The following is a 52,347-nucleotide window of genomic DNA, read 5'->3' on the forward strand; positions in this document are numbered from 1 at the left end:
TGCGGCCTGCATCCCCGGATATCGTTACAATTGCAACCTGAAACCCGGTCAATCGTCCTTGCGCCTTATGCCCTCGTCGCGCAGCGGGGTATCGGGCACGCCCGCCACCGGACCTGCCATGCGCGCGGCCACCAGCAGTTGGCCGCGCGTCCACTTCGGCTCGAACTGCGGCGGGTAGGAGCCGCGCACGGTCTCCTTCAGCGCCCTGGCGACATGGCCCAGCTTTGCCGGGAAACTGACGCGCACGCGGTGGTCCCAGGCAGCATCGCCGCGCGCCACCACCTTCTCGCCGATCGCGCCATATATGTTGGCAGCCGACAGCACGGCCCAGCGCTGGCGGAACTTCAGCCGCCCGGCACCGATGCGCGCCTGTGCATCGTGCACCCGCGCGATGCCCACCAGCCGCCCGGCCAGTTGCACCAGTTCCTCGCGGTAGGCAGGCTTCATCAGCTGCCCCGGCGGGATGTCCATCTCCACCAGCCATTCCTCGGGAATGTAGCAGCGCCCGGCAGCGTCATCGTCCCAGATATCGCGCGCGATGTTGTTGAGCTGGAAAGCAAGACCGAGGTCGCAGGCGCGATCGAGCGTTTCGGTCGCATCGCTGGGAACGCCCATCACCTTTGCCATCATCACGCCGACAGCGCCCGCCACGTGGTAGCAATAGCGCATCAGGTCGCCTTCGGTGCGCGGTCGCCAGCCGTCGGCGTCGAGCGCGAAACCGTCGATCACGTCGTCGCACATTTCGCGGGTGATGCCGGTTTCGGCAGCGACGAGGCCCAGCGCGTCGAACGCGAGGTCCGCCGTGGGCTGACCATCGAGGGCGCGGTGGGTGAGGACGCGGATCGCCTCGACCCGGTCCTTCGCGCTCGCCTGTTCCAGCTTCAGGTCGCGCGCGCCATCTCGGAAGCCGTATTCCTGCCCGTCGGCGATATCGTCACACCGGCGGCACCAGGCGTAGAGCAGGTGGGCGCGTTCGCGCGTTGCCTTGTCGAACAGCCAGCTCGCCACGGTGAAGCTCTTGGAGCCTTCCGCGATGCTTTCGCTGGCCCGCGCCACCAGTGCCGCGCGCGAACGGCCGCCGCCCGCCTGGCGCGGCGTGGCCTTCACCAGCTGGCTGGCGACCAGCGGGCGCGGCCTTATGCGCCTGGTGCTCAAAGGTCCTCCGCGCGCATCTGAACGATGGTCTTGATAGGCTCGTAACTGGCCATCTTCTCGAGCAATTCCTCCAGCGTTTCTCCCACGATCAGGATATCGCGGTGCATTTCCCGGACAAAGCCGACATCGGCCATTTCACGGTTAAACGCTATTAGCCCGTCATAGTATCCGAATGCGTTAAGAAGACCGACCGGGCTCTGGTGATAGCCCAGCTGCGCCCAGCTGACCGCTTCCCACAATTCGTCCAGCGTGCCCACGCCGCCCGGCAGGGTGACGAAGCCGTCGGAAAGGTCGGTGAAGGCCTGCTTGCGCTGGTGCATGGTGTCGACCACGTGCAGCTCGGTGCAGTCGGTATTGGCCACTTCCATGTCGACCAGCGCCTGCGGGATCACGCCGATCACCTCGCCGCCCGCTTCCAGCGCGGCATAGGCGACGGCGCCCATCAGCCCGGCCTTGCCGCCGCCGTAGACGACGCCGACGCCCTGCTCGGCCAGCGTGGTGCCGACATGGCGGGCGAGTTCGATATAGCGGGGATCGGCAGGCGTGGCGGACCCGCAATAGACGGCAAGGCGTTTGAAATTCTGAGACATGGTTTCAGCCCGTAGCCGCAGCGGTCAGGATGACAAGTCCTCTATCATCAACCCCGCCGTTGCCTTGGCACTGCCGACCACGCCGGGAATGCCCGCACCGGGGTGCGTGCCTGCGCCGACGAGGTAGAAATTCTCGATCACGTCATCCCGGTTGTGGCCGCGGAAGAAGGCGCTTTGCCACAGCACCGGCTCCAGGCTGAAGGCGCTGCCCTGATGGGCGTTCAGGTCCACCGCGAAATCGAGGGGGGAGTAGCTGAACTTGGTCACGATCCGGTCGTGGATATCGGGGATCAGGCGACGGCCCACTTCATCCAGGATGCGCTTTTCCAGTTCCGGCCCGACCTTGTCCCAGTCGATCGGCATCTTGCCAAGGTGCGCGACGGGGACCAGCGCGTAGAACGTGCTCATGCCCTCGGGTGCCATGCTGGGATCGGTCACGGTGGGGTGGTGCAGGTAGATCGAGAAATCGGCCGGCAGAACGCCCTTGGAATAGATATCGTCCAGCAGGCCATGATAGCGCGGGCCGAACAGGATCATGTGGTGCGGAATACCCGGCCAGGTGCCCTCGATGCCGAAATGCACGACGAACAGGGAAGGCGAGAAGCTTTTCTTCTTCAGAGCCTTGGCATTGGCCTTGCCGCGCTGGCTGTCGCCCAGCAGGTCCTTGTAGGAATGCATGATGTCGGCGTTGCTGGCGACGGCATCGAATGTCTGGCTCCATCCGCTGGCGGTGTGAACAGCCTTGGCGCGGGTACCCACGGTCTCTACCCGCGTCACGGCATCGCCCACGCGCATCGTGCCGCCCAGACGCTCGAAATGGCGGACCATCCCGGCGATCAGGCGGTTGGTGCCGCCTCTGGTCCACCACACGCCGCCGTCCTTCTCCAGCTTGTGGATCAGGGCGTAGATGCTGCTGGTCTTCATCGGGCTGCCGCCCACCAGCAGGGTGTGGAACGAGAGCGCCTCGCGCAGTTTCTCGTTCTTGATGTATTTCGCCACCATCGCATAGACGCTGCGCCACGCCTGCTTCTTCATCAGCGCGGGCGCGGCCTTGATCATGGACTTGAAATTCAGGAACGGCACGGTGCCGAGCTTGACGTAGCCTTCCTCGTAGACGCCTGCGGCATAGTCCAGGAAGCGGTCGTAACCCTGCACGTCGGCAGGCTCCAGCTTCATGATCTCCTTGCGCAGGCTCTCTTCATCGTTGGAATAGTCGAAGTTGGTGCCGTCGGGCCAGTTGAGCCGGTAGAAGGGCATGACCTTCATCAGCTCCAGGTCCTCGTCCATGTCGTGGCCGGTGATTTCCCACAACTCGCGCAGGCAATCGGGATCGGTCACGACAGTGGGGCCGGCGTCAAACGTGAATCCGTCCTTCTCCCAGTAATAGGCGCGTCCACCGGGCTTGTCGCGGCCTTCCACCACGGTGGTGGCGATACCGGCGCTCTGCAGCCGGATGGCGAGCGCCATGCCGCCGAAACCGGCGCCGATCACGCATGCAGTCTTGCCTTCTGGGGTCGTCATCAGGTGTCCTTCCGGGAGGGGTCAGTCAGGGGCGGGGCCTTCGACATGAGGGCGCCGATGCCACGGGTAATGGGAATGGGCGGCTTTCCCGCCAGTACGCGCAGCTTGTCGAGCAGGGTGGAACGGCCTGCATAGAACCGCTCGATCAAGGGTTCGCGCAGGCGATAGAAGCGTTCGAACACGCGGTAGCGTTCCCGCGGGTGCGCGCCGCAGAACAGCATGGCGCCCAGCATCCGGTAATAGCCGGTGGCAGACCAGTGCCGCCGCGCGCGCGTTTCCAGCTTGGCGGCCATCTGCTCGCCGGGCAAGTCCGCATCCGCCGCCACGGCCAGCGCCACGTCCACGGCGATGGGCAGGGTGTAGCTGGTGAGCGGGTGGACGAAGCCGCCGCGCGCACCTGCCTGTGCCACGCCTTCGACGCGGTGCTGGCGCTGGAATGCGGCAAAGTCTCCGCCGGTGATGACGGGCAGCACGCCTGTTTCGAAGCCGACAGCCTCCCCGGTCCAGCCCATCTGGCGCTGGTATTCGTCGATCCGCGCAGACAGGGCCGAGCGGTCGAGCTGCGGCTTGTCGGCGTAATAGGTGTCCTCGATAAACAGGTCGTGCGAACCCAGCGGCAGGACATAGACGAAGCGGTAGGCCCCGCCGTTGCCGTGCGGGGCGCGCTGGTCGACGTGCGCGTCCATGATCGTCGGGCGGGCCACGCCGTGCGGTTCGGGCGTGCGCAAGTGGCGTCCCATGAACACCTGCCAGCCGCCTTCCAGCGTATCCGTAGGCGCGAAGCCGCGGCAGTCGATAACGCTGCGCGCGGTGATGCGCGTACCGCCCGCCAGGTCCACGCCGCTTTCATCGACGGCGGAAACCTGCGTGCCGGTCATCACCGTGCCCGCGGGCAGCGCGCGCCCCAGCCGGGTTGCGAAATCGGAACTGGCGAGCGAGCGGTAGGACGATTTCAGGTGGCGGAGGTATTTAGGGAAGCGGACATGGTAGCCATCGTCCCACTCGGCCATGTGGAAACCGTCCATCAGCGCCGCGCCTTCGGGCGAAAGGTCGGTCGCAAACCAGCTCCAGCGGTGGTTGCCGCCCAGCGTTTCGCCCGCTTCGACCAGCCGGACAGTCACGTCGGGCCGGTGCACGGCCAGCGCCAGCGCAATCAGCCCGCCGGACAGGCCGCCACCTACAATGGCAATATCGCAATCGCGCCCGCTCATTTCGCCAACTGCCTTAGCGGAATGGCGAAGCCGTGCAATCACAGCCCTTGGTCCCGCGTCGATTTGGGAAAAGACAGGCAAGGAACCGCAAGGGGAACAGCCCGTTCATGTTGCAAACAAGACGGGAATTTTCATGAAGACACGCACTTTTTCGCCTGCCGCCATCGCCTGCGGCGCCATTGTTAACGCCCTCTTTGCCAGCCCGGCGCTGGCGCAGGACGATGTGGAGGTGCAGGGGCCGCCCGACATAGACATGCAGGAAACCGTGTTCGCGGGCGACTACCTCTCCGTCGGCGCGGGCGTGGCGCTGAACCCCTCCTATTCCGGTTCCGACGATTACGTGTTTACCGTGCTGCCCATCGTACAAGGCTCGCTGGGCGGAGTGGATATCAACCCGCGCGCAGGCGGCGTAACGCTGGACTTCGTGCAGGATCCGGATGAAGGCGTGGGACTGGACCTTGGCCTGGCCGCGCGGCTGCGCTCCAATCGCGCCAGCCAGATCGAGGACGAGGTCGTCATCGATTACGGTGAACTCGACCGCGCCATCGAGGTCGGCCCCAGCGTGGGGGTCAACTTCCCCGGCGTGCTCAATCCCTATGACAGCATCCGCGTGGGCGTGGATGCCATGTGGGACGTGAACGGCGCGCACAGCGGCATGACCGTGTCCCCCTCGGTCAGCTATTCGACGCCGCTCAGCCGCTCGATCTTCGCCAACCTCTCGGTCTCGACCGAGTGGGCGGACGCGGATTTCCAGGATTACTATTTCCGCGTGGACGATGCCGCCTTCATCGGTGACGGCGTTGCCCCGCTGCCGGAATTCGAGCCGCGCGGCGGCGGCTTCACCAGTGCGGGCGTGAACCTGCTGCTGGGGATCGACCTCGATGGTGATATCGCCAACGGTGGCCTCGGGCTGGTGGTGATCGGCGGCTATTCCCGCGTGCTGGGCGATGCCGCCGATACCCCGTTCACCGATATTCGCGGCAGCAAGAACCAGTTCCTCGGTGCCCTGGGCATCGGCTACACCTTCTAAGGCCGCTGCCTCGTTCCTATTGGGCTGCCACGGCCTGCTCGGCTGCGGCGGCGAGTTCGTGAAGCGCGCGCATGTGGCGGGCAAAGGCCTTGCGACCCTTCGGCGTCAGCTGCGCCCAGGTGCGCTGCCGCCCGTCGCGCGCTGCCTTGCTGATCTTCACATAGTCCGCATCCGACAGGGCCGAGAGGTGCTTCGACAGCACGGAATCGCTCACCTCCACCAGTTCGCGGATCGTGGCGAATTCGGCTTCTTCCACCTTGCCCAGCATGGCCGCGATTTGCAGCCGTGCCGGAGCATGCAGCGCGGGGTCGATCTCGTCGCCCGCGCTCATGCCACGCCGCCTTCGCGCAGTTCCTGGCGGTAAAGCTTCTGCCACCACAGGCTGCCCAGCGTGCAGGCTGTGAAGGTCACGAGCGCCGCGAGCAGGGCCGTGGGGGAGGGCACCGGTTCTCCGCGTGCAGTAAACGAAAGCACGGCCATTGCGCCTGCCACGGCAACAAGGCCGAAAAGGACGATCTTGGGCCGTGTGCCCTGCCACCCCGATACGAACATGCCATAGCGTTTCTTGTCGTCATGGATGATCCACACCATCGTGGCCGCGGCGATCATCACGCACACGATCATGCCCGCGAAGGGCAGGGAAACGCCGAAAATGAAGGTGGCTTCTAGGAGGCCGAAAAGCGCGTGCCGCCACAATGGCCATTGCGAGCGCTGCGCCAGCTTGCCGCGCGTTTGCCGCACGGCATCCAGCGAGGCGAGAGCTTCATTCCTGTCCATGATCGTAAACTCCTTAACTTTCCAATATGGAAAGCGATAGGCGTGACTTTCCGATTCGGCAAGTGAAAACTTTCCAAGATGGAAAGTCGCTATGCAAAAAGGGGGGAGCGGCCCTGCGGCTGCTCCCCCCTTCTTTATCCGGTTATCGGGAAGGTCAGTCTTCCTCGATCATCAGGTCCGGGCGGCTGGGCGGAAGTTCCGCGTCGCGATCGCCGGTTTCTAGGTAGGTGTCGAACCACTCCATCATGCGCAGGTTGTAGTCGTAGCGCGACGCGGCGCGGGCGTTGCCGTGGCCTTCGCCGGGATAGAACACCAGGCGCAGTGGCGTGTCGGGACGGCGCAGGCTGATGTAGCGATAGAGCTCCAGGCTCTGGCCGGGGTTCACGCGGGTGTCGGAATCGCCGTGCATGATCAGCAGCGGCGTGTCCGCGCGGTCGGTGTAGTAGATCGGGCTGACTTCGAGGTAGTTCTGCCAGTCTTCCCACGGCCACTTGCGCGCGTGGACAAGGTACATCTCGTTCGGGATGTCCCCGGTGCCGACCTTGCTGATCTGGTTGGAAATGCCCACGAACATCACGCCCGCGGCAAACTCTTCGGAGTTGTAGGTGGATGACCATGCCGTGGCATAGCCGCCGTAGGAACCGCCGGTGATGCCGGTGCGGTCCGCATCGGCGATGCCTTCTGCAACCAGCGCGGCCTTGGCATCCACCAGGTCACGGAATTCGGGATCGGTGTAGTTGCCCGAGTGCGCCTTTGAGAAAGCCGTGCCGTACGCGGTGGAGCCGCGGTAGTTCGGCAGGAACACGGCATAGCCTTGCCCTGCGGCGACCTGCCCCGGATTGGAATAGCTCGTCACCCAGCCGTTGCTCTCGTGCGCTTCCGGGCCGCCGTGCACGTCCAGGATCAGCGGAGCGCCGCCAGCGGGAACGCCATCCACCGGCAGCACCAGCACGCCTTCGATCTGCGTGCCATCAGTGGCGGTGTAGGTGTAGGCGCGCTGTTCGCCGAAATCGATTTCCGACAGCCACGGGTTGTGGTTCGTCCAGCGGGTGAACTCGCCGCCATTGAAGGCGAACAGTTCATTGGGATGCGTAGGCGAGCTGGCTTCCACCATCAGGCGGTTGCCGCCCTGCTGCAGGCTGGTGAGGATCAGTTCGCCCGGATCGTATTCGCGCTGTTGCTCGCCATCGGCGGAGTAGAAGCGCAGGACGCTCTGCACGCCCACGTGGACCAGCGCGGCGAGGCGGCCGTCGGCCATCCACTCGGTATCCATCACGGCTTCCGCCGCGCCTTCGTTCACGGCGGTGTAGCTGCCGGTCATCACGTCGACCATGTGCAGCGTGGTGGCGGCGGGATCGTTTTCGTCCACGCCTGCGACCAGCGACAGGTTCATGGAATCGGGCGAGAACTCGACATCGCCGATCTTGCCCGGCGTTTCCACCACCGTCACCGCGCCGCTGGCGAGGTTGACGAGGTTCACGCGCTGCGAGGTGAGCGAATCGTCCACCAGCGGGGTCGGCGCGGTAAGGATCATCGCGGTCTCGCCGTTTGGCGAGATGTCGAAGCCGCTGACGTAGCCGGGCACTTCGATCTGGGTCGGTTCAGCGCCCGTCTCCGTGCCGTTCACATCGGCCACGAACATGCGGTTGAAGCGGAATTCCTCCTCGTAGACGACGGAATTGAAGCCATCGTCGGATTCGCTTTCGCGATCTTCGTCAGGAGCTGCGGAAACCAGCATGTAGACGCGGCTGCCATCCGGCGAAAAGGCGTAGTCGCCCACGCGGGCATCCGCGACACCGGCGATCTTGCGATAGGCGCCGCCGTTGACCGGGACGCCCCAGACGGAACGGTCATCATCGCCGTCGGCCCACAGGAAGGTGATCATGCTGCCATCGGGCGTGAAGTCGATCGAGGATACGCTCATGTCCTCGGGCAAGTAGGCGCGCACATCGTTGGCGCCGTCGGCCATGAACAGCTGCTGTTTCGCCGTTCCGTCGTCCTCGCCCTGGGTCACGTCGGGCCAGTAGACGCGGGTGTAGGCGACGTGATTGCCATCCTGCGAGACGGCCACGGTGCCGGTGTACTCGATGCGCGCCACGTCCTGCGGCGTCATGTCGCGGGCAAGGGCGGGGGCGGCGGGAAGTGTCAGTGCTGTGGCCAGCAAGGCCGAACGAAGCAGGGTCATGGGCAGGATTGTCCTCTGGTGGTCTGTTTCAGCTGAAACCGCTCATAGCGTTTATGGGGCCAAGCGCAAATGGCGGCTCATAGGCAGCCAAAAACCTGCTATGGCAATGCGGACGAAGGGAGAGGGAGGAAACATGGCAGAAGGACAGGATATTCCCGCATGGATCGCGCTGTTCATGGGGCTCTACGCCCTGGGCGCGGCGATCGGCGAATTGCGCAGCCCCGGCAGCTGGGCCGCGATGCTGGACGGGTTCGAGAACAACGAGGCGCTGCGCTTCCTCACCGGCATCGTGGTGCTGGCGCTGGGCGCGGCGATCTACCTCGTCAATCCCTATGACCCGGCGGACTGGCTTTCCATCACGGTCACCGTGATGGGCGCAGGGATGGTGCTGGAAGGCGTGGTAATCCTGGGCTTCGGAAGGCCCTTCCTGCATTTCGCCAGCGCCATGATCGGCACGGTCAACCGGGCCTGGGCGCTGCTGTCTGCCGGGCTGGGCATCGTGCTGATCTGCGTGGCAATGCTGCGCTTCTAACGCTCCACCACCTGCATCAGGGACGAGGAATAGGGCTGGAGCAGGGCGCTCGCCGTGTCCCAACCGGCGCGCAGCCAAGTGTCGTGCGCCTGCGGGTCCCGTGGCAGGATCACCGGCATCGCCTCGCGGCCCGCGTGCCTGAGTTCGGCATTGGGTGCGCAGGTGAGCAGGGCGAAGCCGGGCACCTCGCTGTCCTTCCAAACGCCCGCCATGGCGAACACCTGTTGGTCCGCGCAGGCAAACCAGTGCTGGCGGCGCTTGCCGTCCGTGCCGATGCGGCCCCATTCCATGAAGGCGGTGGCAGGGACGATGCAGCGGAACTCCGGATTGCGCAGGTTGCCGATCCAGAACGGGCTGTCTGCGTTGCGCACGCTCAGAACCGGGCGCGCGGCATCGTGGGCATTGGGCGGCGGAGGGACACCCCACAGGCGCGGCACCATGCGGCGCGGCTGGTTCGGCTCTCCCGGCCCGGCGATGAACTCTCGCCCGGTGGTGATGACCGGCGCGAACCCGCCCGGCGCAACATGGCCTCCCGGCCAGGGATCGTCGCCCGTGCGCAAGCCGAAGGCGTTCCCCACGGCCGCGGCATCCGCATCGAGGCGGTAGAGCATGGTCACGCAGGCACCACCCCTACGGTGCGTAGTAGGTCGGTGAACCCGGCCCCACCGGCAGGCCGAACACGAAGGTCCACAGGTAGAAGAACACACTCCACGCGGTGATGAAGAAGATGGTGTAGGGCAGCATCATCGCGATCAGCGTGCCCACGCCCAGGTCCTTCTGGTAGCGCGTGGCCCAGGCGAGGATCAGCCCGAAATAGCTCATCATCGGCGTGATGATGTTGGTGGTGGAATCGCCGATGCGATAGGCCGCCTGGATCGCTTCGGGCGCATAGCCGATCAGCATCAGCATGGGCACGAAGATGGGCGCGGTAACGGCCCACTGTGCCGATGCCGAACCCAGCGACAGGTTGATGATGGCGCAGATCAGGATGAAGGCGAAGAACACCACAGGCCCCGTCATCCCGCTTTCGACAAGGAAGTTCGCACCCGTCACCGCGGTGATCGCGCCGAGGTTGGTCCAGCCGAAGAATGCCACGAATTGCGCGGCGAAGAACACCAGCACGATGTAGAGGCCGAGCGCGGAAAGCGCTTCGGACATGGCATCGATCACGTCGCGGTCGGTCTTCATCGAACCCGTCACGCGGCCGTAGGTGTAACCGATGGTGATGAAGAAGATGAGGATCCACACCACGAACCCGTCGAAGAAGGGCGAATCCATCCGGTCGCCCGTCTCCGCGTTGCGCAGCACGCCCCATTCGGGAACCAGTGTCAGCGCCATGAACGCGAGCACACCCAGCAGCGCCACGCCCGACCAGCGCAGGCCCTTGCGCTCCGTGTCGCTCAGCGGCTGCATCATGCCTTCGTCCAGCACGTCCGGATCGGCCTTGGCAGCGTCGTACGGCCCCAGCTTGGGCTCCACGATATAGATCGACACCAGCGAGCCGATGATGGTGACAAGGAAGGTGCTGGCGAACATGAAGTACCAGTTGGCCGTGGCAAGCACGGTGTAATCGGGATCGATCAGCTGGGCTGCTTCCTGCGTGATGCCTGCCAGCAGCGGATCGATCGTGCCGATCAGCAGGTTGGCGCTGTAGCCGCCCGAGACCCCGGCAAAGGCCGCCGCCATGCCCGCCAGCGGATGCCGACCCAGCGCGTAGTAGATCGCGCCGCCCAGCGGGATCAGCACGACGTAGCCCACTTCGCTGGCGGTGTTGGAAATGATGCCCGCGAACACGATGGCCACCGTCACCAGCTTGGGCGGCGCGCCCAGCACCATGCTGCGCACGGCGGCAGAGAGCAGCCCGGATTTCTCCGCCACGCCCACGCCCAGCATGGCGACAAGCACCACGCCCAGCGGGGCGAAGCTGGTGAAATTGTCGACAAGGCCGGTGAAGATGCGCCGCACGCCGTCGCCGTTCATCAGGCTGACCGCGCGGATCATGCCGTCTTCCGCCACGTTGGGCGCGCCGGCGGGCCGGGGGTCTTCCACCGCCACGCCCATCCACCCGAACAGGCCGGAGACGAGCACGATGCCCACCGCCAGCAGGGCGAACAGCGTAACCGGGTGGGGCAGCAGGTTGCCCAGCCACTCCACCCCGTCGAGGAAGCGGGTGAAGGCGTTGCGCTTGCCTTGCTTGTAATCTGCGGGCGGCGTGGGGAATTCTGTCATCGGGTGGCCTCTGGCGGGGTCAAGGGATGGCGGGAGCGCTAATGCCTAGCGGCATCGGCGCCATACTCAATACGGACAGATTGACCTCACCTGACCGGGTTGTGGATTTGCATGAGTTGCCTGGTAACCAATCGCAGCTATGGCAACCGGTGCCTTTCGGGTGCAGACCCAGCGGCGCACGTGGGGGAATCGACTTGGAAATGGGAAAGCTGGTCCCGAACCGCCGGACGGTGATCGTCTCGCTCGCTATCGCGATAGTCGCCGTCGCCGTGCTGCTCGCAATGGGGCGCCCGCCAATCTGCGAGTGCGGATACGTGAAACTGTGGCACGGCCAGATCAACGATGCGGGCAACAGCCAGCACATCGCCGACTGGTACACGCCCAGCCACATCATTCACGGAATGATCTTCTACGCGCTGGGCTGGTGGCTGTTCGTGCGCAGAGGCTGGGCAGGGGCCAACGGGGCCCGCTGGGGATTGCCGCTTGCCGTCTTCCTCGAGGCAGCGTGGGAAGTGCTGGAAAATACCGAGATCGTCATCAACCGCTTCCCCTCTGTCACCGCCAATTTCGGCTATTCGGGCGACAGCGTGTTGAATTCCGCCGCCGATATCGGCTGGATGGCCTTCGGCTTCTGGCTCGTCCTGCGCCTGCCGGTGAGGGTGACAGTCGCGCTGGCGATCCTGGGGGAGATCGTGGCGGGTCTGGTCGTGCGAGATGGCCTTGTCCTCAGCGTCATCATGCTGCTGTTCCCGATAGAGGCGATTGCCGAATGGCAGGCGGCGGGCGGGGTGGCCTAGACGCGGCCTAGACATGGCCTAGACTCAGGCGTCTGCGACGCGTAACACGGCGTCATCCCCGGGGAGCCAGTGCTGGCTGAGAGGGGCGTGTCACGCCGCCCGACCCGTTGAACCTGAACCCGTTAGCACGGGCGGAGGGAAGGGCCGGCACTTTCGCCCGAAGTCCCTTTCCCCGCTCATGAGGAGAGACTTCGCATGGCCGACATCAATTCCCCCGTAGAAATCGGCGTCACCACTGGCCCCATCCGCGGCAGCCGCAAGGTCTATATCGGAGACCGCCGCGTCGCCATGCGCGAGATCGACCTCGAACCCTCCAGCGGCGAGCCGCCGGTGCGCGTCTATGACACCTCCGGCCCCTACACCGACCCGCAGGCGAAGATCGACATCGCCACCGGCCTGCCCCTGCTGCGCCGCCAGTGGCAGCTCGATCGCGGCGATATCGAGGAATATGCCGCCCGCGAAGTGAAGCCGGAAGACAACGGCCAGCTCGGCCCGGACCGCAGCGGCGGCGTGCCTGCTTTCCCCAACGTGGCGAAGACGGTCTACCGCGCAAAACCCGGCAAGAACCTTTCCCAGATGCACTACGCGAAGCAGGGCATCATCACGCCCGAAATGGAATACGTGGCGGAGCGCGAGAACCTTGGCCGTGCCGCGCTGAAAGAGGTGGACCGCGACGGCGGCCAGTCGTGGGGCGCGGAAATTCCCGACTACGTGACGCCCGAATTCGTGCGGGATGAGGTTGCGCGGGGGCGGGCCATCATCCCCTCCAACGTCAACCACCCCGAGGCAGAGCCGATGGCCATCGGGCGCAACTTCCTCGTCAAGATCAACGCCAACATCGGCAACTCCGCCGTGGCATCGGACGTGGCGAGCGAGGTGGACAAGATGGTCTGGTCCATCCGCTGGGGCGCGGACACCGTGATGGACCTCTCCACCGGGCGCAACATCCACGACACCCGCGAATGGATCATCCGCAACAGCCCCGTGCCCATCGGCACCGTGCCCATCTACCAGGCGCTGGAGAAAGTCGGTGGCATTGCCGAGGACCTGACCTGGGAAGTGTTCCGTGACACGCTGATCGAGCAGGCCGAGCAGGGCGTCGACTACTTCACCATCCACGCAGGGGTGCGCCTGCCCTACGTGCCGCTGGCGGCCAAGCGCGTGACCGGCATCGTGTCGCGCGGCGGATCGATCATGGCGAAATGGTGCCTCGCGCACCACAAGGAGAGCTTCCTCTACGAGAAGTTCGACGAGATCACCGAGATCATGAAGGCCTACGACGTCGCCTACTCGCTGGGCGACGGCCTGCGCCCCGGCTCCATCGCCGACGCCAACGACGAGGCGCAGTTCGCCGAGCTTTACACGCTGGGCGAGCTGACCAAGCGCGCCTGGGAGCAGGACGTGCAGGTGATGATCGAGGGGCCGGGCCACGTGCCCATGCACAAGATCAAGGAGAACATGGACAAGCAGCTGGAAGCCTGCGGCGAAGCCCCGTTCTACACCCTCGGCCCGCTCGTCACCGACATTGCGCCGGGGTACGACCACATCACCAGCGGCATCGGGGCTGCACAGATCGGCTGGTACGGTACGGCGATGCTCTGCTACGTCACGCCCAAGGAACACCTCGGCCTGCCCGACCGTGACGACGTGAAAGTCGGCGTTGTGACATACAAGCTGGCCGCCCACGCGGCGGACCTCGCCAAGGGCCACCCGGCCGCCAAGGTGCGCGACGACGCGTTGAGCAAGGCGCGCTTCGAATTCCGCTGGCGCGACCAGTTCAACCTCTCGCTGGACCCGGACACGGCAGAAGCCTTCCACGACCAGACCCTGCCCGCAGAAGGCGCGAAAACCGCCCACTTCTGCTCCATGTGCGGGCCGAAGTTCTGCTCAATGAAGATCAGCCAGGAAGTGCGCGAATTCGCCGCGAAGCAGAACTCCGACAGCTACCTCGCGACCGAGAACGTGGCCGCCGAAACCCCGCCCGAGGCAAAGGCCAACGCCGAGGAAGGCATGGAGGAAATGAGCCGCCGGTATAAGGAAGGCGGGGACTTGTATGTGCCGAACGGGTGAGGGGTAACTGATTTCTTCCGCCTCGATTTGATAAAATTATCGCTATTGCTTAAGCCTTTAGCGAATATTTTATGAAGGATTGGCGGGTATGCGGCTTATTGCTCCTGATTTCACCGACTACGGTGGAATGCTCAACTTTCGAGATGATCTCGCATTGTATCGAGAGGTTGAGGTTGATTTCTCCAAAGTCGGGTTTGCATATCCCGATGGGATGTTGCTCTTGGCGCGAATTATTTGTGACCAGATTGAAGCCGGATCGCAGATCACGCCAGTTAACTTCGAGGATGCTACTTACCCAATAAACATGGGTTTCTTTGAAGCCGCTGGCCTTGGTATCTCTCCACAGGGATATGCTCCCGGTAATGAAAACTATAACCCGTTTATCCCTTTGACGCAGGTATGACTCGCCAGCCGCAATAAGTCGCGGTAAGCGTTGGAAATGTCATTTCCATTCAAAGCCGTCATGGCAGGTGAGAAAGAGGTTATCGGCTCTCCTAGATGGAGTGAGCCTGAAGGCGCGGATGCGAGGCAGCGTCTAATAGCCCCCCTTCGGTTCGATGGGCGCATACTGCAAGGTCTCGAACTGGTTGGCCGCGCTCACGCAAACTTGCGCAACCGGGACGTGTCTTTCCGGATTATTTACATTCCTGCCGATAATCGGCGGGACGCAATTCAGATGGCCGGAATTGATTGGAGACCAAAAACTCCACATGGGAATGAACACCCGAATAGCCCTGCCGATCTGTTGGGCGTCGTGATGGATGGAGACCATCACCATTCATTCGATTTGAATTGGCTTCCAAAGAGCGGTCGCCCCCTAAAATCACTGCCGATAGCCGAGCCAATTAATCCGGAATTTCAGTCATTTACAGAACTAATTGACGGAGTCGGCAGATTGTTTAGAATCAGCAATGCGGGCTCTGCGATCACTTCGCCCTGGCCGCAGGATTTGTTCGACGTATGATGGCTTTTGAACACCTCGACATGGACGCTATCCGCGATCCACACGTCCGCAAGGCTGTAGATAGTCTTGTGCGCGTATCGGCGTGGGGCAACTCCTACCTTGTAACGACCCCACTTGTTTATCCTTCGGGTTCCGTAGTCGGCGTGCGCGTGACACCGGAGCAAGGCGGTTACTGGGTTTCTGACTTTGCGATGGGCTATCGTGAGGCAGAAGCAATCGAAGCCCAGCGTTCTTTCGGTTCTCATGCGGGGCGCATGAAGGAGCGTCTTGGTGTCGAATACACCAGCGGCCACGAACTTAGGATTTTTGCAACCGAGCGCCAGATTGCGTGGGCGATCAGGCGAGTGGCTTATGCTTCACACCGCATCATGCAGAAAGCTTATAACTCTGCTCCGGATTGGGATGAGCAAGAGATTGGAGCGGCTTTATACAACCGGCTTCGCGAAATGTATGGGGACTCGGCGACTGAAAATGTCACCGTTCTGGGTTGTTCAAACATCGACTGGAAATTTGCTGCTCAAGTCAAAGTAGGACAGCGGCGCGTTCTTTTCGACGTGGTCACCCCATATTATTCGTCTGTGACGTCCGCAGTCAGCAAATTTTCGGACGTCCGCCGGCTAGGTAAACACGACCGCCCGATTGCGGTTGTGGATGATGCGGCAAAAATGGGGAAGTGGCTCCCGCTTCTATCTCAAGAAGCTGAGGTTATCGAAGATGACGTTGCCGAAGAAACGCTACGCAGCGTTGTTAGCGAGGCGGCATGATCACACTTGCGGAAGCACTTGCCGAAGGCCGATTGGATGAGTTTGTCGAGCAGGCCGAAGCTGAAGGGGTCGGCCCCGCCGACCGCGCTCAATTCGAAGCACTAATCGGGACGCTCACAGCGCCCCAACCAGAAGATCAAACATCCCGTTCACGCGGTGACGGTTCGAAGCGCGAAAAGTGAACTCGTCCAGATAGCGCTGCATATGCTTGGCGCTGATCTGCACGTGCGTTGACCGCACCGACGCCTTAAACAGCTTCCAGAAGCCTTCTACGGTGTTCACGTGGAAGTTCTCGCCACGCTGATAGTCATACCACGTGTATTCCTTGCGACCGTGCTTCACAGCGCCGTGAGAGTAACCGTCACCAGTCAGTAAGTTGTAGCTGTAGAGTTCGTCCGTCGAGACGGTGGAACCCGGCTCTACATTGTTCAGCACCACGCTGCGAAGCGTGTCCTTTTTCACGTCCGGAATAACAACGGCTTTCATCCGGCCACCGCGCTGCGCAAGACCCATCACAATCGTCTTGCCGGGAGCGCCTCGGCCACGCTTGCCACCAGAGCGGCGACCGCCAACGTAAGCTTCATCCAGCTCGATATGACCGGCAAGCAGCGCGTCAAAGCCCTGTGCCTTGCTCATAAGATCGCGGATTTGCTGACCGATGCGATAGGCGGTCTTGTAGGTCACTCCAAGCTGGCGTTGCAGTTCCTTGCCGCTCACGCCGTGGCGCGTCGTGCAGAACAGGTAGATCGCATAGAACCACGAAACGAGCGGGGTGCGCGTGTTCTCAAGAATGGTGCCAGCGGTGGGGTTCACGTGGTGGCCGCAGCAAGCTGCAACGTAGGTCCGGCGCTTCGTCAGCTTGTGGTGCGTAGCGCCAACCGTGCCGCACGACTGGCAGTCAAAGCGGGTGCCGCCAAAACGGACCTGCATGATGTGTTCAAGGCAGGCGTCTTCGGTGGGGAAGCGCTGGAAAAACTCGCGAACCGAGAAGTCAGGCGATGCAGATGGACTCTTGTTCATGCATGTTTGTTAGCAGTCTGTTCTACATGCGTCAAGGGGATAATCGGGAACTATTATCCTGTCACTAAGGTGCAGTCTCAAGAGGTACGGGACAAGGCGGATGCCTACCGTCAGAATCCTGGGGAAGTCGTAAATTCTATGGCTTCAGATCTCGCGCAGATATTAATTCGTGGAGGGAAGAAAGAAGTTCGAGAAACTGTTACATATGCGATAAGAGAGATTGTCCGAAACATTATCGAACATAGCGAGAGTGAAGACTTCACAGTATCAGCCCAATACTATCCCTATAAAGGTCTCGTAGAGATTGCGATCATGGATAGGGGTAAGGGCATAAGGCGCGGTCTCTCTTCCAATCCGCATTTGTCGATTTCGAGCGATTACGAAGCAATTTTAAAGGCATTGGTGCTAGGAATATCTGGGTCGTTCTATCGCGGAATGCCCGAAGAGAAAAAAACGGAATGGTCAAATTCAGGGTTTGGTCTGTTTATGACTATTCAAATCTGTCGGATGGGCGGGCGTTTCACCATCGGATCGGCCGGTTCATTGATCACTATGACAAAGTCTCAAAAGCAGCATGTGCCATTCGGGATTTCTGGGACATTCATTGTCATGCAAATGCGCGTTTCTGAACTGCCTCGCCTCATAGGATTGCTTCGTATGCTTGCGGCACGAGGGGAGCGGTTAGCAAAGCTAGTGAAGGTCGAGGCTGACGTCGAAGCCTCATATGCATCAAAGTTCATTATGGAGGCGGGTTGAGGCGGCGCCACGCCTAGAACGAGTGAGAATCAGAAAGTAGGGGCAGTTTCTGCGCTGCAGCTTCGTTAAGCTACGTCCACCAAACCATTCGCCAACCCCGCCCAACCCTGCTACAGCGCCCCCGCTTACGTCGATAACCCGCGACGGACTTCTAGATTTGCCTACCGCCGCTTGCCCACAGGCTCCCATGCCAGGGCCCCGGCGTTAAACAGACTACGACTTCCTTTTCGATGGCGATTTGCATTTGCCGTGTCCGCGATCCTGCGGGCGCGGTCACACACATACGTTCTCGAAAGGAACACATCATGGCCAAGACCGGCACCGTAAAATTCTTCAACGCAGACAAGGGCTATGGCTTCATCCAGCCCGACGATGGCTCGGCAGACAGCTTCGTGCACATCACCGCCGTGCAGGCGGCTGGCATGCAGACGCTCGATAAGGAACAGCGCCTCAACTACGAAGTCGAGCAGGGCCGCAACGGAAAGGAAAGCGCCGTGAAGCTGTCGGCTGCCGACTGATCTGAACTCCTGTTTCCGCCTACGGGGGGTGGGCGGACAGGAGGGCGAAACGCGAGGGGGCCAGGTGCCCCCTCGTCTTCGCTCTCCTGATTAACCCCCAGTCAGCGAGGCCGAACGATGTCGCAGAACTACCATTTCTACAAACAGCGCGCCGACGAAGCCGCTGCCGATGCCGATGCCGCCGAGCTTGAGAACGTGCGCCAGCGCTACCTCGACGCCGAGAAGACCTGGCGCGGGCTGGCAGAACAGGCCCGCAAGGTGGAGGACGACCGCGCCACCGCCAAGCAGGAGCGTATGCAACGCATCGCCGCCGAGGAAGCTGCCTCGGAAGCTGCCTCTCGCGAGGGCGAGTAACCCTCCGACAGGCTCGGAGCCGCCGAGGCTCGCGGCTTTCCTACACGGCCGCGCCCATGCTCCGCACCCGCGCATGAGCATTGCCGCGACACCTCAATCACCCGAAACGGACAACACCCGCTGGACCGGCCCCAAGGCCGCGCAGTTCCTCAAGGCGCTGTCGCGCACCGGCAAGGTCGCACGCGCCGCGCGCGAAGTCGGCATGAGCCGCCAGGCCGCTTATCGCCTGCGTGCCCGCGCTCCGAAATTCGCCGAAATGTGGGACTGGGCCATGCGCGAGGCTGCCCGGCGTCGGGCCGAGGCGCGGGAGGCGAAGCGGCGCGCTTCTGCCCACCCCCTGTTGGCCCGCGGAGGCCCTGCACGGTGACACTTTTCGCGGCGCACGGTCACACATTCGCTCGGTCGCGTGACACTTTGCCGGGCAAGGTGACACTTTCCGGGCGGGAGAGTGACAGAGCGGCGCTTTTTGCCCCTGGACACTGTTCCAGGTGTTCCAGGTTGCCTCCCGCGCCGGCCCTGCCATAATCGCGGCCCGGTTTGTCGGACGCGAAAGGGGGGGCGACGATGGATGTGCTGGTCGAGGGTCTGCTGTGGTTCGCCGCCGCATCGGCAGGCGTGATGGCCGGGGTCTACTTCACCTTCTCCGCCTTCGCCATGCGCTCCTTCGCGGCGCTGGGGGAAGAGGCCGGGGCGCGGGCCATGCAGTCGATCAACCGGGTGATCCTGCAAAGCAGCTTCCTGCCGCTCTTCATGCTCTCCAGCCTGGTCTGCGCCGCGCTGGTCGTGCTGGCGCTGCTGGGGCTGGCAGGTGCGGCGACGGTGGAGGTGCTGGTGGGCGCGGCGGTCTATGTCGTGGGCATGTTCGTGGTGACGGCGGCAGGCAACGTGCCGCTCAACAACCGGCTGGACGCGGCGGACCCCGCCAGCGCGGAAGGGCGCGCGGTGTGGGCGGACTACCTGCGCCGCTGGACCCGGCTGAACCACCTGCGCACGGTGGCCTGCACGCTCTCGTGCGTGCTGCTGGTGCGCGCGCTGGTGTTGATCTGAGGGAGACGGGCAATGAGCGATACCGAGACGAACCGCGCGCTGCTGACCGAGGCTTTCGCGAAGCTGGAGCACGGCGACCCGAGCGCCTTCCTGCCGCTGTTCGATGACAGCATCACCTGGCGGGTGATGGGATCGAGCAACTGGTCGAAGCAAGTCAGCGGCCTCGCCAATGTGGAAGCCGAGCTGATGGGCCCGCTGTTCGCGCGCTTCGCCGGGCCATACCGCAACATCCCCGAACTGGTGCTGGCCGACGGGGACCACGTCGTCGTGCTGGCGAAGGGCCATGCGGATACCGTCGACGGCAAGGTCTACGCCAACGACTACTGCTTCGTCTTCCGGCTGGCGGGCGGCAGGATCGTGGACGTGCGCGAGTATCTCGACACCAAGCTGGCCGATGCGGTTCTGGGTTAGGCGGGCTTGGTCAGCTCTTGCCTACACCGGCGCGGTCAAGCTCCGGCTGCAATCGCCGGGTGAGCCAGAGCCACCACATGCGGAAATCCGCCGCCAGGCTCCACAGCGGGTAGGTGAAGGTCGCCGGACGGTTCTTCTCCACCGTGAAGTGGGCGAGCCATGCGAAGAAATACCCCGCTACCGGGAATGCGAGCAGCCACAGCCAGTGGCCCGTCACCACGGCGAAGAGGAATACGGCCAGGGCCAGCGTGGTGCCGATGTAGTGCAGGGCGCGTGTGCGCGGCTGCGAATGCTCTTGCAGGTAGAAAGGCCAGAACTCGGCAAAGGTGGTGTACTGGCGGCTCATGGCAGGGATTGTGCGGGATGTGCGCGGACAAGGCAAGCGCGGCCCGAACGAGGATCGCACCAACTCCGGGTGGAAGCTGGTGCGATCGGCCGCCATGCCTGGCGTTACCCGCTGTCCGGCGGGCTCGAGGACCGTGCGCTGGGCAGCGGTCCGTTGCATTCGCTATGCCATTGGTGGTGCGCTTGCCCTCGCGCATTGGCCAGCGTCTTGGTGCAGGCCGTGCCCCGCTTGCGCCGAGCCGCATCCGTCTCGGAACAGGCCCGTGCCGCCATGAGTTCCACGCACTGAGGAGAAAGACAATGGATCGTCTGAAAACCGCCGCCATCGCTGCCTGCGCCTGCCTTGCCGCCTGCGCGCCGGTGGAAGAGCCTGCCGCCGACGGATACGATGCCGCGCTGGCAAACCTCGACACCAGCAGGGCCTGCTTCTTCACGCGCGAGATCAACGGCTACTCCGACGCGCCCTCGTCATCGGCCCGCAACGACAGGCTGTACATCTCGACCGGGGTCAACGAGCGCTGGTTGCTGGAAACCTACGGGTCGTGCCCGGACCTCGATTTTGCCAATGCCGTCGGCCTCGACGTGCGCGGCTCCATCAGTGTGTGTACGGGGCAGACGGAAACGCTGCTGGTGCCTTCCACCATTCCGGGCGAGGTCGATCGCTGCCCGGTCCGCGTGCTCGGAAGGGTCATCGAGGACGACTGATCCGCGCCAACAGGGCCGCTCACTACGTGCTTTGGACCAGTCTAGGAACCGGCGTGTCTCGCAGCCATTCTAGGCGGTGACCGGATGGCCCGGATGGGTCTGAACGCCGCCAGCCAATCGACTTACTGCAATGCAAGGAAGCCGAAAATGAAGACGTTTCACATTCTAACCGCATCCGCCGCCGCCCTGGCGCTCGCCGCCTGTGGTGGCGCAGCCGACGAGGCAGCTATGGAAGACGACACGATGATGGCCGATGAAATGGCCAATGCCGAGGCCGACATGCCGGGCACCATCGTCGAAGTTGCGCAGGGTAATCCCGATTTCTCGACGCTCGTTACCGCAGTAACGGCCGCCGAACTGGGCGAAACGCTGTCCGGCACCGGTCCGTTCACGGTCTTCGCCCCGACCAATGCAGCCTTCGACGCACTGCCCGATGGCACGGTGGAAACGCTGACGACCGAAGATACCGAGCAGCTCGGCAGCATCCTCACCTATCACGTGGTGCCCAGCGAAGTGATGGCCGCTGACCTGACCGCCGCTATCGAAAGTGCAGGCGAGAGTGGTTACACCGTCGAGACCGTTAATGGCGGCACGCTGACCGCGATGCTGCAAGGCGGTAACGTCGTGTTGCAGGATGCGCAGGGCAACACTGCCACTGTCACCGCAACCGATGTCGACGCATCGAACGGCGTGATCCACGTGATCGACACGGTGCTGATGCCGTAATCGAAACATCGAAGCGAACGAGAGAAGGCGGGCCCTTGCGCGGGCCCGCCTTTTCTGTTTCCGGCCCAGACATAAATTCCCTAGAAGGACAGGCCATGCGAACAATGCCCCCTGCCGCACGTTTTCTGGGCTTTGCCGGACTCTTGCCGCAACTTGCATGTCTTGCCGCAGCCTGGTTCGGCGGACCGGAGTGGCGATGGAGCGCACTGGCGATCGGCTGGGGCTACGCTGCGCTGATCCTCAGTTTCCTGGGCGGTTTGTGGTGGGGTCTCGCTGCGGGATCTCCCGACGAGGGTCGAAGGGCGCCTGCGTGGCTCTGGCTGGCTGCGGTCGTGCCGAGCCTGCTTGCTCTGGCGACCTACCTGCCATGGGTCTTAGGCGCGCGCTGGCCGGGCCCGTCGCTGTATGTGCTGGGCGCCGCGATCATTCTGAGCGTGCTCGTGGATATGCGGTTGGTCACGATCCGGCCGGGCTGGTGGCTGTCCTTGCGCGTGCCCCTGTCTCTTGGGCTTGGCGTCGCCACCATCCTGTTGGGTGCCGCCGCCTGAGGAAGCAGCGGATCAAGGCTGGTTGGACAGCGCGTCGGCCACATTGATGACGCGCATTTTCGCGATGCGCGGCTCGGCTGCTGCCACGACCCGTGCCGAACCTTCTTCAGCCTCGGGAAACTCGCCAGTGCGAGCTTCTTCAAGGCGAGAATAGTTCGCTACCGTGCGGGGACGATAGGCAGGCTCGGATGTGGCTTGCGCGTATCGCTGGTCCTGATCGACCGATCCGCCTTCCAGCGCCGCAGCAGCACGGGCGTCTAACTCGGCGTCAACCCACTCGCCTTCCAGCATCGCGAGATTCTCGTCCACGTCGGGGCGCCAGGTTTCGTACGGTTCGTAACGATCGGCGTAACGGCCCCGCATGGCGAGTTCGTGGACTTCGACGAGGCCTTCGGGCGTCTCCATGGCATAGTGATCGGGCAGTCTTTCTCTCGTGCGCGGGGCTGCGCCGTTGCTGGCGATGAGGGGGCGATCAGGCAATGTCGCCGATAAATCGCTTATCGGCTTGATCGGCTCGGCACTCATGTTCTGCCCGGCAACCGCCCCGATCACGGGGGCGAGCAGAAACGCGCCCACAATCAGGGGCTTGATCTTCATCGAGATAACTCCGGCTTGAAACTTTCCTTTGTCCGAACAACGCGCGATTCGCGCGTGATGTTCCCCGCTGCTGGTTGTAAGGGTCAGGCGACATTCAAGGGGTGCCGCCAGAGGGAGAAGAACGATGGGGCTTTTCAGGACTATCACCTGCACGGGAACGGCGCTGTTGCTCGGCGCATGCGGCAGCGGCCCGGATGCCAATATGCCGGGGAACACCGCTGACGAAAGCGCCTATTCGGGTATTTCGGAAGACGAGGCGATCCAGCTCGTCGGGACGGAGCCGTTCTGGGGCGGCACTGTCGAGCGGGGCGCCTTTACCTACACGACGCCGGAGAACATCGACGGCATTCCCATCGCTGTCACCCGCTTTGCCGGACGCGGCGGGCTGTCGTTCAGCGGGGAAGTTGATGGCCAGTCGGTCGACCTGGCAATCACGCCGGGCGATTGCTCCGACGGCATGAGCGACCGCATCTACCCCTACAACGCGACGCTGCAAATTGGCGCGGAGCAGCGCTATGGCTGCGCATTCGTCGAAGGGGACGATCTGGGCGAGCCCTAGCGCCCGCCCGAAATACCGGATGCCTCAGTAAACGCCGGGCGCCTCGTGCTCGAGGACGGTCGTTGCGCGTTCCGGCTGCAACAGGTCGCGCCCCGTGGACTGCGTTGTGGCAGGCCCGCCGGCGATCGGCGTACAGGTGCGTCCGGCGAGGAAATCGAGCGCAGTCGCCAGCATGTCCTCGCGAGGATCGCCGAAATTATACCGCAGATCGTCCTGCGCGCGGCAGGTGTTGGGCACCGTGGTGGCAAGGCCGTTGAAGTATTCGCCGTTGCCGTTGGCGTTTTCCAGCTTGATGGTGACAACGCGCAAGCGATCGTCACAGGCGGGGAGGTCGAAAGCAGACTGGCCCACGGGCTTGCCGAACGTGTTTTCGCCGACGATCGCCAGGTCGTTCCCGATATAGGGCTGCATGCCATTGATCAGCGCCTCGCTGGCCGAGGCCGAGCCTGAAGTGGTGATGAAGGCGATCCGCGTGGGCGCGATCGACTCGGGCTGGGCGTTGAAGCGATAGGTTTCGTTGAACTCGCTCTTGCTGTCGCGGAAGGCGATGGTCTCGAACACCTGCCCGTCGAGGTCACGGCCCATCATGTCGCCGAAGAACTCGTTCACGTTGATGCCGCCGCCGCCGTTGTAGCGCAGGTCGATCACCAGTTCGGTGACGCCCGCCGCGCGGAAATCGGCGAAGGCATCGCGCAGGTCGTCGATGGCGGGGTTGATGAAATTGGTGAGACGGATGTAGCCCACCTGCTTGCCGCCATCATCGATGATCTGCGCGCCGTAGCGGGGCACCGGATCGAGCGCGTAATCGGCCTTCGACACGCTTACCTCGCGCGTCACGCCGCTGGCATCGTTGATGCGCAGCACGCGGGTGACGCCGGGATCGGAAGGGCCGAGCGCGTTGATCACGGCCTGCGCGCCGCCGTTGGCAATGAGGCTGTTCACCGTCTGGATGTTGGAGCTGGTCGTGCCGATGCCGAGCAGTTCGGTGCCGCGTTCGATGTTTGCGCCAAGCGCCGGGGTGTTGTCGAACGTCTCTGCCACGAACACGCGGCGGGCATCGAGATCGTAGGCGAGGCGGAAGCCGAACCCGGCGCTGGAGCCCTGATTGAAGAACGCGTTCTCTTCTTCGATCGAGGTGATGTAGCTGAAGAACCTGTCCTTGCTCTCCGCCCGGGCGGGTGCGACGAGGGCATCGATGTAGCCTTGCACGGTGTTGTAATTGTCGGGATTCACGCCAGCGGCCAGAAGGTTCGGGAACAGATACCACTCGTCCAGCACGTCAAATGCGAACTGCTGGCGGTTTTCCAGGGAGCAGGTCGCCGTCGTGGACGTGGGGGATGGCGTTGGCGTGGGCGCGGGCGTCGTCGCCACGGGCGAGGGGGTGGGTGATCCGCCCCCTCCGCAAGAAACTGTCATGCCGAGGCAAGCAAGGGAAAGGGCGATCTTGGACGTGCGCATGAAAATGTCCCGATATTTGAAACCATTGGCGCGGACGCGCCCCTGTTCCAAGGGCTAACCCGCGCCGGGACGGGGGGCAAGCGCCGAACAACGACGATCAACCGAAATGGTCCTTTCGCGGCCGTCCGCGCAAACCTTCAACAGCCGGAAGGGAGAGCCAGCTTGAAAAGCCCCCCTTGAAATGCTGGGGCGCATTCTGCACATCGCGGCCCTGCTCCGTCGAAAAACACCAAGGATTACAAGAATGCTCGAAAACGTCCCCGCATGGCTGGGCAAGGCCTTCCGCAACGTGCGCGCCGGCCATGGCAAGCTGATGGTCGCCAAGCTCGGTGACGAGGCGCTGGTGGGCAAGTCGGGCTTCGAACTGAAATCGGCCGCTTTCCGTAATGGCGAGGAACTGGACCCCAGCTTCACTGCCGACGAGGAAGACGCCGTCGCGCCGCCGCTGGAATGGTCCGCGCCGCCGTCGGGCACGCAGGAACTGGTGCTGGTGGTGGAAGACCCGGACGCGCCGGCGCCAGAGCCGTTCTGCCACTGGCTGGTCTGGGGTCTTCCCGGCCAGAAGGGGCAACTGCTGGAGGGCGAGGTGCCGCCGCGCGTGGGCAAGAACTCGTTCGGCAATTCCGAGTGGCTGCTGCCCGATCCGCCGACCGGGCACGAACCGCACGATTACGTATTCCAGCTGTTCGCGCTGGACCTGCCGCTGGTGCAGATGCCCGGCGCCAGTCGCGAGGAGCTTGAAAGTGCCATGCGCGATCACGTGCTTGGCGTGGCAATTCTGACCGGAACGTACGCCCGCGAAGAAGGCGGGGATTACGACTGGAATGATGAAGACGAAGCCGAATGAAGGGTGCTAACCCCGTTCGGCTATTTTTGAGTGAAAGGATACCAAGGAAATGGCTGCCAAGAACAACGCGCTGAACAAGCCGGTGAACCTCTCGTCGGACCTGGAAGCGGTGGTCGGCAAGGGTCCGATGACCCGTGCCGAGGTGACCAAGAAGGTGTGGGATCACATCAAGGCTAACAACCTGCAGGATTCCAAGGACAAGCGGATGATCAACCCCGACGCCAAGCTGGGCGCGGTGATCGGCAACGATCAGATCTCCATGTTCAAGATGACCGGTGCCGTCTCCAAGCACATGAGCTGAGCGACACCTGTCAATCGAGACAGAATGGACGGGCGTGCGGCGAGAGTCGCGCGCCCGTTTTATTTGCGCACTTCGCGCAGATAATCGCAAAACCCGATTTCAGATATCCGAACTCTTCGCATTTGCGGATTATTGACTTGCCGCAAAGCCGTTCCACATGGCACAGTGCAGGAAAATAACGGAGGCGGCTGCGTGTGATCCGCCCGAGAGGAAAGGTTTACTGAACATGGCCCAGATCGTCGGCGGCGTCGCCACTTCGCATACCCCCACCATCGCCTTCGCCAAGGACGCGAAGAAGTTCGACGATCCGGTGTGGAAGCCGATCTTCGAAGGCTACGAACCGGTGCAGGAGTGGTTTCGCGAGAAGAAGCCCGATGTGCTGGTCTATATCTACAACGACCACATGACCTCGTTCTTCGACCACTACAGCCACTTCGCGCTGGGCGTGGGTGAGGAATTCAAGGCAGCGGACGAAGGCGGCGGCCCGCGCGACATTCCCGCGATCAAGGGCGACCCCAAGTTTGCCGAGCACGTGGCCCGCGTGATGGTGGCCAACGAATTCGACCTGTCGTACTTTCAGGGCAAGGGGCTGGACCACGGCGCCTTCTCGCCGCTGTCCGTCATGGTCGATTACGATGACGAGAGCGGCTGGGCATGCAAGCTGCTGCCGATCGTCTGCGGCGTCCTCACCGTGCCGTTGCCCAGCGCGCGCCGGTTCTACAAGTTTGGCAAGAGCCTGCGCCAGGCCATCCTTTCGTATCCCGAGGATATCAAGGTCGCCATCGCGGGCACCGGCGGCCTGTCGCATCAGGTCCACGGCGAAGGCTGCGGCTTCAACAATCCCGAATGGGATGCCGAGTTCATGGAGCGGCTGGAGAAGGACCCCGAGAGCCTGCTCGACATGACCATCGCCGATCTTGCCAAGCTGGGCGGCTGGGAAGGCGCGGAAGTCGTCATGTGGCTGATGATGCGCGGCGCGTTGGCGGCCGAGGTCGAATGCACTCACAAGACCTATTTCCTGCCCTCCATGTGCCCCATCGCCACGATGATCCTTGAGGAAAAGGGCGAACAGGCCCCGGTGGAAGACCCCGCCAAGACCCGCGCCCGCGCCGATCACGATTACGAAGGCGCGGAAGAGATGGAAGGCACCTATCCCTTCACCATCGAGCGCAGCGTGAAGGGTTTCCGCCTCAACCACTTCCTCCACTCCCTCACCGATCCCACCGTGCGCGGCAAGTTCCGCACCGACGAGGAAGCGGCGATGGAAGAAGCCGGGCTGACCGACGAGGAAAAGCGCTTGGTACGGACACGCGACTGGATCGGCATGATCCATTACGGCGTGATCTTCTTCATGCTGGAGAAGCTCGGCGCCGTCACCGGCATCGGCAACATCGATATCTACGCCGCGATGAAGGGCATGACCGTGCCCGAATTCCAGAAGACCCGGAACGCACAGATCAATTACGGCGTGGCGGGCAAGGAAGACTAGCCTCGGTGCCGAAGGCGGCCCGGCCGCCGGGAAATTTGCGCAGCCCGCGATTGTCACCGGGGTTGCCGGATATTATCTGGCGCCCGTGATCAGTCGCATGCCCATCCTCAGCCGTTCGCGCGCCGTTCTGCTGGCGATGCTGTGCGTGATTGCGCTGCATGCGATCCCGACTGGCCCCTTGCCGGGCTATGTCGAGCGCGGCGGTTCGGCATTCAGCGCAAGCACGAGCGAGGTTTCGCTCGTCGCGCGTGAGGATGCCGAGATTGTCCTCAAGGTCGTGCCCGCACCGACGCCGGACGTGGTGCCGGCTTCCCAGCCTCTGGCACAAGTGGCCGAGGGGCCTGCCTATTTCTGGCCCGGAAAATACCAGACGGCCCCGCCGTTGCCCTGGCCGATGCCGCCGGCTGCCAATCCCAGGCGGCCTCCCGCCCTGTCCTGAACCGTGCCGCCTGCTTGCGGGCGGTGAATACATGCTTGTTTTCAGGACATTTTATGACAGACACATCAGCGGGCCATGTCGGCCCGGTGGATCGTTTCGACCGTGCGTCGACGATCCTTGCCGCCTATCCCGATATCACCAATGACGAACTTCTCGAACTGAAGCGGTGGTTTGCCAAAGCCAGCGCGCTCGAGGTCGCCAGCATCGCCAGTACCGATGCGCTCACGCCGAACTATCTCCGGTTCAAGGCGGAACACCTCGAGAAGTTCACGCTGAAGGACTGGCTTTTCGTCATTGCGACGATCCTGGTGATTTGCGGATCGATCGCAGCTCTGGGCATTCTTGCTCCGGGCTAGGCTCCGAAAGGTGGGTAGCTCCACGTCGGCGACCGTGCCGATGCGGGGCTGCTCACCCCTTTGCCCGACGGGCGAACGGCCAGTCGGTCACGCGCCCGGTCCACAGCGCCAGCCAGATCAGCAGCGGCTGCGCCACCATGCGCGGGCCGTGGTAAGCCATGCCCCATCCGCCATCAGGCGACGCCATGTCCATCAGCATGTGGTTCACGTTGGCCGGCCAGACGCACAGGGCATAGAGCGTGAGGCCAATACCGCCCGCCTGCCGCAGCCTGAGCGACCACGGCTGGACCAGGGCCAAGGCCCCGGCGATTTCGGCGATGCCGGTCCAAAGGATCACGCTCTCGGGCCAGGGTACCCATTCGGGCGTGATCTGGAGGAAGGGAGCAGGTCCCACGATATGCCGGTATCCGGCGTAAGCGTAGAACAGGGCCAGCAGATATGTCAGCGCCGTGCGGGTCACGGCAGTTCGTCTCCCGGTTGCCAGTCCGGCGGGGCCAGGGTGAAACCCTCGAATTCGAACGCCGGGGAGACGACGCACGAGACCAGCGTGTAATCGTGCGGCCCTTCCAGCGAGCTGGCGGCCTGCCATTCCTCCGGGCGGATCACCTGCTGCACGCGCTGGCCGGCCATGATGTCCGGCCCAAGGCGCACCTCTGCGGTGGCGCTGCCGGTGGGATCGGCGAGAGAGAGATCGAGCGGATTTCCAGCGTGCCACAGCCAGATCTCGGTCGCGTCCACCGTGTGCCAGTGTGAACTCTCGCCGGTCTTCAGCAGGAACAGGATGGCCGTGGCGCTGCCGCGCTCGCCCCCTGCGGCGTCTGCCCGCCATGTCTCGCGGTACCATCCGCCTTCGGGATGCTGTTCCAGCCCCAGCTTGGCGATCAGGTCTTCGGCTGTCGTCATCGTCGTTCCTCGTCTTGCCTGGCTGCCCGAAAAGCGCATAGTTGCAGCCATGACAAGGACCATCCTCGCCGCCACCCTGCTGGCCACTGCCGCCCTTTCCCCGCCCCTTGCCGCACAGACCTCCCCCGAAGAGGAGGCGCGCGCCGCACTGGAGGCTGCGCCGGTGTGGGACGGCCACAACGATGTGCCGGGTCGCTTGCGCAGTCGCCACGGCAACGTGCTGGCCGATTTCGATTTCCACGACACGCTGGAAGGAGACGAGTGGACGGCGGGCGAAATGCATACAGACCTTGCCCGCCTGCGCGAAGGGATGGTGGGCGCGCAGTGGTGGTCGGTCTACGTGCCGGCTTCGCTGGACGAGCCCGAGGCCGTGCAGATGACGATGGAGCAGATCGACATCACCAAGCGGCTGGTCGCCGCCTATCCGGAAGACCTCGCACTGGCGCTGACGGCGGACGATGTGGAAGCCGCCGTTGCCGAAGGGCGGATCGCTTCGCTGATCGGCATGGAGGGCGGCCACTCCATCGGCTCCAGCCTCGCCGTGCTGCGGCAGATGTACGACCTTGGCGCGCGCTACATGACCCTGACCCACAGCCGCAACACGCCATGGGCGGACGCTGCGACCGATGATCCCGAGCACGATGGCCTGACAGAATTCGGCGTGCTGGTGGTGCGCGAGATGGCGCGCCTCGGCATGCTGGTGGACCTGAGCCACGTATCGCCTGCCACCATGCACGACGCGCTCGACGTGGTCGGCGCGCCGGTGATCTTCAGTCATTCCGGCGCTTCCGCGGTGAACGGACATGCCCGCAACGTGCCCAACGACGTTCTGGCGCGCCTGCCGGAGAACGGCGGCATCGTTATGGCCGTGGGCCTTCCCGGCTATCTGAGCGAGGCACAGCGCGCGTGGTACGCCGCGCGGCAGGCGGAGCAGGCGCGGCTGGAAGCCTGGTGGCAGGGCAGGCCAGACCTCGTGGAAGCGGGCCTCGCCGAATGGGACGAGACCAACCCGATGCCGGAGGCGACCATCGCCGACTATGCCGACCATATCGACCATATCCGCGATGTTGTCGGGATCGATCACATCGGCATCGGCGGCGACTACGACGGTATGCCGAACGGACCCGTGGGAATGGAGGACGTGACAGGCTATCCCGCGCTGTTCACCGAACTGGCACGGCGCGGGTATTCGCAGGCCGAACTGGAGAAGATTTCCTACCGCAACATGCTGCGCGTGATGCGTGGGGCGGAAGCTTACGCAGCAGGGCAGGCGGGCGCGCCTCCGCTCGAGACGCCGACCGGCTAGATCAACTCCAGCGTCGCCTTGTCGCGGTCTCCGTTGCACATCTGGTCCAGTGCCTGCGCAAACGGCTTGGGATCGTCAGCCACCGCCTCGAACAAGGTCATCGAACTGCGAAACTTCATCGTGTCGATGGGGCCGAGTATCTCCACCGGCTTGCGCATCCCCGCATGGGCCAGCATGGCCTGCGTGCATTCCAGCAGGCGGAGGCCGAGCAATTCGTGATCGAGGTAGGCACGCGCCTCCTCGCGTGAATGGATGGCATAGGTGCGCGCATTGGCGCTTTTGCCGAGGCCCTGCATCTGGGGGAAGATAAACCACATCCAGTGCGTTCGTTTTTCGCCTGCCTGCAGCTCTGCCAGCGCCGTCCTGTAAATGCCTGCCTGGGCGCGCACGAAGCGGTCCAGATTGTGGTTTTCGGTTTGCAGCGCTTCAGTCATCTTTCAACGGGTCGTGGCCCCAGTTCATCAGCGAATAGCGCCAGTCGGTGTCCTTCACATCGCCGTCTGGTCGCTGGGAGAGGTGGCGGTGGACGTAGCCGATCACCTTTTCCATGTGGTCCCACTGACCGTCGGTCAGGTCGTCCTTCTTGGTTCGCTTGATCTCAACGATGCGGCGACCGGAACGGTGGCCCGTGCTTTCGCCACTGTCGCTGTCGCCAACCGACCGGGATTTCTCTGTTTCCAGCCACTCCTCCAGCTCCCTGGGTTGCATGTTCACGCAATCGTAGAACTCGGAGTAGGTCTCGTCCCGCTCGTCGGAGGCCATCAATCGTCGCCGTCGACCTTGTCGGGCAGGCCTTCGCGATCGGTGGAGGCATAGTCCTCCAACTCGTCCTCGCTCATGGAATCGTACATCTGTTTCGATGCGCCCTGCAGGTCGGAGACCTTGGTCTCGCCGCGCTTGGCGGAAAGGGCCGCGCCTGCGGCTTTCTGTTGTGCTTTGGATTTTGCCGGCATCAGTCCTGCGCCTCCAGTTCGCTACCGCGCTTCAGCACCTTGTCGCCATCTTCCTGCTTGATGAGATAGGCGGGATTGTCCTCGTCACCTTTTCTGGTGATTTCGCTACCTTGCAGGGTGCGCGTCACTTCACGTTCGAAGCGATCCTCGATCTGGCCGGAGGCGGTGCCGTTGCCCCAGTCCCACTGGACGTACTGGCCAGTCTGAAAGCTGTTTGAATTGCTCATGACTTTCGGTCTCCTTATGCGGACAAGAACGCGCCTTGCCCCGGTTGCGATCCCGAAAGTTTCGCGATTATTCCTCGCTGTAGACGATGGTGGCTTCTTCTTCCGTATCGTCCTGCGTCAATGCGCCGGTGATCCAGATGATCGAAAGGATGAGGATGGCCGCCAGCAGGCTGATCAGCAGCACCCAGCGCACCACGCCTTCTTTCGAACCGCCCGATGCCTTCTCGTCATCGATATGGATTTCGCCGTTCTGTTCTTCGTTCATGATATTATGCCTTTGCTCCAGTCAGACCCTTATGCGCTTTACGGGCGTTGGCGGCAAAAGTTCCGTTCAGCGCCGCTTTACAGACCAAAGCAGGTAAGCCCCGGATGGCGCAATAATCAATCGCGCAGAAGCTCGTTTATTCCGGTCTTGGAGCGGGTTTGGGCGTCCACGGTCTTCACGATCACGGCGCAATAGAGGCTCGGGCCCTGCGATCCGTCGGGCAGGGGTTTGCCGGGCAGGCTGCCGGGTACGACCACGGCATAGGGCGGCACTTCGCCGCGGTGTACTTCGCCCGTTTCGCGGTTCACGATCTTGGTCGACGCGCCAAGATAAACGCCCATCGAAAGCACTGCGCCTTCGCCGACGCGAACCCCTTCGGCCACTTCGGCCCGCGCGCCGATGAAGGCGCCGTCGCCGATGATGACGGGGTCGGCTTGCAACGGCTCCAGCACGCCGCCGATGCCCGCGCCGCCGGAGATGTGCACGTTCTTGCCGATTTGCGCGCAGGAACCCACCGTGGCCCAGGTGTCCACCATCGTGCCTTCATCGACATAGGCACCGATGTTCACGAAGCTGGGCATCAGCACGGTGTTGCGACCGATAAAGCTGCCTCGGCGGACAACGCCGCCCGGCACGACGCGAAATCCCGCTTCGGCAAAGCGCTGCTCGCCCCAGCCGGCGAACTTGCTGGGCACCTTGTCGTAAGCATCTGCTCCGGCACTGCCACCTTGCATCACGCGGTTATCGTGCAGGCGAAAGGAGAGCAGGACGGCCTTCTTCAGCCACTGGTTCACCACCCAGCCGCCATTGCCATCGGGCTGCGCAACGCGCGCTTCCCCCGAATCGAGCATTTGCAGGGCCTGGTCCACGGGCGCGCGCACGTCGCTGCTGGCCGGGGTCACCTCGGCGCGGTTTTCCCATGCCTCTTCGATTGATGCGATAAGGTCGGCGGACATGTGTGGTGGCTCCCTGCTGGTGTTCTTGCCTGGTGCTGAATCTGCAACGGCGGCTAGCCCGATGCAGCGGCCGTTACAAGCACGATGGCAACGTCATTGCCGTATCGCACACCGGCGTTGGACACATGGTCGCGTTCAGGGCAAGTTATGGAACGAACCGCTCAGGGTCGACAGGGCGGATAAGGATCTGATTTGACACGGACAAGAACAGCGGACTCCTGGCGCAATCTGCAAGCGGCGGGCATGGCGGCCTCCCTTGCACTGCTGGCAGCGTGCGGAGGCGGCGGCGGTGGACCGACAGTCTCGGCCCCGCCTCCCGTGACGCCTACGCCAACGCCTACGCCTTCTCCGACGCCCACTCCGACACCGACGCCTACGCCCCCTCCTGCCGCCGCCTTCCCCGTCGTGGCGCCACCCCAGGCGTTCAACACGCCGGAGTTCCGCCGATCGGACGGACCAGGCCAGCACAATGCCGCGAGTGCGTGGGACGACGGCTTTACAGGGGACGGGGTGACGATCGCCGTGGTCGACACCGGCATCGATCCCGACAGCCCCGAGTTCGCAGGCCGCATCTCACCCGCTTCGACCGATATTTACGGCAGCCGCGGGATAGAGGGGCCGGACGATCACGGCACGCTGGTATCGCTGGTGGCAGCGGCCGCGCGCAATGGCACGGGCGTTGTCGGCATGGCCTTCGATTCGACCATTCTTGCCATCCGGGCGGACGAGCCGGGATCGTGCGGGGGCGACAATCCCGAAGACCCGAGTACCGAGTGCGGCTTTCTCGACAGCGCGATTGCCGATTCCATCGATCATGCCGTGGCCAACGATGCCAAGGTCATCAACATCTCGCTGGGCGGGCCCGGTGGAATTACCCAGGCGCTTCGATCGGCGGTGACGAACGCCGTCAATGCGGGCGTGCTGGTCGTGGTCGCGGCCGGGAATGACGGACGCGGTGAACTGACCACCTTTGCCGAGATGCTGGGCGATGCTGGAAACGGTGGGGTCATCATCGTCGGCTCGGTGGACGAGGACTACACCATCTCGGATTTCTCCAACCGCGCCGGGGCGAACCCGCAATACTTCCTCGCCGCGCGGGGAGACAGAATCTGCTGCGTCTACGAGGACGGGGAAATCTTCGTCGACGAGGAGGGCTTCGTCTTCCTCTATTCCGGCACCAGCTTCGCTGCTCCTCAGGTCGCGGGGGCAGCCGCCCTGCTGGCGCAGGCATTCCCGCACCTAACGGGCAACCAGATTGCCGAGATCCTGCTGGAGACGGCTTTCGATGCAGGGGCGGCTGGCGACGATTCCGTCTATGGCCGTGGTATCCTGAATGTGGCCCGCGCTTTCCAGCCTGTTGGCACGACGCAGATCGCGGGCGAAACTACGGCCTTGGCGCTGGCTGACAGCACTGCCGTCGCTTCGCCAGCGATGGGAGACGCCTTCAGTGCCGCGTCCATTCAGACGCTGGTGACCGACCGCTACCAGCGCGCCTTCTCTACCGATCTGGCAGGCACGCTGCGCGGGGCGGATATTCCCGAGCGCCTGCACGGAGCCGTGGGGCAGGGTGCGTGCCACATTTCCGGCGGGTCTTCGAGGGCGAGCGTTGCTTTCTCCATCGATGCCAGTGGCAGGCAGCCGCCGCGCGCCGAAATCCTGCTGTTGCAATCCGAAGATGCGGATCGGGCCCGCGTGCTGGCAGCGCGCGTTGCCCTGCGATTGTCGCCCAACACCCAGCTTGGTTTCACCTACCGCCAGTCCGCCGACGGGCTCGTGGCGGGTATGCAAGGGCGTGACCGCCCGGCCTTCATGATTGCCGCCAGTGGCACTGACGACGATGGCATGCTGGCGATGGCCGACAGCGCGGTGGCGCTTCGGCGGCAGGTGGGAGACTGGGGCCTCACCGTCAGCGCGCAGACCGGCTCCACCATCAGCGCCGCTGCCGAACGCCGCGCCGCGCAGCTTCGCGGACAGCGGGTGGAGGAAGACCTCGCCAGCTTCGCCCTTTCCCTCGACCGGCAGTTCGGCGCTTTCGACATAGCGACAAGCCTGACCTGGACCGCGGAGGACAGCACCGTGCTGGGCGCGCGCTTCCACGAAGGCTTCGGGCTGGCAGGCAGTGATACCGTGTTCATCGACACCGACCTTGGCTGGCGCTTCGCCGACAACTGGCGGTTGGGCGCGGCCTACAGGCAGGGTTTCACCCGCCTTCGCAGTGCTCCTCTGCTGGCCGATGGCTCCGGCCTTTCGAGCAATGCCTGGTCCTTCGATCTACAGCGATCAGGAGTCTTTGCAGCAAACGACCGACTGGCGCTGCGCATCTCGCAGCCGCTGCGCGTCGCATCGGGCGGCCTCGATCTCAACCTGCCGACGTCGTTCAGCTACGACACCCTGACCGCCGAATACGGCGTGCAGAGATTGTCTCTCTCACCCGGGGGCCGCGAAGTTACAGGCGAACTGGCGTGGATCGGGCCGATTTGGGGCGGTAGCGCAGCGGCCAGTCTCTTCCTGCGACACGAGCCGGGGCACTACGCGGATGCCGCCGACGACGTGGGGGCTGCGCTACGCTGGTCGCGCCGGTTCTGACGGTTCCTGCATCAGCCAGCGGGTGAAGTCGACAAGGCCCGTCTGGCGCGCGCGGCTCATGCGCTCTGCCTCCAGGATGGTCAGCACCTTGTCATAGCAGCCCGCGATATCGTCGTTGACGACGACGTAATCGTATCCGTCCCAGTGGCTGATCTCGAACCGGGCGCGGTCCATGCGCGCAGCGATCACCTCGTCACTGTCCGTCCCGCGCGAACGCAGCCTGTGTTCCAGCTCTGCGATGCTGGGCGGTAGCAGGAACACGCGGACAACGTCCGTTTCCATGCGCTGGTAAAGCTGCTGCGTTCCTTGCCAGTCGATGTCGAAGAGGAAGTCCTGCCCGGCCTTCAGGCCTGCCTTGATCTGGGCCTTGGGCGTTCCGTAGCAATTGCCGAAAACCTTCGCCCATTCCAGGAACTCGCCGTTCTCCACCATGGCGTCGAATGTCGCCTGGTCGACGAAGTGGTAGTCCTTGCCCTCGACCTCTCCCGGTCGCATGGGCCGGGTGGTGACGGAAACCGACATGCCGATGCCATCCACTTCCGCCAGCAGCTTGCGCGCGATGGTCGTCTTGCCTGCGCCAGACGGCGAGGACAGGATGAACATCAGGCCGCGGCGAGCGAGCGGTTGCGAGCTGGAAGGGGAAGATTCGGTCATTCACCGCTAATGCGGCGAGGCAGGGGATGGATCAAGCCCGCGGGGCTCAGCTATCCTCGTTCGCCTGTTCGATAAGCTGCGCGTCGCCTTCGCGTTTTTGCGACCGGCGGGCCTTGGAATGGTCGTAGAGCACCTTGCCGAGGATGCCTGTGCCCACGATGGCTGCACCGGGGACGGAGCGCGTGGCGAACTTGGCCACGGCGATCGAACTCAGGGTCCGCCAGATCGAGCGGTTGTTCTTGATATCTTTGACGGTCTCGTCGTCGTAGCGCTTCTTGAGAAACGCCTTCTCCACTCCGCCGCGCAGGACATAGGAGCCCATCCGCATCACCACGTCGGCGAGCATCAGGTTGGTTGCAGGGTTCTCCGTCGGGCCGGGCACGTTGCCGGTCTTGCCGCGCCGCGCTCTTACAAGTCGGTGAATTTCATCACGGTCGAGATTGTCGCTCATCGCTGCCCCTTGTGGGCCCGCGAAATCCAAGCCCGGTTATTTCTTGCGGCCGAAATCGACCGTGACGACGTTAGAGCCGTCCTCACTCTTGGCAACGTCTTCGATGGAGCGGCGTTCCTCGCCATCGGGCGCATCGTTCTCCGCATCGTCGTGCGCTGCGGGTTCCTCGTCCTCGACAGCCGCCTGGAATTGCAGGCCGAAATCCACGGCGGGATCGACGAACGCGGTAATGGCCGAGAAGGGAATGACCAGCTTGCTGGGGATCTGGTTGAAGCTGAGGCCGACCGAAAACCCGCGATCGGTGACTTCAAGGTCCCAGAACTTGTTCTGCAGGACGATGGTCATTTCGTCGGGAAAACGCTCGGTCAGCGTCTTGGGAATATCGACGCCCGGCGCGCCGGTCTTGAACGTGATGTAGAAGTGGTGGCTGCCCGGCAGGGTGCCGCCGTCGCGCTCCACCTGGCCCAGGACACGCCCGACCACGGCACGAAGCGCCTCCTGCACGATCTCGTCGTACGGGATCAGACTGTCGGGTGTATCATCGCTCATAGGGGCCTAGGTGACGCTGGCGGGGCGCAAAATCAAGCCGGAATCGGGCGATCATGCCTGCCAATGCGCTTGCGTGCGCGTTGCATCGGCCTATAGGCTCACCCCCATGCGTACAGGGCGAACAGAGCGTAAAACCAAGGAAACCGACATTCTCGTCGAGGTGAATCTCGACGGGACGGGACAATACGACATTTCCACAGGCATCGGCTTTCTCGATCACATGGTGGAGCAATTCAGCCGCCACTCGCTGATCGACGTGACGCTGAAAGTCGACGGCGACCTGCACGTGGACCAGCACCATACGACCGAGGACAGCGCCATTGCGCTGGGCCAGGCGCTGTCCGATGCGCTGGGCGACAAGGCCGGGATCGGTCGGTACGGCGAGGCACACTCGCCGATGGACGAAACCATGGCCCGCGTCGTGGTGGACATTTCGGGTCGTCCTTACCTCGTCTGGAAAGCACGTTTCACGCAGGAAAAACTTGGCGAATGGGATACCGAGCTGATCGAGCACTGGTTCCACTCCGTCGCCCAGTCCGCCGGCCTGACGCTGCATTGCCAGGTGCTTTACGGCAGCAACAACCATCACATCTGCGAGGCGCTCTACAAGGGTTTCGCCCGCGCCATGCGGCAGGCGGTCGAACTCGACGCGCGCAAGGGCGGGGCGGTGCCTTCGACCAAGGGGCAGCTCGGTGGCTGAGGCCATTGCGCTAATCGATTATGGCGCGGGCAACCTTCACTCGGTCTACAACGCGCTGAAAGCCGCCGGGGCCGAGCATGTTGCCGTCACCGACGATCCGAAGCTGGTGCGCGGCGCGCGCCGGATCGTGCTGCCGGGCGTTGGCAGCTTTCGCGCCTGTTATGAAGGACTCACCGGCATCCCCGGCATGGTCGATGCGCTGGAAGACCGCGTCTTGGGGGACCGCAAGCCCTTCCTCGGCATATGCGTCGGGATGCAACTCCTCGCCGATCGCGGGCTGGAGCACGGCGAATGCCCCGGCCTTGGCTGGATTCCGGGCGAGGTGCAGATGATTGAGCGCACCGATCCTGCCATCCGCGTGCCGCACATGGGCTGGAACGATGTTGGCCTCACCCCGCATCACGGCGACCACGAATTGCTGGAAGAGGGTGAGGCTTATTTCCTCCACTCCTACCATTTCGTGCCTGAAGACGGGCTGGACGTTGCCGCGATGACCGATCACGGCGGCGGCATCGTGGCTGCCGTCGCGCGCAACAATATCGTCGGCGTGCAATTCCACCCGGAAAAGAGCCAGACCTTCGGTATCGACCTGATGCGCCGTTTTCTCGATTGGAAGCCCGTATGATCGTTTTTCCCGCCATCGACCTGAAAGGCGGCGAAGTTGTCCGCCTTGCCGAGGGCGACATGGACCGCGCCACCGTTTACGGCGACAACCCGGCAGCCCAGGCCATGATCTTTGCCGAGGCGGGCGCCGAGCATCTCCACGTGGTCGACCTCGACGGCAGTTTCGCGGGCAGGGCCGAGAACCGCGAGGCGGTGGAAGCCATTGTCGAGGCGTTTCCCGGCTACGTGCAGCTTGGCGGCGGTATCCGCGATGCCAAGGCCGTGGAGGGCTGGTTCAACCTCGGCGTGGCGCGCGTGGTGATGGGTTCGGCTGCCTTGAAGGACCCCGACTTCGTCAAGGATATGGCACGCGAATGGGAGAACGGCATCGTCGTCGCCGTCGATGCGCGTGACGGTATGGTGGCGACCGAAGGCTGGGCCGAAGTCTCCAACGTGCCGGTGGTCGACCTCGCCCGCCGGTTCGAGGACGCGGGCGTTGCCAGCCTGCTGTTCACCGATATCGGGCGCGATGGCATGCTGAAGGGCTGCAATGTCGATGCGACGGTGGAACTGGCCCGCAGCGTGGATATCCCCGTGATCGCCAGCGGCGGGGTGAAGGGGCTGGACGACATTCACGTCCTCTCGCTCCACGCGGACGAAGGGATCGAAGGCGTCATCACGGGCCGCGCGCTTTACGAGGGGCGGCTGGACCTGGCGACGGCGATAGCCATGGCGAACCGGTGAGTCCGGACATCAATCCCTATTTCCTGCCCGGCATCGGCGGCGCGGCCGTATCTTCAGCCGTACGGTATGTTTTCGGCGGCACGCAGGTGGCATTGATCGGGCTGGTGGTCTTTACCGTCGTCTACGGAGCACTCATCCTGCTGGGACGCGGGATGAAGTGGGATGAGGCCCCTGTCCAGCATGCCATAGTCGCGGCCATCGCCACGACGGTTGCCTACCTCTTGACCGATCACCAGTCAGCCGTGGCGGTCGCCACCCGATGAGCATGGCCGACGTCGCCCTTGTCGCGTGTCTTGCCATGCTGGCCACGGCCATTATCGACTGGCGCCGCGGCGTTACCGGCCTTGGCCGCCTGCGGCTGACGAAAAAGGACGATCCGAACCGCTACTGGATGGCGCTGGTGCTCTATTTCAACTTGGCCTTCCTCATGTTCTGGCTGTTCGGGCAGGCCCAGGTCCAGACTCAGCAGGACGAAGAAGTGCTGGAAGTCGCGAGCGAAGAACCTCAAATGATGCTCGATATCGAACAGGCGACCCGACAATGACAGTCCGTATCCGCGTAATTCCCTGCCTCGACGTGGCCGATGGCCGCGTGGTGAAGGGTGTGAACTTCGTCGACCTGAAGGATGCCGGTGATCCGGTTGAGCAGGCGCAGGCTTATGATGCGGCAGGCGCGGACGAACTGTGCTTCCTCGATATCTCCGCCAGCCACGAAGGGCGCGGCACCCTGCTCGATATCGTCAAGCGCACCGCCGAAGTGTGCTTCATGCCGTTGACCGTGGGCGGCGGCGTCTCCAGCGTGGATGACGCACGTGCGCTCCTGCTCGCAGGCGCGGACAAGGTTGCGGTCAATTCCGCCGCCGTGCGTCGCCCCGAAATCATGGCCGATATCGCCGATCGCATGGGCAGCCAGTGCGCTGTCGCTTCTGTCGATGCCCGCAGGGTAGAGCCCAGTTCCGACGGAAGTCCCCGCTGGGAAATCTTTACCCACGGCGGCAGGCGGGAGACCGGGATCGACGCTGTCGAGCACGCAGTGAAGCTGGCGGAACTTGGCGCGGGCGAATTGCTCGTCACCAGTATGGACGGCGACGGTACGCAGAAGGGTTACGATCTCGAACTCACGCGGGCGATTGCCGATGCCGTTTCGGTGCCCGTGGTCGCCAGCGGCGGCGTGGGGACGCTCGACCACCTGGTGGAAGGCGTGACCAAAGGCCATGCCAGCGCCGTTCTGGCGGCCAGCATCTTCCATTTTGGCACCCATACCATTGCCAAGGCGCACAAGGCCCTGCGCGATGCGGGCCTGCCCGCGCGCGGCTGAGGCCCCTTCTGTAACAAGCACCCCAGTCCACCTCTCTGCTTGACCCGAACCACGCCTTTCGCCCATTGCCGGAGTCGATGGATACACTCTCACGCCTCGAAGCCGCGATCGCGCAGCGGCGCGCCGCCTCGCCGGACAGCAGCTATGTGGCGAAGCTGAATGCCAGGGGGCTGCCCAAGATATGCGAGAAGGTGGGCGAGGAAGCCACCGAGACCGTAATCGCGGCGCTCAGCGGCTCCGACAAGGAACTGACCGGCGAGGCCGCCGATCTCGTTTTTCACCTCATGGTGTTGCTGGGCGCGAAGGATATCCCCCTCGCCGATGTGCTGGCCGAACTGGACCGGCGCGAGGGCACCTCGGGCCTCGAAGAAAAGGCAGCAAGGAAGACCGAGCAATGAGCGTCGACCCGACCAAGCCCTACGATCCCGAAAACATCTTCGCCAAGATCCTGCGCGGCGAGATTCCCTGTAACAAGGTCTACGAGGATGAATGGTCGCTGGCCTTTCATGACATCAACCCTCAGGCGGACGTGCACATCCTTGTCATCCCCAAGGGCGAATATGTGAGCTGGGACGATTTCTCCGCCAAGGCACCGGCAGACGAAATCGCGGGTTTCGTGCGTGCCGTGGGGCACGTGGCGCGCGAGCAGGGATTGGTCGTTCGCGGCTATCGCCTGCTCGGCAACGTGGGCCGCAACGGCGGGCAGGAAGTACCGCACTTGCACGTGCACCTGTTCGGCGGCGGGCCGCTCGGCCCCATGCTGGCGCGATAGGGCTGTCTCTACAGGGGGCGCTCGACAGGTCGCAGGCGCGACTCGTTTCGTCGCCAAGTGCTAAATTTTCGGGCCCGGGCAGGCTGTAAGCCACCGTTCATCTAAGGAGAGACAATTGCAGCCACCCTCCGGCACAATCGAAGGGGCAACGCACTACTACCCGGTGCGGGTGTTTTTCGAGGATACCGACCTGTCAGGCATCGCCTATCACGCCAATTACCTGAAGTGGTGCGAGCGCGCACGCAGCGATCTGCTGCGCGTGCTGGGCATCAACCAGCGCGAGGCGTTCGAGGCGGGCGAGGGCGTCTACGCGGTATCCGAAGCGCAGATCAAATGGCGTCGCCCGGCCAAGCTGGACGATGAATTGATCGTGGAGACCCGCGCGGTGGAACTGCGCGCCGCCAGCGCGCGTATGGAGCAGAGGGTGATGCGCGGGGAGGAACTTCTGGCCCAGGTAGACATCGTTGCCGCATTCGTTACGCACGAGGGCAGACCGCGCCGCCAGCCTGAAGAATGGCGCCGCGCATTCGAACAATTTGTCACGAAAGACGACCAATGACCGTGCTGGACATGCTTGCCGTATCCGCTCCCACCCGTCTCGATCCGATCGAGCTGTTCCTGCAGGCCGATATCGTGGTGCAGCTGGTGATCGTGGGGCTTATCCTCGCCTCGATCTGGACCTGGACCATCATCATCGGCTTTTCGATGCGGATGGGCCGCACGCGCCGCAATTGCGATGCGTTCGAGGAGGATTTCTGGACGCACGAGGATGTCGACAGCGTGCTGGACGCGCGCCGCCGCAAGGATAATCCTTCGGCCCGCGTCGCCGCCGCCGGGATCGCCGAGTTTCGCCGCAGCCACAAGTCCGGCCTGAAAGACCCGGTCGCCGCGCGCGGGCGCGTTGCGCAGGCGCTGGAAGGGCAGGTCGCGCATGAGGCGGACCGACAGGCGAACCGGCTGAATTTCCTCGCCACCACGGGCTCGGTCGCACCCTTCGTGGGCCTGTTCGGCACCGTCTGGGGCATCATGAACAGCTTCTTCCAGATCGGATTGCAGCAGAACTCGTCGCTCGCCGTGGTGGCGCCGGGCATTGCGGAGGCGCTGTTCGCCACCGCCATCGGCCTGTTCGCGGCCATTCCGGCGGTGATCGCCTACAACCGCCTGTCGAACACCGTGAACGGGTTCGAGGCGCGCCTTCAACGCTTTGCCGACCGCGTCCACGCGCAGGTCAGCCGCGAGATGGAGGGCTAGCCGATGGGCATGGGCGTCATGTCCTCCAGCCGCAGGGGCCGCTCCAGCCGCCGCGCGCCGATGGCGGAAATCAACGTCACGCCCTTCGTTGACGTGATGCTGGTGCTGCTCATCATCTTCATGGTCACCGCTCCCCTGCTGGCCAGCGGCGTGCCCGTGGAACTGCCCGAAAGCCGCGCCAACCCGATGGACCAGGACCCGGAGCAGGTGACCATCGCACTCGACCGCGAAGGCTTCATCTACATCGACGACGTGCTGGTGGAAGCCGGCGCGCTGGAGCAGGCACTCGATGCCATTTCCGGGCCTGCCGGGGCGGAGAAGCCGCTGATCGCGCTGCGCGCCGACACGGGCCTCGACTATGGCCGGGTGATGGCGGTGATGGGAGAGCTGAACCGCGCAGGTTTCAACTCCATTTCGCTGGTCACCACCAGTTCAGCCGACGCGCCATAGCCTGACCTGCTGATGGCCATGTTCGCCGATCTTTCCCGCGAAGAACGCATCGGTCTGGGGGCCGCAGTCGTCGCGCATGCGGCGCTGGCCGTGGCGCTGGCCGTCCACGCCACGCGCGACCCGCCGCCGTTCGTACCGACCGAGCGCATCGACGTGAGCCTGGCAACCGAAGTCAGCCTGGAAAGCACCGCGCCCGATCCCAGCGCGGAGCCTGCTGCAGCAATGGCTCCCGAAATGGCCGATATGCCGCAGGAAGCGCAGGAAATGGTCGAGGCTCCTGCGCCCGAGGTGATCGAGCGACCCGTCACCACGCCCCCGCGGCCGACGGCCCGGAGCACGCCTGCACCCACGCCCACGCCGCAGCAAACGCGCCGCGCCGAAACGCGCCCGACCCCTGCGCCAACGCCGCGGGCAACGGCCAGCCAGCGCGCACAGGGCAGCCGCCTCAATGACGATTTCCTGCAAGGCACTAGTGATGCAAGCGGCGACAGCGGCTCACCCGCCCAGACCGTCGGCCCGGCACAGCAAGCATCCATCGCCCAGGCCATTATCCGCGCCCTGCGCCCGCACTGGCAGCCGCCATCGGGCGTGGAAGTAGAATCGCTGGTGACAGTGGTACGCTTCCGCCTGAACCGCGACGGCACGCTTGCCGGTGCGCCGGAGGTCTTGCGCACCACCGGGCAGACCGATGCCAACCGCGCGCAGGTTCGCCGTCACCAGGAACAGGCGGTGCGCGCCGTGCGTCTTGCAGCGCCCTTCGATTTGCCCGAACAGTATTACTCCGGATGGCGTGTCATCACGTCCAACTTCGATAATAGGCTAGCCCAATGATCCGATTTTCCCTCTTCGCCTCGCTGACCGGTGTTGCCCTGTCGCTCTCGGCCACGCCTGCCCTCGCGCAGAACGATGACCTGATGACCGACCTCGACCCGGCCAGCATCGGCGTGCAGGATGTGGAGGAAACGACGGTGGAGGGCGACGGTGACGGCGAGGGAATTTCCGTCACGGTAACGGCCGATGCCTGGCAGGATCTCGGAATCGCCATCGCCAGCTTCGCCACCAATCGCGACGTCTCCACGCCTGCGAATTCGCAAGGGACGGCCGCGCTCGGCCTTGAACTGGCGCGCGTTGTCTATTCGGACCTGCGCTTCAACGGCCTGTTCCGCCCGGTCGGCCCCGATGCCCTGCCGCGCCCGAGCTATCCCGAAATCACCGATCCCGCCTGGAACACCTGGCGCGGCCGCAGCGCGGAGATGCTGGTGCACGGCTATGTCCGTGCCAACGACGACGGGCGCCTGACGGTCGGCTGCTACCTCTACGACGTTGCCCTGCAGAGCGAGCTGGTGCGCGAAGGCTGGGTGGTGAACCCCAGCGAGTGGCGCCGTGCCGCGCACAAGTGTGCCGACCTCGTCTATTCGCGCCTTTCGGGCGAGGATCCGTTCTTCGACAGCCGCATCGCCTATATCGCGGAAACCGGCCCCAAGGATAACCGCATCAAACGCCTTGCGATCATGGACAGCGACGGGGCGAACCACCGCTTCATCACCAACGGCCAGTCCACCGCGCTCACGCCGCGCTACTCGCCGGACTATTCCAAGATTGCCTACTTGTCCTACGTCGACGGCAATCCGCGGATTTACGTGTACGACATCGGCAGCGGGCGGCAGACGCTGGTGACGCAGAGCGCCAATCCGACCTTCGCCCCGCGTTGGAGCCCGGATGGCCGCTATATCCTCTATTCGATGGCCGTGGGCGGCAACACGGATATCTACCGTGTTTCCGCAGCAGGTGGCGGCACGCCGCAGCGCCTGACGTCCGGCCCGGCGATCGAGGTGGGCGGCTCCTACTCGCCCGACGGCAGCCAGATCGTGTTCGAAAGCGATCAGTCGGGCGCGCAGCAGTGCTACGTGATGAACTCCGACGGTTCGAACCAGCGCCGGATCAGCTTCTTCGGCGGGCGCTGTGCCAGCCCGGAGTGGAGCCCGCGCGGCGACCAGATCGCTTTCACCCACATCGTGGGCGATTTCCATATCGCGGTGATGAACCCGCAGGGTCGCAACATGCGCACCCTGACCAACGGGTGGCAGGACGAGGGCCCGACATGGGCTCCGAACGGCCGCATCATCCAGTTCTTCCGCACCGAGCGTAATTCCGGCGACACGTCGATCTGGCAGGTGGACCTGACCGGCGAGAACGAGCGCCGGCTGCGTACGCCGGTAGGGGCGTCAGACCCGGCTTGGGGACCGGTTCTGCCGTAAGTGCGTTAGTTCCCCAGCGGGGTCGCAAAAACAACAAACCCGTTTTCACTACGGTTCAAGGAGAGCCAGAAAATGAATCGCCTGATTATCGCCGTCACTCTTTCCAGCGCGCTGGCACTCGGTGCCTGCAAGAAGGAACCGCCCGTCGTCACGCCCGATGCGCCGCAGGATACTGTAACGCAGCCCACGCCGACGCCCACCCCTACCTCCACTGCGCCGCAGCCCGGCTCGCAGTCGCACTTCTCCAGCGCGATGGCAGGGGCCGACACGATCTACTTCGATACCGATCGCTACAACATCGATAACGAGGACATGACCGCCCTGCGCCGCCAGGCCGAATACCTGCTCCAGTACACCGGCGCCCGCGCCACCGTGGAAGGCCACGCCGACGAACGCGGTACGCGCGATTACAACCTCGCACTGGGTGAGCGCCGCGCCAATGCGGCGAAGAACTACCTCGTCAGCCTGGGCGTGCCGGAAAGCCGCCTGCGCACGGTCAGCTATGGTGAGGAACGCCCCGTTGCCACGGCCTCGAACGAGCAGGCATGGGCCCGCAACCGCCGCGCCGTCACGGTGATGATCGAACGGTAAGCTAGCCGATCAGGGAAGGCAGGGCCGGGAACACCTGGCCAAGAGCGGGCGCGGTGGCATGGGCTGCCGCGCCCGTTTGCATTGCCGCCTCGCCGCCGATGCCAGGGCCCGTCGAAGGGCTGGCGAACAGCGCGAATGCCGCCATGGTCATGACGGAAAAGACAATGGAAATGGCGAGCTGCCTGCTCATGCGGTGATCTCGAATCGTGGCTCTGGTTGACTTTGTCCGAACGGTATATCGGCCGGACGGGCTATATTGCAATGCAGCAATTGCACCAAAATGTATCAACCGGCTGAATCGTTCCCATCCTGATTACCCGCAAAGGGCTCGGTTCACTTGTCGGGCTTTGCGCCCTATATGGGCCGGGATGTTGCTTGCGATCACCTTTTCCTGATGGCCCGTTCACGGCGTTCCAACGACTGGGGCTTCCCCCGCTGGCGTGGCTATGACGAGGGCCGTGAGGCGGTGGAGGTGCGCATCTGCGACCGCCACGGCTGCGACCAGCCCGGCGATTGCCCCGCGCCCAAATCCCCCAACAGCCCCGACCGGTGGTACTTCTGCGAGAAGCACGCGGCGGAATACAACAAGGGGTGGGACTACTTTCAGGGTCTGGACAAGGAAGAGGCGGCAGAGCGCGCCAAGGCCGAACAGGCGGAAAGCGCGGGCTATGCCGAGAGCCAGCACTACGGATGGAGCGGCAGCGGCGACGGATCGCGCAGCGCCGACGAGATGCGCGCGCTCGAAGTGCTGGAACTGGAAGCCGATGCCGATTTCCAGGCTATCAAACGCGAATGGCGCGCGCGGGCGAAGAAAGTGCACCCTGACGTGAAGCCCGGCGACAAGGAAGCGGCCGAGGAATTCCAGAAGCTGCAACTGGCCTACGAAGTGCTGAAAGCCGCCGAGGAGCGGCGCGAGTGGAAGGGGTAGGTCAAGAGACGACGTAGCCCCACAAGAGATAATAGGATGCGACGGCGTGTCCGTTTGCATCGAGAGCGGGCTGTAAATCTGCCGATTTCAACACATGCTCGCACGCTGCGTTTTCTGCGGCCACGTCGTCGGGAAGGTTGGTTGCCCTGCACCGAGTAACGTTTCCATCCTCGTCAACGAGCAGCAGCAGCTTCAGATTATCGATACCGTATTCACGCTCAATCCTCTGCGAGATCTGTAGAAACTGTCTGAACCACGATACCTTGCTTCCGAGATCCACTTGCCGTGAGAGATTACGCTGCTGCTGTGGATCCAGGCCCCAAGCCGAAACGAGATCGTCCGTGCAATGGCGCATGATCCGCATCGCTTCATCGAGAGGTCCGGTCTCGAAAACGATATCCGATGAGAAACCGTTCTGGATCGAAACTCCCGTAATCGCAGCATCACGAGCAATGGCCTGTGGCGAGCCGGGGACAGGCGGACTCTCGCCATTGCGATCGATCGTGTCAGTGTAAATGAAGCCTTCCCAATTGTCGTCGCCGTCCACCCTTCGATAGGTGCGGGGAGCTTCCGTTTCATCATCCGGAAGGACGGCAGTTCGCAGTTTGCGGTCACGCCGTTCCAGGGTCGGGCTTGCCGCTGTAATCTCGAACAGACGTCCCGGCAGGAATTGTCTGAGTTCGAGCATCGCCGAATGGTCGCCCTGTTCAAAATTGCGCATCAGCGCACAAGAATGATCCGCGAATTCGGCGACCCAGGGGCCGGAAGGGGTCATGACGAGGGCATCGTCCTGCGCTTTCGCCGGGGCGGCAAGTACGAGAATGGCGCAGAGAAAGGCTGGCAGGCGAAGGTCCATGACTACCGCTCCACCGTATCGTTCACCCACTGTGCCGGATCATCAACGGGCGGCGCGTCCTCTCCCACGAAGCGGGGGCTGGTGCTGGTGATGTAGCCGCGGATTGTGGTGTTGCCTTCGTGGCAGCCGTATTCGTACATCTCGTAACTGTCGTCACGCGTCCACGGGAAAGCGAGTGTGTAGGGCGCTGTAAGAACCACGGGGTCGCGTACTTCGGCCTCGTAGAAGATCGTGTCCGGCCCCACCATCGTCAGCCGCTCGGTCATGGTCTGGCGGTCGCTGGTGGGGATGGGCTTGTTGCCGGGACCGACGATGTTCATGGGTGTCTCGCCCGTGAGGTTGGTCGTCTCGATCACCAGCGTGTCGCCTTCCCAATGGCCCACGGAGGTGCCGAGGAACTGGCGGATCTCATCCGGCCCCGGCTCCCCGCGAATGGGAACGATGCGGGTTTCGTGGATCATTTCCAGCTGGATCACCACGTAGCCGGGCGACTGGAACACGCGCACGCCGTTGTTGTAGGGGAACGGCGTCATCGAGCTGGGCAGTCCGCGCGACAGGCACCGGTCCAGCGAGTTGAAATCGGACAGCCTGTCGAACTGCGTCACGTTCCAGCTCGATCGCATGGCGGCGCTCATCGCCTCGCCTTCCTCGGTCAGCGGGGGCAGGCGTCCGTTGGCGGGTGCCATGATGAGGGAGACCTGTTTCAGCGGCGTGCCCCATTCGAACCAGTGGCCGCTGCCGATCTCGTCGTTCGCGTCTTCCTGCTCGTAGCCAGCGGCGATTTCCTCGCTCCGGGCGAGGGCGGCGGCATATTCTTCGTCGGTGTAATAGGCGCGGGTGCCGAATTCAGGAGAGCGTTCGGTCGACGTGCGGCCTACCACGTCCAGCGGCCAGATGCCCGTGAGATCGGGATCGCCCCACGGCGTGCGCGGCACCTGCCAGCCTTCTTCGGCCACCTCGGCCCCGGCCAGCCGTGCCAGCTCGCGCGCGGGCAGCGAAAGGTCAGCCTCCTGCGCCATGAGCGGCGCAGGAAGCAGAGCCATTGCAAATGCGATGGAAAGTCTATGGATCACGCGGTTCCTCCCCGAACTCGTTTGCCGGGCAGCTAACCGCAATATCGGACGGGCCGCAAGCCGCCCGTCGACGTTCGTTCCTCAGCGCTTGCCGATGAAGCTGCCGACGAAACGGCGATCGTCGTCCTCGTCCACATCGCCGTCGTCATCGGCATCGGTGGTGCCGGAAACGGAGAACAGGATGAAGATTTCTTCCCGGTCGGGGCCACTCAGCGCGCCCGCAAAAGTACCGGCGAACTGGTTGGCCTCGTCGGTAAGGATGCCGGAGAAAGTGCCGTTGGAATTCAGCACGCCGCCGGTCACGGTGCCGGAGGAGTTCGTCGTCCGCTCGAACACCAGCTTGGCAACCAGCTCGGGCGTTCCGTTGTTGTCGCGGTAAATCTCGATCGTGCCGTTGATGCTGCTATCGGCTTCGGAAATGGTGAAGGTGACGTCCTGGGCCGAGATTGCGCCCGAAGGGGTCACGGTCGGATCGCCGCCGACCACCTCGACACTGCCGGAGTAATCGAGGTCCGCAGCAATATCCTCATCCGTGGTGACAGGGTTGAAGAACAGCGCCGTTCGTTCGCCGCGCAGGACGCCGTCGGTGGTGTCGCGCGTGAAGTCGACCTGCGATTCGTAGCTGACCCGCAGCACGTGTTCGAAAGGCAGTTCCAGGACCAGCTTCTCGTCCCCACGCGCGTAGGAGCGCACGGTGGCGGAAGCGTCCGTCAATTCGGTGGCGCCGAACGACACGGGATCGTCAAGGTCGGGGAAGCCGAACTGCACCTGCTCGGGCGCGAGCGCGAGGCTGATGGTGGCAAGGCCGTTCAGGCGCGATGCGCCGCTGAACGTCTCGGTCCCGCCTGCATCGGGGGTGAAATAGGCGAAGGCATAGTTCGCGTTCGTGCTTTCGGTCGCAAAATCGCCCTGCAGGTCGAAGTCGACGATCGGGGTCGGCGTGGGCGTCGGTGTCGGGGTGGCCGTTCCGGTGGCAGTCGGCGAGGGCGTCGGTGTGCCGGTATCGTCACCTCCGCAAGAGGTGACCAGGGCGCCAAGAGCGGCGACGCCGACGAAGAGGGCATATTTGCGAAGCACGTGTTTTCCCGTCCGTTCCGAAATGGTTTCCCGCCCTAGGCGGCTCGACCTTTCCCTTAGCTGTCCAATGCCTTGGGGGGCAAGCCGCCTCTGGCAAGGATTACACCGCTTCCAGCGCCTGCTCGAAATCGGCGACCAGGTCGTCCGCATCCTCGATACCGATGGAAATGCGCACGAGGTTGTCGGAAATGCCCAGTTCGGTGCGACGGCCTTCGGGCACGGAGAGGTGCGTCATGCTGGCCGGATGGCTGGCCAGCGTCTCGGTACCGCCAAGGCTGACGGCCAGCTTCGCCACTTTCAGCGCATCGAGGAACCGGAAGCACTCCGCCTCGCCGCCCTTGATGAAGACGGAGAAAGTGGAGCCTGCGCCGAGGCAGTGCCGGTCGTAGATGTCCTGCTGCCGCTCGTCCTCGATCATGCCGAGATAGCCCAGGCCTTCGACCTTGGGATGGTTCTTCAGCATGGCGCAAACCTTGGCCGCGTTCTCTCCTGCGCGCTGCATCCGCAGTTCGACGGTTTCGAGGCTGCGCAGCAGCATCCAGGCGGTGTTGGGATCGGCGATGCCGCCCATCGTGTTGCGCAGGGCACGGATGGCGTCGATCCATTTCTTGCCGCCCGCCACGCTTCCGGCCACGAGGTCCGAATGGCCGCCGACATACTTGGTGAGCGAATAGACCACCAGGTCCGCGCCGTGCTCCAGCGGGCGCTGCCACAGCGGGCCGAGGAAGGTGTTGTCGATGGCGATGGGGCAGCGTTCCGGATCGAAATGCGCGTCACGCGCTTCCTTCACCGCCTCGATGTCGACCAGTGCATTGGTGGGGTTGCCGGGGCTTTCGAGGTAGATCAGCGGCACTTCGCCGCCCTGCTGCTCCGCCTTGGCCTTCGCCTCGCGCATCACTTCGTCCAGCTTCTCCGGGCTCGCGCCAGCGGGGAAGGCAATATAGGTGACGCCGTACTTCGCCATCACCTTGGCAACAAAGCCCTCGGATGCGGCATAGAGCGGGCCGGAGTGGACGATCACGTCGCCTGCATTGCAGGCGGCGAGGATCAGCACGGCAATCGCGGTCATCCCGCTGGAGAAGCACAGCGCATCTTCCGCATCGTCCCAGATGGCGAGGCGATCTTCGAGGATTTCCTGGTTCGGCCCGTTGAAGCGCGAATAGACGAGGCCCTCCGCACCGCCTTCGCGCTTGCCGGTAATGCCTTCGAAGTGCCGCTTGCCGGCAGAGGCGCTTTCGAACGCGAAGGTGCTGGTGAGGAAGATCGGTGCCTTCAGCGAACCTTCGGACAGCGCCGGATCGTAACCGTGGCCCATCATCAGGGTGGAAGGCTTCAGCTTCTGTCCGTCGATGCGAGTGACTTCGGGCTTCGGCTTGCGGCGCGGGGTGGGCGTGTCGACGGCGCCCAGCGGGTCGTTGCTGTTGGTATCGTTCGGGTCGGCCATGGTGAGGCTCCTTCCTGCTCTTACCCCTAGGAAGGCAGGGGCAGGGTAAACGGTTCCGGGCCACCCGTTCCTAACCTCCGCAGGAACGCTTCTCCCGAAAATCCGGTTTCATGTGCAATTATATTCGCGCGGAGGGATGCGCAAGGGCAGTCAGGTGACGAGCGGCGCCAGCGCGAAAACCACCCCCACGATCAGAAATATGCCTGCCATGTCCAGGGCGAACCCCGCTTTCACCAGCCGGGGGAGAGCAATGCGGCCCGTCGCCCAGGCGATGGCATTGGGGCCGGTGCCCGCAGGAAGGATGAAGCCCCAGCTTGCCGCCAGCGCCACGGGCATGGCCAGCAGCAACGGATCGCCGCCCAGCGCCACGGCAAGCGCGGCGACGACGGGCATGATGCCGCTGGCGGTCGCGACGTTGCTGGCGAACTCGGTAATCAGCACCACCATCGCCACCAGCGCCAGCGCGACGACGATCATGGGCACGTCCGAGAGGAACAGCAGCGCCTCCCCCAGCCAGTCCGCAAGGCCGGTGCGCATCATGCCGCCGGCCAGGGCCAGCCCGCCGCCGAACATCAGCAGCACGTCCCACGGCGCGCTGTTCGCCTCGTGCCATTCCAGCAGGCGGCGGCCCGTACCGTCGGGCAGCACGAACAGCGCGAAGCTGGCGGCGATGGCCACCGTGCCGTCCGTCAGCGAGCCTTCCGGGAAGTAGGGCGCGACCCAGCCGCGCAGCATCCACGCGACGAAGGTGATGGCGATGACCGGCACCAGCCGCCGCTCCGCCTGCGTCCACGGCCCGTGCGGATCGATGGCTTCTCGCGCGGCCTGCATGTCGAAGGGGTGGCGCGAAACTTCCTGCACCCGCGCGATGATCCACGCGGCGATGGGAATGCCCAGCAGCACGATGGGCACGCCGAAGGAGGCCCACATGGCGAAGGTTATCTCGATCCCCGATATATCCCGCAGCAGGGCAACGCCGATGGCATTGGTGGGCGATCCGATGATCGTGCCGAGCCCGCCCACGCTGGCGGCGAAGGCAAGGCCCATGGGCAACGCGCCGTAAATGCCGTCCTGCGGCACCACGCCGCCTTTTTGCTGGCCTATCGCTTCGCTACTTGAGGCCGCATCCTGA

The 52,347-nt window shown here is 63.8% G+C and carries 70 protein-coding genes and 1 riboswitch (2 of these 71 only partly in view); of the genes, 39 read left to right on the top strand and 31 right to left on the bottom strand.

The features are described from left to right. The 5 genes in view from ABFX23_RS02875 to crtY are tightly spaced (at most 47 nt apart) and all read right to left on the bottom strand, a layout consistent with a single transcriptional unit that may run on beyond the window. Nucleotide 1, bottom strand: a 1-nt sliver of a protein-coding gene (locus tag ABFX23_RS02875) for an acetyl/propionyl/methylcrotonyl-CoA carboxylase subunit alpha (RefSeq protein ID WP_346031623.1). It extends 1,871 nt beyond the left edge of the window; only 1 of the gene's 1,872 nt is visible here; only part of the start codon is in view: it crosses the left edge, with 1 base visible at nt 1; its stop codon lies off the left edge, out of view. 47 nt (nt 2-48) lie between these two features. After that, nucleotides 49-1,155 carry a phytoene/squalene synthase family protein gene (locus ABFX23_RS02880; RefSeq protein WP_346031624.1) on the bottom strand — a complete coding sequence of 369 codons (1,107 nt, stop codon included), beginning with the start codon at nt 1,153-1,155 and terminating at the stop codon, nt 49-51. Beyond that, a complete protein-coding gene (locus tag ABFX23_RS02885; protein WP_346031625.1) occupies nt 1,152-1,745 on the bottom strand; it encodes an LOG family protein in 594 nt (197 codons plus the stop codon). The genes ABFX23_RS02880 and ABFX23_RS02885 overlap by 4 nt, the downstream gene beginning before the upstream one ends. Nucleotides 1,746-1,769: 24 nt before the next feature. Next, nucleotides 1,770-3,266 carry a phytoene desaturase gene (locus ABFX23_RS02890; protein ID WP_346031626.1) on the bottom strand — a complete coding sequence of 499 codons (1,497 nt, stop codon included), beginning with the start codon at nt 3,264-3,266 and terminating at the stop codon, nt 1,770-1,772. Next, entirely contained in the window at nt 3,266-4,477 is a 1,212-nt protein-coding gene (gene crtY, locus ABFX23_RS02895; RefSeq protein WP_346031627.1) for a lycopene beta-cyclase CrtY, read from the bottom strand. The genes ABFX23_RS02890 and crtY overlap by 1 nt, the downstream gene beginning before the upstream one ends. A gap of 133 nt (nt 4,478-4,610) precedes the next feature. Between crtY and ABFX23_RS02900 the strand changes: the two genes are divergently transcribed. Further along, a complete protein-coding gene (locus ABFX23_RS02900; RefSeq protein ID WP_346031628.1) occupies nt 4,611-5,507 on the top strand; it encodes a MipA/OmpV family protein in 897 nt (298 codons plus the stop codon). 16 nt (nt 5,508-5,523) lie between these two features. Here ABFX23_RS02900 and ABFX23_RS02905 read toward each other — a convergent pair whose 3' ends face one another. The 3 genes from ABFX23_RS02905 to ABFX23_RS02915 all read right to left on the bottom strand — a co-directional run bounded on the left by ABFX23_RS02905 (nt 5,524) and on the right by ABFX23_RS02915 (nt 8,469). Next, nucleotides 5,524-5,838 carry a transcriptional regulator gene (locus ABFX23_RS02905; RefSeq protein WP_346031629.1) on the bottom strand — a complete coding sequence of 105 codons (315 nt, stop codon included), beginning with the start codon at nt 5,836-5,838 and terminating at the stop codon, nt 5,524-5,526. After that, nucleotides 5,835-6,284 carry a hypothetical protein gene (locus ABFX23_RS02910; protein WP_346031630.1) on the bottom strand — a complete coding sequence of 150 codons (450 nt, stop codon included), beginning with the start codon at nt 6,282-6,284 and terminating at the stop codon, nt 5,835-5,837. The genes ABFX23_RS02905 and ABFX23_RS02910 overlap by 4 nt, the downstream gene beginning before the upstream one ends. 154 nt (nt 6,285-6,438) lie before the next feature. Further along, complete coding sequence (locus ABFX23_RS02915) at nt 6,439-8,469, bottom strand: S9 family peptidase (RefSeq protein WP_346031631.1); 2,031 nt, start codon at nt 8,467-8,469, stop codon at nt 6,439-6,441. Between the two features lie 133 nt (nt 8,470-8,602). On the opposite strand from ABFX23_RS02915, the gene ABFX23_RS02920 reads away from it, so the two are divergent. Further along, on the top strand, nt 8,603-9,001 hold the full coding sequence (locus ABFX23_RS02920) for a hypothetical protein (protein ID WP_346031632.1): 399 nt from the start codon (nt 8,603-8,605) through the stop codon (nt 8,999-9,001). Here the strand turns inward: ABFX23_RS02920 and ABFX23_RS02925 are convergent. Continuing rightward, on the bottom strand, nt 8,998-9,612 hold the full coding sequence (locus ABFX23_RS02925) for an SOS response-associated peptidase family protein (protein ID WP_346031744.1): 615 nt from the start codon (nt 9,610-9,612) through the stop codon (nt 8,998-9,000). The two genes, ABFX23_RS02920 and ABFX23_RS02925, sit on opposite strands and share 4 nt — an antisense overlap. A 19-nt stretch (nt 9,613-9,631) precedes the next feature. Then, nucleotides 9,632-11,230, bottom strand: a complete 1,599-nt coding sequence (locus tag ABFX23_RS02930; protein WP_346031633.1) for an AbgT family transporter — start codon at nt 11,228-11,230, stop codon at nt 9,632-9,634. 200 nt (nt 11,231-11,430) lie between these two features. On the opposite strand from ABFX23_RS02930, the gene ABFX23_RS02935 reads away from it, so the two are divergent. From ABFX23_RS02935 to ABFX23_RS02955, 5 genes are all read left to right on the top strand, one after another. Beyond that, on the top strand, nt 11,431-12,027 hold the full coding sequence (locus tag ABFX23_RS02935) for a DUF2585 family protein (protein ID WP_346031634.1): 597 nt from the start codon (nt 11,431-11,433) through the stop codon (nt 12,025-12,027). A 49-nt stretch (nt 12,028-12,076) separates the two neighbouring features. Continuing rightward, a riboswitch (TPP riboswitch) is annotated at nt 12,077-12,184 on the top strand. Nucleotides 12,185-12,222: 38 nt separating this feature from the next. After that, complete coding sequence (gene thiC / locus ABFX23_RS02940) at nt 12,223-14,097, top strand: phosphomethylpyrimidine synthase ThiC (protein WP_346031635.1); 1,875 nt, start codon at nt 12,223-12,225, stop codon at nt 14,095-14,097. A gap of 88 nt (nt 14,098-14,185) precedes the next feature. Continuing rightward, entirely contained in the window at nt 14,186-14,500 is a 315-nt protein-coding gene (locus ABFX23_RS02945; RefSeq protein ID WP_346031636.1) for a hypothetical protein, read from the top strand. Nucleotides 14,501-14,536: 36 nt separating this feature from the next. After that, nucleotides 14,537-15,061: a hypothetical protein gene (locus tag ABFX23_RS02950; RefSeq protein WP_346031637.1), complete on the top strand. Its 525-nt coding sequence runs from the start codon at nt 14,537-14,539 to the stop codon at nt 15,059-15,061. Beyond that, a complete protein-coding gene (locus ABFX23_RS02955; RefSeq protein WP_346031638.1) occupies nt 15,061-15,825 on the top strand; it encodes a hypothetical protein in 765 nt (254 codons plus the stop codon). Before ABFX23_RS02950 ends, ABFX23_RS02955 begins: the two co-directional genes overlap by 1 nt. A 114-nt stretch (nt 15,826-15,939) precedes the next feature. Here ABFX23_RS02955 and ABFX23_RS02960 read toward each other — a convergent pair whose 3' ends face one another. Further along, entirely contained in the window at nt 15,940-16,845 is a 906-nt protein-coding gene (locus tag ABFX23_RS02960; protein ID WP_346031639.1) for an IS1595 family transposase, read from the bottom strand. Between the two features lie 138 nt (nt 16,846-16,983). Between ABFX23_RS02960 and ABFX23_RS02965 the strand changes: the two genes are divergently transcribed. The 6 genes from ABFX23_RS02965 to ABFX23_RS02990 all read left to right on the top strand — a co-directional run bounded on the left by ABFX23_RS02965 (nt 16,984) and on the right by ABFX23_RS02990 (nt 19,931). Next, entirely contained in the window at nt 16,984-17,601 is a 618-nt protein-coding gene (locus tag ABFX23_RS02965) for an ATP-binding protein (protein ID WP_346031640.1), read from the top strand. A 305-nt stretch (nt 17,602-17,906) separates the two neighbouring features. After that, complete coding sequence (locus tag ABFX23_RS02970) at nt 17,907-18,119, top strand: cold-shock protein (protein WP_346031641.1); 213 nt, start codon at nt 17,907-17,909, stop codon at nt 18,117-18,119. Nucleotides 18,120-18,236: 117 nt separating this feature from the next. Beyond that, on the top strand, nt 18,237-18,473 hold the full coding sequence (locus tag ABFX23_RS02975) for a hypothetical protein (protein WP_346031642.1): 237 nt from the start codon (nt 18,237-18,239) through the stop codon (nt 18,471-18,473). Between the two features lie 73 nt (nt 18,474-18,546). Further along, nucleotides 18,547-18,840, top strand: coding sequence for a hypothetical protein (locus ABFX23_RS02980; RefSeq protein ID WP_346031643.1), 294 nt, complete (start codon nt 18,547-18,549; stop codon nt 18,838-18,840). Between the two features lie 170 nt (nt 18,841-19,010). Further along, nucleotides 19,011-19,520 carry an anthrone oxygenase family protein gene (locus tag ABFX23_RS02985; RefSeq protein ID WP_346031644.1) on the top strand — a complete coding sequence of 170 codons (510 nt, stop codon included), beginning with the start codon at nt 19,011-19,013 and terminating at the stop codon, nt 19,518-19,520. 12 nt (nt 19,521-19,532) lie between these two features. Continuing rightward, a complete protein-coding gene (locus ABFX23_RS02990; RefSeq protein WP_346031645.1) occupies nt 19,533-19,931 on the top strand; it encodes a nuclear transport factor 2 family protein in 399 nt (132 codons plus the stop codon). 10 nt (nt 19,932-19,941) lie between these two features. On the opposite strand, the gene ABFX23_RS02995 is transcribed toward ABFX23_RS02990, so the two are convergent. Continuing rightward, on the bottom strand, nt 19,942-20,277 hold the full coding sequence (locus ABFX23_RS02995) for an Mpo1-like protein (RefSeq protein ID WP_346031646.1): 336 nt from the start codon (nt 20,275-20,277) through the stop codon (nt 19,942-19,944). A 299-nt stretch (nt 20,278-20,576) separates the two neighbouring features. Between ABFX23_RS02995 and ABFX23_RS03000 the strand changes: the two genes are divergently transcribed. The 3 genes from ABFX23_RS03000 (at nt 20,577) to ABFX23_RS03010 (ending at nt 22,255) form a co-directional block, all read left to right on the top strand. Then, the gene (locus ABFX23_RS03000; RefSeq protein WP_346031647.1) at nt 20,577-20,981 is read left to right on the top strand and encodes a DUF6491 family protein; all 405 of its coding nucleotides are present in this window, start codon (nt 20,577-20,579) and stop codon (nt 20,979-20,981) included. 147 nt (nt 20,982-21,128) lie between these two features. After that, nucleotides 21,129-21,707 carry a fasciclin domain-containing protein gene (locus ABFX23_RS03005; protein ID WP_346031648.1) on the top strand — a complete coding sequence of 193 codons (579 nt, stop codon included), beginning with the start codon at nt 21,129-21,131 and terminating at the stop codon, nt 21,705-21,707. A 95-nt stretch (nt 21,708-21,802) separates the two neighbouring features. Continuing rightward, nucleotides 21,803-22,255, top strand: a complete 453-nt coding sequence (locus ABFX23_RS03010; RefSeq protein ID WP_346031649.1) for a DUF3429 domain-containing protein — start codon at nt 21,803-21,805, stop codon at nt 22,253-22,255. A gap of 12 nt (nt 22,256-22,267) precedes the next feature. Here ABFX23_RS03010 and ABFX23_RS03015 read toward each other — a convergent pair whose 3' ends face one another. After that, entirely contained in the window at nt 22,268-22,852 is a 585-nt protein-coding gene (locus ABFX23_RS03015; protein WP_346031650.1) for a hypothetical protein, read from the bottom strand. 124 nt (nt 22,853-22,976) lie between these two features. Between ABFX23_RS03015 and ABFX23_RS03020 the strand changes: the two genes are divergently transcribed. Then, complete coding sequence (locus tag ABFX23_RS03020; RefSeq protein WP_346031651.1) at nt 22,977-23,411, top strand: COG3650 family protein; 435 nt, start codon at nt 22,977-22,979, stop codon at nt 23,409-23,411. 24 nt (nt 23,412-23,435) lie between these two features. Here ABFX23_RS03020 and ABFX23_RS03025 read toward each other — a convergent pair whose 3' ends face one another. After that, nucleotides 23,436-24,782: a S41 family peptidase gene (locus ABFX23_RS03025; RefSeq protein WP_346031652.1), complete on the bottom strand. Its 1,347-nt coding sequence runs from the start codon at nt 24,780-24,782 to the stop codon at nt 23,436-23,438. 331 nt (nt 24,783-25,113) lie between these two features. Here ABFX23_RS03025 and ABFX23_RS03030 point away from each other — a divergent pair, with 331 nt between their 5' ends. From ABFX23_RS03030 to ABFX23_RS03050, 5 genes are all read left to right on the top strand, one after another. After that, complete coding sequence (locus tag ABFX23_RS03030; RefSeq protein ID WP_346031653.1) at nt 25,114-25,716, top strand: YbhB/YbcL family Raf kinase inhibitor-like protein; 603 nt, start codon at nt 25,114-25,116, stop codon at nt 25,714-25,716. 49 nt (nt 25,717-25,765) lie between these two features. After that, the gene (locus ABFX23_RS03035) at nt 25,766-26,017 is read left to right on the top strand and encodes an SWIB/MDM2 domain-containing protein (RefSeq protein WP_119586923.1); all 252 of its coding nucleotides are present in this window, start codon (nt 25,766-25,768) and stop codon (nt 26,015-26,017) included. A gap of 226 nt (nt 26,018-26,243) precedes the next feature. Further along, a complete protein-coding gene (locus ABFX23_RS03040; RefSeq protein ID WP_346031654.1) occupies nt 26,244-27,506 on the top strand; it encodes a gallate dioxygenase in 1,263 nt (420 codons plus the stop codon). A gap of 97 nt (nt 27,507-27,603) precedes the next feature. Beyond that, nucleotides 27,604-27,945: a hypothetical protein gene (locus ABFX23_RS03045; RefSeq protein WP_346031655.1), complete on the top strand. Its 342-nt coding sequence runs from the start codon at nt 27,604-27,606 to the stop codon at nt 27,943-27,945. Nucleotides 27,946-27,998: 53 nt separating this feature from the next. Then, nucleotides 27,999-28,301 (top strand): hypothetical protein, encoded by a 303-nt coding sequence (locus ABFX23_RS03050; RefSeq protein WP_346031656.1) that lies wholly within the window; start codon nt 27,999-28,001, stop codon nt 28,299-28,301. Between the two features lie 52 nt (nt 28,302-28,353). On the opposite strand, the gene ABFX23_RS03055 is transcribed toward ABFX23_RS03050, so the two are convergent. Beyond that, a complete protein-coding gene (locus ABFX23_RS03055; protein WP_346031657.1) occupies nt 28,354-28,761 on the bottom strand; it encodes a DoxX family protein in 408 nt (135 codons plus the stop codon). Then, nucleotides 28,758-29,204, bottom strand: coding sequence for a cupin domain-containing protein (locus tag ABFX23_RS03060; protein WP_346031658.1), 447 nt, complete (start codon nt 29,202-29,204; stop codon nt 28,758-28,760). The genes ABFX23_RS03055 and ABFX23_RS03060 overlap by 4 nt, the downstream gene beginning before the upstream one ends. 49 nt (nt 29,205-29,253) lie before the next feature. Here ABFX23_RS03060 and ABFX23_RS03065 point away from each other — a divergent pair, with 49 nt between their 5' ends. Beyond that, nucleotides 29,254-30,510 carry a dipeptidase gene (locus ABFX23_RS03065; RefSeq protein ID WP_346031659.1) on the top strand — a complete coding sequence of 419 codons (1,257 nt, stop codon included), beginning with the start codon at nt 29,254-29,256 and terminating at the stop codon, nt 30,508-30,510. Here ABFX23_RS03065 and ABFX23_RS03070 read toward each other — a convergent pair. From ABFX23_RS03070 to dapD, 6 genes are all read right to left on the bottom strand, one after another. Continuing rightward, nucleotides 30,507-30,944 carry a DUF1810 domain-containing protein gene (locus tag ABFX23_RS03070; RefSeq protein ID WP_346031660.1) on the bottom strand — a complete coding sequence of 146 codons (438 nt, stop codon included), beginning with the start codon at nt 30,942-30,944 and terminating at the stop codon, nt 30,507-30,509. The genes ABFX23_RS03065 and ABFX23_RS03070 overlap by 4 nt on opposite strands. Further along, complete coding sequence (locus ABFX23_RS03075) at nt 30,937-31,272, bottom strand: DUF3140 domain-containing protein (RefSeq protein WP_346031745.1); 336 nt, start codon at nt 31,270-31,272, stop codon at nt 30,937-30,939. The genes ABFX23_RS03070 and ABFX23_RS03075 overlap by 8 nt, the downstream gene beginning before the upstream one ends. Further along, nucleotides 31,272-31,463 (bottom strand): DUF3008 family protein, encoded by a 192-nt coding sequence (locus ABFX23_RS03080; protein WP_120077779.1) that lies wholly within the window; start codon nt 31,461-31,463, stop codon nt 31,272-31,274. The genes ABFX23_RS03075 and ABFX23_RS03080 overlap by 1 nt, the downstream gene beginning before the upstream one ends. Then, nucleotides 31,463-31,690: a hypervirulence associated TUDOR domain-containing protein gene (locus ABFX23_RS03085; RefSeq protein ID WP_346031661.1), complete on the bottom strand. Its 228-nt coding sequence runs from the start codon at nt 31,688-31,690 to the stop codon at nt 31,463-31,465. The genes ABFX23_RS03080 and ABFX23_RS03085 overlap by 1 nt, the downstream gene beginning before the upstream one ends. 67 nt (nt 31,691-31,757) lie before the next feature. Next, the gene (locus ABFX23_RS03090; protein ID WP_346031662.1) at nt 31,758-31,955 is read right to left on the bottom strand and encodes a hypothetical protein; all 198 of its coding nucleotides are present in this window, start codon (nt 31,953-31,955) and stop codon (nt 31,758-31,760) included. A 116-nt stretch (nt 31,956-32,071) separates the two neighbouring features. Then, complete coding sequence (dapD, locus tag ABFX23_RS03095) at nt 32,072-32,911, bottom strand: 2,3,4,5-tetrahydropyridine-2,6-dicarboxylate N-succinyltransferase (RefSeq protein ID WP_346031663.1); 840 nt, start codon at nt 32,909-32,911, stop codon at nt 32,072-32,074. Nucleotides 32,912-33,316: 405 nt separating this feature from the next. Between dapD and ABFX23_RS03100 the strand changes: the two genes are divergently transcribed. Further along, nucleotides 33,317-35,497 carry a S8 family peptidase gene (locus tag ABFX23_RS03100; protein WP_346031664.1) on the top strand — a complete coding sequence of 727 codons (2,181 nt, stop codon included), beginning with the start codon at nt 33,317-33,319 and terminating at the stop codon, nt 35,495-35,497. On the opposite strand, the gene gmk is transcribed toward ABFX23_RS03100, so the two are convergent. From gmk to ABFX23_RS03115, 3 genes are read right to left on the bottom strand one after another with little or no spacing between them, the layout of a single operon-like run. Then, complete coding sequence (gene gmk, locus ABFX23_RS03105; RefSeq protein ID WP_346031665.1) at nt 35,474-36,151, bottom strand: guanylate kinase; 678 nt, start codon at nt 36,149-36,151, stop codon at nt 35,474-35,476. The two genes, ABFX23_RS03100 and gmk, sit on opposite strands and share 24 nt — an antisense overlap. 46 nt (nt 36,152-36,197) lie before the next feature. Further along, on the bottom strand, nt 36,198-36,602 hold the full coding sequence (locus ABFX23_RS03110; protein WP_346031666.1) for a hypothetical protein: 405 nt from the start codon (nt 36,600-36,602) through the stop codon (nt 36,198-36,200). A gap of 36 nt (nt 36,603-36,638) precedes the next feature. Further along, nucleotides 36,639-37,151 carry an SspB family protein gene (locus tag ABFX23_RS03115; RefSeq protein WP_346031667.1) on the bottom strand — a complete coding sequence of 171 codons (513 nt, stop codon included), beginning with the start codon at nt 37,149-37,151 and terminating at the stop codon, nt 36,639-36,641. 106 nt (nt 37,152-37,257) lie between these two features. Here ABFX23_RS03115 and hisB point away from each other — a divergent pair, with 106 nt between their 5' ends. The 14 genes from hisB to pal all read left to right on the top strand — a co-directional run bounded on the left by hisB (nt 37,258) and on the right by pal (nt 45,837). After that, nucleotides 37,258-37,851: an imidazoleglycerol-phosphate dehydratase HisB gene (hisB, locus tag ABFX23_RS03120; protein ID WP_120077787.1), complete on the top strand. Its 594-nt coding sequence runs from the start codon at nt 37,258-37,260 to the stop codon at nt 37,849-37,851. Continuing rightward, on the top strand, nt 37,844-38,476 hold the full coding sequence (gene hisH / locus ABFX23_RS03125) for an imidazole glycerol phosphate synthase subunit HisH (RefSeq protein ID WP_346031668.1): 633 nt from the start codon (nt 37,844-37,846) through the stop codon (nt 38,474-38,476). The genes hisB and hisH overlap by 8 nt, the downstream gene beginning before the upstream one ends. After that, the gene (gene hisA / locus ABFX23_RS03130; RefSeq protein ID WP_346031669.1) at nt 38,473-39,198 is read left to right on the top strand and encodes a 1-(5-phosphoribosyl)-5-[(5-phosphoribosylamino)methylideneamino]imidazole-4-carboxamide isomerase; all 726 of its coding nucleotides are present in this window, start codon (nt 38,473-38,475) and stop codon (nt 39,196-39,198) included. The genes hisH and hisA overlap by 4 nt, the downstream gene beginning before the upstream one ends. Further along, nucleotides 39,195-39,461 (top strand): hypothetical protein, encoded by a 267-nt coding sequence (locus ABFX23_RS03135; RefSeq protein WP_346031670.1) that lies wholly within the window; start codon nt 39,195-39,197, stop codon nt 39,459-39,461. Before hisA ends, ABFX23_RS03135 begins: the two co-directional genes overlap by 4 nt. Next, nucleotides 39,458-39,742, top strand: coding sequence for a hypothetical protein (locus ABFX23_RS03140; RefSeq protein WP_346031671.1), 285 nt, complete (start codon nt 39,458-39,460; stop codon nt 39,740-39,742). Before ABFX23_RS03135 ends, ABFX23_RS03140 begins: the two co-directional genes overlap by 4 nt. After that, a complete protein-coding gene (gene hisF / locus ABFX23_RS03145; RefSeq protein WP_346031672.1) occupies nt 39,739-40,515 on the top strand; it encodes an imidazole glycerol phosphate synthase subunit HisF in 777 nt (258 codons plus the stop codon). The genes ABFX23_RS03140 and hisF overlap by 4 nt, the downstream gene beginning before the upstream one ends. Before the next feature lie 77 nt (nt 40,516-40,592). Beyond that, nucleotides 40,593-40,913 carry a phosphoribosyl-ATP diphosphatase gene (locus ABFX23_RS03150; protein WP_346031673.1) on the top strand — a complete coding sequence of 107 codons (321 nt, stop codon included), beginning with the start codon at nt 40,593-40,595 and terminating at the stop codon, nt 40,911-40,913. After that, complete coding sequence (locus ABFX23_RS03155; protein WP_346031674.1) at nt 40,910-41,287, top strand: histidine triad nucleotide-binding protein; 378 nt, start codon at nt 40,910-40,912, stop codon at nt 41,285-41,287. Before ABFX23_RS03150 ends, ABFX23_RS03155 begins: the two co-directional genes overlap by 4 nt. Nucleotides 41,288-41,402: 115 nt before the next feature. Continuing rightward, on the top strand, nt 41,403-41,846 hold the full coding sequence (locus ABFX23_RS03160; protein WP_346031675.1) for a YbgC/FadM family acyl-CoA thioesterase: 444 nt from the start codon (nt 41,403-41,405) through the stop codon (nt 41,844-41,846). Then, a complete protein-coding gene (tolQ, locus tag ABFX23_RS03165; RefSeq protein WP_346031676.1) occupies nt 41,843-42,538 on the top strand; it encodes a protein TolQ in 696 nt (231 codons plus the stop codon). The genes ABFX23_RS03160 and tolQ overlap by 4 nt, the downstream gene beginning before the upstream one ends. A gap of 3 nt (nt 42,539-42,541) precedes the next feature. Further along, complete coding sequence (locus tag ABFX23_RS03170; protein ID WP_120077798.1) at nt 42,542-42,988, top strand: ExbD/TolR family protein; 447 nt, start codon at nt 42,542-42,544, stop codon at nt 42,986-42,988. Nucleotides 42,989-43,000: 12 nt separating this feature from the next. Beyond that, entirely contained in the window at nt 43,001-43,819 is an 819-nt protein-coding gene (locus ABFX23_RS03175; protein WP_346031677.1) for a TonB C-terminal domain-containing protein, read from the top strand. Beyond that, nucleotides 43,816-45,246 carry a Tol-Pal system beta propeller repeat protein TolB gene (gene tolB, locus ABFX23_RS03180; RefSeq protein WP_346031678.1) on the top strand — a complete coding sequence of 477 codons (1,431 nt, stop codon included), beginning with the start codon at nt 43,816-43,818 and terminating at the stop codon, nt 45,244-45,246. Before ABFX23_RS03175 ends, tolB begins: the two co-directional genes overlap by 4 nt. 72 nt (nt 45,247-45,318) lie before the next feature. Continuing rightward, entirely contained in the window at nt 45,319-45,837 is a 519-nt protein-coding gene (gene pal / locus ABFX23_RS03185; RefSeq protein WP_346031679.1) for a peptidoglycan-associated lipoprotein Pal, read from the top strand. Nucleotide 45,838: 1 nt separating this feature from the next. On the opposite strand, the gene ABFX23_RS03190 is transcribed toward pal, so the two are convergent. Then, entirely contained in the window at nt 45,839-46,027 is a 189-nt protein-coding gene (locus ABFX23_RS03190) for a hypothetical protein (protein ID WP_346031680.1), read from the bottom strand. Nucleotides 46,028-46,231: 204 nt separating this feature from the next. Between ABFX23_RS03190 and ABFX23_RS03195 the strand changes: the two genes are divergently transcribed. Continuing rightward, entirely contained in the window at nt 46,232-46,765 is a 534-nt protein-coding gene (locus tag ABFX23_RS03195) for a J domain-containing protein (RefSeq protein WP_120077975.1), read from the top strand. Nucleotide 46,766: 1 nt separating this feature from the next. Here ABFX23_RS03195 and ABFX23_RS03200 read toward each other — a convergent pair whose 3' ends face one another. The 5 genes from ABFX23_RS03200 to ABFX23_RS03220 form a co-directional block, all read right to left on the bottom strand. After that, nucleotides 46,767-47,621, bottom strand: a complete 855-nt coding sequence (locus ABFX23_RS03200; RefSeq protein ID WP_346031681.1) for a hypothetical protein — start codon at nt 47,619-47,621, stop codon at nt 46,767-46,769. Between the two features lie 2 nt (nt 47,622-47,623). Continuing rightward, on the bottom strand, nt 47,624-48,694 hold the full coding sequence (locus tag ABFX23_RS03205; protein ID WP_346031682.1) for a hypothetical protein: 1,071 nt from the start codon (nt 48,692-48,694) through the stop codon (nt 47,624-47,626). 81 nt (nt 48,695-48,775) lie between these two features. Then, entirely contained in the window at nt 48,776-49,771 is a 996-nt protein-coding gene (locus ABFX23_RS03210; RefSeq protein WP_346031683.1) for a hypothetical protein, read from the bottom strand. A gap of 100 nt (nt 49,772-49,871) precedes the next feature. Further along, nucleotides 49,872-51,215: a cystathionine gamma-synthase family protein gene (locus tag ABFX23_RS03215; protein WP_346031684.1), complete on the bottom strand. Its 1,344-nt coding sequence runs from the start codon at nt 51,213-51,215 to the stop codon at nt 49,872-49,874. Between the two features lie 150 nt (nt 51,216-51,365). After that, a protein-coding gene (locus ABFX23_RS03220; RefSeq protein ID WP_346031685.1) for an SLC13 family permease crosses the window boundary here: on the bottom strand, nt 51,366-52,347 show its 3' portion. The gene runs 479 nt beyond the window's last position; 982 of the gene's 1,461 nt are visible here — the last part of the coding sequence; its start codon lies beyond the right edge, outside the window; it ends in the stop codon at nt 51,366-51,368.

The sequence above is a fragment of the Erythrobacter westpacificensis genome (assembly GCF_039542285.1).
GTDB lineage: Bacteria > Pseudomonadota > Alphaproteobacteria > Sphingomonadales > Sphingomonadaceae > Alteraurantiacibacter > Alteraurantiacibacter westpacificensis.

Coding starts and splice junctions, on each gene's coding strand:
- ABFX23_RS02915 (WP_346031631.1), bottom strand. CDS start 8,469: ATGACCCTGCTTCGTTCGGCCTTGCTGGCCACAGCACTGACACTTCCC.
- ABFX23_RS02955 (WP_346031638.1), top strand. CDS start 15,061: ATGGCTTTTGAACACCTCGACATGGACGCTATCCGCGATCCACACGTC.
- ABFX23_RS03075 (WP_346031745.1), bottom strand. CDS start 31,272: ATGGCCTCCGACGAGCGGGACGAGACCTACTCCGAGTTCTACGATTGC.
- ABFX23_RS03110 (WP_346031666.1), bottom strand. CDS start 36,602: ATGAGCGACAATCTCGACCGTGATGAAATTCACCGACTTGTAAGAGCG.
- dapD (WP_346031663.1), bottom strand. CDS start 32,911: ATGTCCGCCGACCTTATCGCATCAATCGAAGAGGCATGGGAAAACCGC.
- ABFX23_RS03020 (WP_346031651.1), top strand. CDS start 22,977: ATGGGGCTTTTCAGGACTATCACCTGCACGGGAACGGCGCTGTTGCTC.
- ABFX23_RS02975 (WP_346031642.1), top strand. CDS start 18,237: ATGTCGCAGAACTACCATTTCTACAAACAGCGCGCCGACGAAGCCGCT.
- ABFX23_RS03015 (WP_346031650.1), bottom strand. CDS start 22,852: ATGAAGATCAAGCCCCTGATTGTGGGCGCGTTTCTGCTCGCCCCCGTG.
- ABFX23_RS03155 (WP_346031674.1), top strand. CDS start 40,910: ATGAGCGTCGACCCGACCAAGCCCTACGATCCCGAAAACATCTTCGCC.
- ABFX23_RS03010 (WP_346031649.1), top strand. CDS start 21,803: ATGCGAACAATGCCCCCTGCCGCACGTTTTCTGGGCTTTGCCGGACTC.
- ABFX23_RS03140 (WP_346031671.1), top strand. CDS start 39,458: ATGAGCATGGCCGACGTCGCCCTTGTCGCGTGTCTTGCCATGCTGGCC.
- ABFX23_RS03045 (WP_346031655.1), top strand. CDS start 27,604: ATGCCCATCCTCAGCCGTTCGCGCGCCGTTCTGCTGGCGATGCTGTGC.
- ABFX23_RS03190 (WP_346031680.1), bottom strand. CDS start 46,027: ATGAGCAGGCAGCTCGCCATTTCCATTGTCTTTTCCGTCATGACCATG.
- ABFX23_RS03070 (WP_346031660.1), bottom strand. CDS start 30,944: ATGACTGAAGCGCTGCAAACCGAAAACCACAATCTGGACCGCTTCGTG.
- thiC (WP_346031635.1), top strand. CDS start 12,223: ATGGCCGACATCAATTCCCCCGTAGAAATCGGCGTCACCACTGGCCCC.
- ABFX23_RS02960 (WP_346031639.1), bottom strand. CDS start 16,845: ATGAACAAGAGTCCATCTGCATCGCCTGACTTCTCGGTTCGCGAGTTT.
- hisA (WP_346031669.1), top strand. CDS start 38,473: ATGATCGTTTTTCCCGCCATCGACCTGAAAGGCGGCGAAGTTGTCCGC.
- ABFX23_RS03195 (WP_120077975.1), top strand. CDS start 46,232: ATGGCCCGTTCACGGCGTTCCAACGACTGGGGCTTCCCCCGCTGGCGT.
- ABFX23_RS03040 (WP_346031654.1), top strand. CDS start 26,244: ATGGCCCAGATCGTCGGCGGCGTCGCCACTTCGCATACCCCCACCATC.
- ABFX23_RS02885 (WP_346031625.1), bottom strand. CDS start 1,745: ATGTCTCAGAATTTCAAACGCCTTGCCGTCTATTGCGGGTCCGCCACG.
- ABFX23_RS02890 (WP_346031626.1), bottom strand. CDS start 3,266: ATGACGACCCCAGAAGGCAAGACTGCATGCGTGATCGGCGCCGGTTTC.
- ABFX23_RS02910 (WP_346031630.1), bottom strand. CDS start 6,284: ATGGACAGGAATGAAGCTCTCGCCTCGCTGGATGCCGTGCGGCAAACG.
- ABFX23_RS02990 (WP_346031645.1), top strand. CDS start 19,533: ATGAGCGATACCGAGACGAACCGCGCGCTGCTGACCGAGGCTTTCGCG.
- ABFX23_RS02925 (WP_346031744.1), bottom strand. CDS start 9,612: ATGCTCTACCGCCTCGATGCGGATGCCGCGGCCGTGGGGAACGCCTTC.
- ABFX23_RS03085 (WP_346031661.1), bottom strand. CDS start 31,690: ATGAGCAATTCAAACAGCTTTCAGACTGGCCAGTACGTCCAGTGGGAC.
- ABFX23_RS03050 (WP_346031656.1), top strand. CDS start 27,999: ATGACAGACACATCAGCGGGCCATGTCGGCCCGGTGGATCGTTTCGAC.
- gmk (WP_346031665.1), bottom strand. CDS start 36,151: ATGACCGAATCTTCCCCTTCCAGCTCGCAACCGCTCGCTCGCCGCGGC.
- ABFX23_RS02970 (WP_346031641.1), top strand. CDS start 17,907: ATGGCCAAGACCGGCACCGTAAAATTCTTCAACGCAGACAAGGGCTAT.
- tolB (WP_346031678.1), top strand. CDS start 43,816: ATGATCCGATTTTCCCTCTTCGCCTCGCTGACCGGTGTTGCCCTGTCG.
- ABFX23_RS03115 (WP_346031667.1), bottom strand. CDS start 37,151: ATGAGCGATGATACACCCGACAGTCTGATCCCGTACGACGAGATCGTG.
- ABFX23_RS02945 (WP_346031636.1), top strand. CDS start 14,186: ATGCGGCTTATTGCTCCTGATTTCACCGACTACGGTGGAATGCTCAAC.
- tolQ (WP_346031676.1), top strand. CDS start 41,843: ATGACCGTGCTGGACATGCTTGCCGTATCCGCTCCCACCCGTCTCGAT.
- ABFX23_RS02900 (WP_346031628.1), top strand. CDS start 4,611: ATGAAGACACGCACTTTTTCGCCTGCCGCCATCGCCTGCGGCGCCATT.
- ABFX23_RS03200 (WP_346031681.1), bottom strand. CDS start 47,621: ATGGACCTTCGCCTGCCAGCCTTTCTCTGCGCCATTCTCGTACTTGCC.
- ABFX23_RS03060 (WP_346031658.1), bottom strand. CDS start 29,204: ATGACGACAGCCGAAGACCTGATCGCCAAGCTGGGGCTGGAACAGCAT.
- ABFX23_RS03215 (WP_346031684.1), bottom strand. CDS start 51,215: ATGGCCGACCCGAACGATACCAACAGCAACGACCCGCTGGGCGCCGTC.
- crtY (WP_346031627.1), bottom strand. CDS start 4,477: ATGAGCGGGCGCGATTGCGATATTGCCATTGTAGGTGGCGGCCTGTCC.
- ABFX23_RS03150 (WP_346031673.1), top strand. CDS start 40,593: ATGGATACACTCTCACGCCTCGAAGCCGCGATCGCGCAGCGGCGCGCC.
- ABFX23_RS02920 (WP_346031632.1), top strand. CDS start 8,603: ATGGCAGAAGGACAGGATATTCCCGCATGGATCGCGCTGTTCATGGGG.
- ABFX23_RS02935 (WP_346031634.1), top strand. CDS start 11,431: ATGGGAAAGCTGGTCCCGAACCGCCGGACGGTGATCGTCTCGCTCGCT.
- ABFX23_RS03030 (WP_346031653.1), top strand. CDS start 25,114: ATGCTCGAAAACGTCCCCGCATGGCTGGGCAAGGCCTTCCGCAACGTG.
- ABFX23_RS03080 (WP_120077779.1), bottom strand. CDS start 31,463: ATGCCGGCAAAATCCAAAGCACAACAGAAAGCCGCAGGCGCGGCCCTT.
- hisF (WP_346031672.1), top strand. CDS start 39,739: ATGACAGTCCGTATCCGCGTAATTCCCTGCCTCGACGTGGCCGATGGC.
- ABFX23_RS02965 (WP_346031640.1), top strand. CDS start 16,984: ATGGCTTCAGATCTCGCGCAGATATTAATTCGTGGAGGGAAGAAAGAA.
- ABFX23_RS03065 (WP_346031659.1), top strand. CDS start 29,254: ATGACAAGGACCATCCTCGCCGCCACCCTGCTGGCCACTGCCGCCCTT.
- hisB (WP_120077787.1), top strand. CDS start 37,258: ATGCGTACAGGGCGAACAGAGCGTAAAACCAAGGAAACCGACATTCTC.
- ABFX23_RS02980 (WP_346031643.1), top strand. CDS start 18,547: ATGAGCATTGCCGCGACACCTCAATCACCCGAAACGGACAACACCCGC.
- ABFX23_RS03005 (WP_346031648.1), top strand. CDS start 21,129: ATGAAGACGTTTCACATTCTAACCGCATCCGCCGCCGCCCTGGCGCTC.
- ABFX23_RS02930 (WP_346031633.1), bottom strand. CDS start 11,230: ATGACAGAATTCCCCACGCCGCCCGCAGATTACAAGCAAGGCAAGCGC.
- ABFX23_RS03000 (WP_346031647.1), top strand. CDS start 20,577: ATGGATCGTCTGAAAACCGCCGCCATCGCTGCCTGCGCCTGCCTTGCC.
- ABFX23_RS03170 (WP_120077798.1), top strand. CDS start 42,542: ATGGGCATGGGCGTCATGTCCTCCAGCCGCAGGGGCCGCTCCAGCCGC.
- ABFX23_RS03175 (WP_346031677.1), top strand. CDS start 43,001: ATGGCCATGTTCGCCGATCTTTCCCGCGAAGAACGCATCGGTCTGGGG.
- ABFX23_RS02995 (WP_346031646.1), bottom strand. CDS start 20,277: ATGAGCCGCCAGTACACCACCTTTGCCGAGTTCTGGCCTTTCTACCTG.
- ABFX23_RS03090 (WP_346031662.1), bottom strand. CDS start 31,955: ATGAACGAAGAACAGAACGGCGAAATCCATATCGATGACGAGAAGGCA.
- pal (WP_346031679.1), top strand. CDS start 45,319: ATGAATCGCCTGATTATCGCCGTCACTCTTTCCAGCGCGCTGGCACTC.
- ABFX23_RS02905 (WP_346031629.1), bottom strand. CDS start 5,838: ATGAGCGCGGGCGACGAGATCGACCCCGCGCTGCATGCTCCGGCACGG.
- ABFX23_RS02950 (WP_346031637.1), top strand. CDS start 14,537: ATGTCATTTCCATTCAAAGCCGTCATGGCAGGTGAGAAAGAGGTTATC.
- ABFX23_RS03035 (WP_119586923.1), top strand. CDS start 25,766: ATGGCTGCCAAGAACAACGCGCTGAACAAGCCGGTGAACCTCTCGTCG.